At 62.6% G+C, this 57,671-nt stretch carries 50 protein-coding genes; 13 read left to right on the forward strand and 37 right to left on the reverse strand.

The genetic code is table 11. The features are described from left to right. Positions 1-81 precede the first annotated feature (81 nt). Positions 82-612, forward strand: a complete 531-nt coding sequence (locus tag J0W34_RS16815) for an HAD domain-containing protein (protein ID WP_227816301.1) — start codon at positions 82-84, stop codon at positions 610-612. 64 nt (positions 613-676) lie between these two features. On the opposite strand, the gene ahpF is transcribed toward J0W34_RS16815, so the two are convergent. After that, positions 677-2,248 (reverse strand): alkyl hydroperoxide reductase subunit F, encoded by a 1,572-nt coding sequence (gene ahpF, locus J0W34_RS16820; protein WP_230969550.1) that lies wholly within the window; start codon positions 2,246-2,248, stop codon positions 677-679. 220 nt (positions 2,249-2,468) lie between these two features. Continuing rightward, positions 2,469-3,035, reverse strand: a complete 567-nt coding sequence (ahpC, locus tag J0W34_RS16825; protein WP_227816299.1) for an alkyl hydroperoxide reductase subunit C — start codon at positions 3,033-3,035, stop codon at positions 2,469-2,471. 221 nt (positions 3,036-3,256) lie between these two features. On the opposite strand from ahpC, the gene J0W34_RS16830 reads away from it, so the two are divergent. Both J0W34_RS16830 and J0W34_RS16835 read left to right on the forward strand, forming a co-directional pair. Then, positions 3,257-4,420 (forward strand): UbiH/UbiF family hydroxylase, encoded by a 1,164-nt coding sequence (locus J0W34_RS16830; protein WP_230969551.1) that lies wholly within the window; start codon positions 3,257-3,259, stop codon positions 4,418-4,420. A 20-nt stretch (positions 4,421-4,440) separates the two neighbouring features. After that, positions 4,441-5,166 carry a DsbC family protein gene (locus tag J0W34_RS16835; RefSeq protein WP_227816297.1) on the forward strand — a complete coding sequence of 242 codons (726 nt, stop codon included), beginning with the start codon at positions 4,441-4,443 and terminating at the stop codon, positions 5,164-5,166. Positions 5,167-5,215: 49 nt separating this feature from the next. Here the strand turns inward: J0W34_RS16835 and J0W34_RS16840 are convergent, their stop codons facing one another. The 11 genes from J0W34_RS16840 to J0W34_RS16890 all read right to left on the reverse strand — a co-directional run bounded on the left by J0W34_RS16840 (position 5,216) and on the right by J0W34_RS16890 (position 16,521). Next, positions 5,216-5,893, reverse strand: coding sequence for an alpha/beta hydrolase (locus J0W34_RS16840; RefSeq protein WP_230969552.1), 678 nt, complete (start codon positions 5,891-5,893; stop codon positions 5,216-5,218). Positions 5,894-6,068: 175 nt separating this feature from the next. Next, positions 6,069-7,523, reverse strand: a complete 1,455-nt coding sequence (locus J0W34_RS16845; protein WP_230969553.1) for an NAD-dependent succinate-semialdehyde dehydrogenase — start codon at positions 7,521-7,523, stop codon at positions 6,069-6,071. Positions 7,524-7,571: 48 nt separating this feature from the next. Beyond that, positions 7,572-8,999: an NAD-dependent succinate-semialdehyde dehydrogenase gene (locus tag J0W34_RS16850; RefSeq protein WP_230969554.1), complete on the reverse strand. Its 1,428-nt coding sequence runs from the start codon at positions 8,997-8,999 to the stop codon at positions 7,572-7,574. Between the two features lie 42 nt (positions 9,000-9,041). After that, positions 9,042-10,712: a bifunctional 3-(3-hydroxy-phenyl)propionate/3-hydroxycinnamic acid hydroxylase gene (locus tag J0W34_RS16855; protein WP_230969555.1), complete on the reverse strand. Its 1,671-nt coding sequence runs from the start codon at positions 10,710-10,712 to the stop codon at positions 9,042-9,044. A 25-nt stretch (positions 10,713-10,737) separates the two neighbouring features. Next, positions 10,738-11,034, reverse strand: a complete 297-nt coding sequence (locus J0W34_RS16860) for an NIPSNAP family protein (RefSeq protein ID WP_227816292.1) — start codon at positions 11,032-11,034, stop codon at positions 10,738-10,740. Beyond that, positions 11,031-11,906: an alpha/beta fold hydrolase gene (locus J0W34_RS16865; RefSeq protein WP_230969556.1), complete on the reverse strand. Its 876-nt coding sequence runs from the start codon at positions 11,904-11,906 to the stop codon at positions 11,031-11,033. The genes J0W34_RS16860 and J0W34_RS16865 overlap by 4 nt, the downstream gene beginning before the upstream one ends. Positions 11,907-11,908: 2 nt before the next feature. Then, entirely contained in the window at positions 11,909-12,517 is a 609-nt protein-coding gene (locus J0W34_RS16870; RefSeq protein WP_227816290.1) for an amino acid synthesis family protein, read from the reverse strand. 25 nt (positions 12,518-12,542) lie between these two features. Continuing rightward, a complete protein-coding gene (locus J0W34_RS16875; protein ID WP_227816289.1) occupies positions 12,543-13,025 on the reverse strand; it encodes a VOC family protein in 483 nt (160 codons plus the stop codon). 13 nt (positions 13,026-13,038) lie between these two features. Beyond that, on the reverse strand, positions 13,039-14,076 hold the full coding sequence (locus tag J0W34_RS16880; protein ID WP_227816288.1) for a WD40/YVTN/BNR-like repeat-containing protein: 1,038 nt from the start codon (positions 14,074-14,076) through the stop codon (positions 13,039-13,041). Positions 14,077-14,101: 25 nt separating this feature from the next. Beyond that, positions 14,102-14,896 (reverse strand): SDR family NAD(P)-dependent oxidoreductase, encoded by a 795-nt coding sequence (locus J0W34_RS16885; protein ID WP_227816287.1) that lies wholly within the window; start codon positions 14,894-14,896, stop codon positions 14,102-14,104. Positions 14,897-14,973: 77 nt separating this feature from the next. Then, positions 14,974-16,521: an acetolactate synthase large subunit gene (locus J0W34_RS16890; protein ID WP_230969557.1), complete on the reverse strand. Its 1,548-nt coding sequence runs from the start codon at positions 16,519-16,521 to the stop codon at positions 14,974-14,976. Between the two features lie 319 nt (positions 16,522-16,840). Between J0W34_RS16890 and J0W34_RS16895 the strand changes: the two genes are divergently transcribed. Beyond that, the gene (locus J0W34_RS16895) at positions 16,841-17,584 is read left to right on the forward strand and encodes an IclR family transcriptional regulator (protein ID WP_230969558.1); all 744 of its coding nucleotides are present in this window, start codon (positions 16,841-16,843) and stop codon (positions 17,582-17,584) included. 8 nt (positions 17,585-17,592) lie between these two features. On the opposite strand, the gene J0W34_RS16900 is transcribed toward J0W34_RS16895, so the two are convergent. The 5 genes from J0W34_RS16900 to J0W34_RS16920 form a co-directional block, all read right to left on the reverse strand. Continuing rightward, a complete protein-coding gene (locus tag J0W34_RS16900; protein ID WP_230969559.1) occupies positions 17,593-19,050 on the reverse strand; it encodes an MFS transporter in 1,458 nt (485 codons plus the stop codon). Between the two features lie 37 nt (positions 19,051-19,087). Beyond that, a complete protein-coding gene (locus J0W34_RS16905; RefSeq protein ID WP_230969560.1) occupies positions 19,088-20,068 on the reverse strand; it encodes a WD40/YVTN/BNR-like repeat-containing protein in 981 nt (326 codons plus the stop codon). 14 nt (positions 20,069-20,082) lie between these two features. Further along, positions 20,083-22,476 (reverse strand): efflux RND transporter permease subunit, encoded by a 2,394-nt coding sequence (locus tag J0W34_RS16910; RefSeq protein ID WP_227816282.1) that lies wholly within the window; start codon positions 22,474-22,476, stop codon positions 20,083-20,085. A 65-nt stretch (positions 22,477-22,541) separates the two neighbouring features. After that, positions 22,542-24,305: a DUF1302 domain-containing protein gene (locus J0W34_RS16915; RefSeq protein WP_230969561.1), complete on the reverse strand. Its 1,764-nt coding sequence runs from the start codon at positions 24,303-24,305 to the stop codon at positions 22,542-22,544. A 78-nt stretch (positions 24,306-24,383) separates the two neighbouring features. After that, positions 24,384-25,757 carry a DUF1329 domain-containing protein gene (locus tag J0W34_RS16920; RefSeq protein ID WP_227816280.1) on the reverse strand — a complete coding sequence of 458 codons (1,374 nt, stop codon included), beginning with the start codon at positions 25,755-25,757 and terminating at the stop codon, positions 24,384-24,386. 382 nt (positions 25,758-26,139) lie between these two features. Here J0W34_RS16920 and J0W34_RS16925 point away from each other — a divergent pair, with 382 nt between their 5' ends. Further along, positions 26,140-27,153: a helix-turn-helix domain-containing protein gene (locus J0W34_RS16925; protein ID WP_230969562.1), complete on the forward strand. Its 1,014-nt coding sequence runs from the start codon at positions 26,140-26,142 to the stop codon at positions 27,151-27,153. A gap of 23 nt (positions 27,154-27,176) precedes the next feature. On the opposite strand, the gene J0W34_RS22330 is transcribed toward J0W34_RS16925, so the two are convergent. From J0W34_RS22330 to J0W34_RS17015, 18 genes are all read right to left on the reverse strand, one after another. Next, positions 27,177-27,836 (reverse strand): DUF6928 family protein, encoded by a 660-nt coding sequence (locus J0W34_RS22330; protein ID WP_407941176.1) that lies wholly within the window; start codon positions 27,834-27,836, stop codon positions 27,177-27,179. 124 nt (positions 27,837-27,960) lie between these two features. After that, complete coding sequence (locus tag J0W34_RS16940; RefSeq protein ID WP_230969565.1) at positions 27,961-28,470, reverse strand: hypothetical protein; 510 nt, start codon at positions 28,468-28,470, stop codon at positions 27,961-27,963. A gap of 155 nt (positions 28,471-28,625) precedes the next feature. After that, the gene (locus tag J0W34_RS16945; protein ID WP_230969566.1) at positions 28,626-29,186 is read right to left on the reverse strand and encodes a DUF4240 domain-containing protein; all 561 of its coding nucleotides are present in this window, start codon (positions 29,184-29,186) and stop codon (positions 28,626-28,628) included. 927 nt (positions 29,187-30,113) lie between these two features. Next, a complete protein-coding gene (locus tag J0W34_RS16950) occupies positions 30,114-30,488 on the reverse strand; it encodes a hypothetical protein (RefSeq protein ID WP_230969567.1) in 375 nt (124 codons plus the stop codon). A 534-nt stretch (positions 30,489-31,022) separates the two neighbouring features. Continuing rightward, the gene (locus tag J0W34_RS16955) at positions 31,023-31,751 is read right to left on the reverse strand and encodes a hypothetical protein (RefSeq protein ID WP_230969568.1); all 729 of its coding nucleotides are present in this window, start codon (positions 31,749-31,751) and stop codon (positions 31,023-31,025) included. A 121-nt stretch (positions 31,752-31,872) separates the two neighbouring features. Next, a complete protein-coding gene (locus J0W34_RS16960; protein WP_230969569.1) occupies positions 31,873-32,295 on the reverse strand; it encodes a hypothetical protein in 423 nt (140 codons plus the stop codon). Between the two features lie 57 nt (positions 32,296-32,352). Next, a complete protein-coding gene (locus tag J0W34_RS16965; RefSeq protein WP_230969570.1) occupies positions 32,353-32,712 on the reverse strand; it encodes a hypothetical protein in 360 nt (119 codons plus the stop codon). A gap of 109 nt (positions 32,713-32,821) precedes the next feature. Then, the gene (locus tag J0W34_RS16970) at positions 32,822-33,283 is read right to left on the reverse strand and encodes a hypothetical protein (RefSeq protein ID WP_230969571.1); all 462 of its coding nucleotides are present in this window, start codon (positions 33,281-33,283) and stop codon (positions 32,822-32,824) included. Between the two features lie 543 nt (positions 33,284-33,826). Beyond that, the gene (locus tag J0W34_RS22335; protein WP_407941103.1) at positions 33,827-34,195 is read right to left on the reverse strand and encodes a DUF6678 family protein; all 369 of its coding nucleotides are present in this window, start codon (positions 34,193-34,195) and stop codon (positions 33,827-33,829) included. A gap of 521 nt (positions 34,196-34,716) precedes the next feature. Beyond that, complete coding sequence (locus J0W34_RS16975; RefSeq protein ID WP_230969572.1) at positions 34,717-35,121, reverse strand: DUF6572 domain-containing protein; 405 nt, start codon at positions 35,119-35,121, stop codon at positions 34,717-34,719. A 1,211-nt stretch (positions 35,122-36,332) separates the two neighbouring features. Further along, positions 36,333-37,799, reverse strand: coding sequence for an aldehyde dehydrogenase family protein (locus J0W34_RS16980; protein ID WP_230969573.1), 1,467 nt, complete (start codon positions 37,797-37,799; stop codon positions 36,333-36,335). A gap of 88 nt (positions 37,800-37,887) precedes the next feature. Next, entirely contained in the window at positions 37,888-39,231 is a 1,344-nt protein-coding gene (locus tag J0W34_RS16985; RefSeq protein WP_230969574.1) for an aspartate aminotransferase family protein, read from the reverse strand. A gap of 340 nt (positions 39,232-39,571) precedes the next feature. Beyond that, entirely contained in the window at positions 39,572-41,044 is a 1,473-nt protein-coding gene (locus J0W34_RS16990) for an APC family permease (protein ID WP_230969575.1), read from the reverse strand. Between the two features lie 348 nt (positions 41,045-41,392). Then, a complete protein-coding gene (locus J0W34_RS16995) occupies positions 41,393-41,764 on the reverse strand; it encodes a Rid family detoxifying hydrolase (protein ID WP_230969576.1) in 372 nt (123 codons plus the stop codon). A gap of 39 nt (positions 41,765-41,803) precedes the next feature. Continuing rightward, positions 41,804-43,057 (reverse strand): D-amino acid dehydrogenase, encoded by a 1,254-nt coding sequence (locus J0W34_RS17000; protein WP_230969577.1) that lies wholly within the window; start codon positions 43,055-43,057, stop codon positions 41,804-41,806. 80 nt (positions 43,058-43,137) lie between these two features. Next, positions 43,138-44,280 carry an ABC transporter substrate-binding protein gene (locus tag J0W34_RS17005; protein WP_230969578.1) on the reverse strand — a complete coding sequence of 381 codons (1,143 nt, stop codon included), beginning with the start codon at positions 44,278-44,280 and terminating at the stop codon, positions 43,138-43,140. A gap of 55 nt (positions 44,281-44,335) precedes the next feature. Further along, complete coding sequence (locus J0W34_RS17010; RefSeq protein ID WP_230969579.1) at positions 44,336-46,321, reverse strand: methyl-accepting chemotaxis protein; 1,986 nt, start codon at positions 46,319-46,321, stop codon at positions 44,336-44,338. Positions 46,322-46,563: 242 nt separating this feature from the next. After that, positions 46,564-47,589, reverse strand: coding sequence for an AraC family transcriptional regulator (locus J0W34_RS17015; protein WP_230969580.1), 1,026 nt, complete (start codon positions 47,587-47,589; stop codon positions 46,564-46,566). 175 nt (positions 47,590-47,764) lie between these two features. Between J0W34_RS17015 and J0W34_RS17020 the strand changes: the two genes are divergently transcribed. From J0W34_RS17020 to J0W34_RS17040, 5 genes are read left to right on the forward strand one after another with little or no spacing between them, the layout of a single operon-like run. Then, positions 47,765-49,096: a glutamine synthetase family protein gene (locus tag J0W34_RS17020; RefSeq protein ID WP_230969581.1), complete on the forward strand. Its 1,332-nt coding sequence runs from the start codon at positions 47,765-47,767 to the stop codon at positions 49,094-49,096. Between the two features lie 3 nt (positions 49,097-49,099). Further along, complete coding sequence (locus J0W34_RS17025; protein WP_230969582.1) at positions 49,100-49,834, forward strand: glutamine amidotransferase-related protein; 735 nt, start codon at positions 49,100-49,102, stop codon at positions 49,832-49,834. Beyond that, a complete protein-coding gene (locus J0W34_RS17030) occupies positions 49,827-51,089 on the forward strand; it encodes a cytochrome P450 (RefSeq protein WP_230969583.1) in 1,263 nt (420 codons plus the stop codon). Before J0W34_RS17025 ends, J0W34_RS17030 begins: the two co-directional genes overlap by 8 nt. A 17-nt stretch (positions 51,090-51,106) precedes the next feature. Then, positions 51,107-52,312, forward strand: a complete 1,206-nt coding sequence (locus tag J0W34_RS17035) for an NAD(P)/FAD-dependent oxidoreductase (protein WP_230969584.1) — start codon at positions 51,107-51,109, stop codon at positions 52,310-52,312. 23 nt (positions 52,313-52,335) lie between these two features. Beyond that, positions 52,336-52,653 (forward strand): 2Fe-2S iron-sulfur cluster-binding protein, encoded by a 318-nt coding sequence (locus tag J0W34_RS17040; protein ID WP_230969585.1) that lies wholly within the window; start codon positions 52,336-52,338, stop codon positions 52,651-52,653. Between the two features lie 94 nt (positions 52,654-52,747). Here the strand turns inward: J0W34_RS17040 and J0W34_RS17045 are convergent, their stop codons facing one another. After that, positions 52,748-53,584 carry an AraC family transcriptional regulator gene (locus tag J0W34_RS17045; RefSeq protein WP_230969586.1) on the reverse strand — a complete coding sequence of 279 codons (837 nt, stop codon included), beginning with the start codon at positions 53,582-53,584 and terminating at the stop codon, positions 52,748-52,750. A gap of 107 nt (positions 53,585-53,691) precedes the next feature. Between J0W34_RS17045 and J0W34_RS17050 the strand changes: the two genes are divergently transcribed. The 3 genes from J0W34_RS17050 (at position 53,692) to J0W34_RS17060 (ending at position 56,795) form a co-directional block, all read left to right on the forward strand. Continuing rightward, entirely contained in the window at positions 53,692-54,120 is a 429-nt protein-coding gene (locus J0W34_RS17050; RefSeq protein ID WP_407941104.1) for an organic hydroperoxide resistance protein, read from the forward strand. 42 nt (positions 54,121-54,162) lie between these two features. After that, positions 54,163-55,176: an alpha/beta hydrolase gene (locus J0W34_RS17055; RefSeq protein ID WP_230969587.1), complete on the forward strand. Its 1,014-nt coding sequence runs from the start codon at positions 54,163-54,165 to the stop codon at positions 55,174-55,176. 188 nt (positions 55,177-55,364) lie between these two features. Next, the gene (locus J0W34_RS17060) at positions 55,365-56,795 is read left to right on the forward strand and encodes an IS1182 family transposase (protein ID WP_230969588.1); all 1,431 of its coding nucleotides are present in this window, start codon (positions 55,365-55,367) and stop codon (positions 56,793-56,795) included. Positions 56,796-57,671: the final 876 nt, after the last annotated feature.

The raw sequence follows: 57,671 nt of genomic DNA on the forward strand, positions 1-57,671 counted from the left end.
TTACCGTGACAAATCCATGCAGCCATGGCACTTTGTTGACGCAGCGCAACATTTCCGCGCAACCGCAGGCAGGAGCTTGAAATGCCGCCCGAAAGCATCATCGCTTTTCTCGATTTCGATGGCGTGACCCACCCCTGGCGTGAAGTGGAAGACTTCCGCTGTCTGCCGCTCTTCGAAGACGTGGTGCGTGAGTTCGACCAGTTGCGCGTGGTCATCACTTCCGACTGGCGAACCCTCTACTCCCTGCCCAAGCTCAGGCGGCGGTTCTCGGACGATATCCAGCATCGCATCGTCGGCACCACGCCGCTGATCCTGCCCAAGTCCGGGGGCAACATGTACGGACTGCGTGAGCGCGAAGCACGCCAGTGGATGACACAGAACGCCGCCAACGACATGCAATGGCTCGCCATCGACGACGCCCCGGGCAACTGGCCCAGTCGATCCCGCCTGCTGCTGACCGACTTCAAGCGCGGATTCACGGTCGAAGACGCCGAGCGCATGCGTCGCATGGTCGAAGCCATGCGCGATGGTCACTGGCGCACCGATACCGCGTCAGAAGCAGCGTATGGCACGTTCTGGCATCAACCGGTGTTCTCCGACGGGATCGAATAGCGTTTTGCTCAGAACGAAAAACGGGCGCCATAAGGCGCCCGTTTGCTTTGTGGTGCCAGTCCGGTCAGGCCGTCGCGGCCTCGGCCGGTGCCGACGAGCGAATGAGGTGATCAAAGGCCGTCAGTGCCGCCTTGGAGCCCTCGCCCATGGCGATGACGATCTGCTTGTAGGGCACCGTGGTCGCATCGCCGGCCGCAAACACACCCGGCACGTTCGTTTCGCAGCGCGGATTGATCTCGATCTCGCCAAACTTCGACAGATCGACCGTACCCTTGAGCCAGTCGGTATTCGGCAGCAGGCCGATCTGCACGAAGATGCCTTCGAGCTCCACATGGTGGGACTGGCCCGTGGTGCGGTCGGTGTAGGTCAGGCCGTTGACCTTGCCATCGGCACCGGTCACTTCCGTCGATTGCGCCATGGTGTGGATGGTCACGTTCGGCAGACTCTTGAGCTTGGCCTGCAGCACCGCGTCGGCACGCAGGGCATCGGCAAACTCGAGCAGTGTGACATGGCCGACGATACCGGCCAGGTCAATCGCAGCCTCGACGCCGGAGTTACCCCCGCCGATCACCGCCACGCGCTTGCCCTTGAACAAGGGGCCATCGCAGTGTGGGCAGTAGGCCACGCCCTTGCCCCGGTATTCACGCTCACCCGGCACATTCATCTCGCGCCAGCGTGCGCCAGTGGCGATGATCACTGACTTTGCCTTGAGCGAACCACCGCCGGCCACCTTGATTTCGGCCATGTCGCCCGGCACCAGGGCCTCGGCGCGGAAGCCGTCCATGATGTCCACATCGTATTGCTTGACGTGTTCTTCGAGCGCCGCCGCCAGCTTCAGCCCTTCGGTCTCCTTCACGGAGATGAAGTTTTCGATGGCCATGGTGTCCATCACCTGACCACCGAAACGCTCGGACAGCACACCGGTGCGCACACCCTTGCGTGCGGCGTAGATCGCCGCGGCTGCGCCGGCCGGGCCGCCCCCCACGATGAGCACGTCGTACGGGTCCTTGTCGGCGAGCCTGGCGGCGGCCTTGGCCTGGGCGCCGGAATCCACCTTGTTGAGGATTTCCTTGAGCGTCATGCGCCCCTGACCGAATTCCTGACCGTTCAGATACACGGTCGGCACGGCCATGATCTTTTGCGCTTCCACTTCTTCCTGGAAGAGCGCACCGTCGACCATGGTGTGACGCACGTTCGGATTGAGCACCGCCATCAGGTTGAGCGCCTGCACCACGTCCGGGCAGTTCTGGCACGACAGGGAGATGTACGTGATGAACTCGAAGCTGCCCTGAAGCCCCTTGATCTGCTCGATGGTCTCGGCGTCGGTCTTGGACGGATGGCCGCCCGCCTGCAGCAGTGCCAGCACGAGAGACGTGAACTCGTGGCCCATGGGGATGCCCGCAAAGCGGATACCCATATCGGCGCCCTTGCGATTGACGCGGAAGGACGGCTTGCGTTCGGTGTCGTCTTCAGACTCGATCAGGGTGATCTTGTCGGACAGTTCCACGATCTCGCTCAGCAACTCGCGCAGTTCGGCAGACGCAGGCCGGTCGTCGAAACTGGCGGTCAGCTCGATCGGCTGGGTCACGTGCTGGAGGTAAGCGGTCAGTTGTTGTTTGAGGTTGGCATCAAGCATCGGTGGCCTCCCTTTTCAAGGAAATTCAGGCGTAAAAAATCCCGGTCACCCGGGCACAGGGTGAAGCGGTGTTGGCAAAAAGTCGTCTCAGGCCTCTTGCCGACACCCCCTCATGGAGCGTCCCCCATCGGAAGCGGCGGAGAAAGCACCGGGTCGTCCCGGTCTTTCTCGCCGCCCCGAGGGGAGAGGCCGCCGCGCTGCGGCAGCCTTGGCAGCAAAATCAGATTTTGCCGACCAGGTCCAGCGACGGGGCCAGGGTGGCTTCACCCGGGGTCCACTTGGCCGGGCAGACTTCGCCCGGGTGGGAGGCCACGTACTGAGCCGCCTGGACCTTGCGGACCAGTTCCTTGGCGTCACGGCCGATACCCAGATCGTGAATCTCGGCAACCTTGATCTCGCCTTCCGGGTTGATCACGAAGGTGCCGCGCAGGGCCAGGCCTTCTTCTTCGATCATGACTTCGAAGTTGCGGGAGATCGTGCCGGTCGGGTCACCCAGCATCGGGTACTTGATCTTCTTGATGGTTTCGGAGGCGTCGTGCCAGGCCTTGTGGGTGAAGTGGGTGTCGGTGGACACGGAGTACACTTCAACGCCCATTTCCTGCAGCTTGGCGTAGCTGTCAGCCAGGTCGCCCAGTTCGGTCGGGCACACGAAGGTGAAGTCAGCCGGGTAGAAGAACACCACGGACCACTTGCCCATCAGGTCCTGATCGGTCACTTCCTTGAATTCGCCGTTAACGTACGCTTGGGACTTGAACGGTTTGATCTTGGTGTTGATCAGTGTCGACATGAATGACTCCTTTGTCTGGTTGCTGGTGTCGATGAAATCGAGTGAGTGATTGCATGCTAGGGCACGCGATCAAATCAATCCAATTGAACGTACAAATTTTTGTAATAGGCAGTGCCTATAACGAACCGATGTCAGCTTTCGGCCGTCGTTCGGGTCTTTGTGACATCATTGCCCCGAATCCGTTGCATTCATATGATGCTGTTTGATTGTAGGCCCATTCCATGGATTTTGACCTGATCATCGTTGGCGCCGGCCTGGCAGGCGCCAGCCTCGCTGCGGCCTTGCGCAGCAGCCGCCTCAAGATTGCCGTGATCGAGTCACGCCCGCCGGCTCAGAGCCCTGGCTGGGATTCGCGCATCTACGCCATCAGCCCCACCAACGCAGACTTTCTGAGCGAGATCGGCGCCTGGCAACATCTCGACACCCATCGCCTCACACCGGTCTACGATATGCAGATCAGGGGCGACGCCGGCGGCGAGCTGTCCTTCTCGGCCTATGACTGCGGCTTGCGCGAGCTGGCCTGGATCGTCGAATCCGGTCTCATGCAGCGAGAGCTGTGGGAAACCATCAAGCGCCAGCACAACCTCACCCTGATCTGCCCGGCCAGCCCGTCAGCCATCGACGTGACTGACGATGCCGCCACCCTCACGCTCGACGATGGCCGCACCCTGACCGCCAGACTCGTGGTCGCCGCCGATGGCGCCCGCAGCTGGGTCCGCGAACAGGCGGGTATCGAAGCGAAGACAACCCCCTACCAAGAAAAAGGCGTGGTCGCCAACTTCCGTTGCGAGAAACCGCACCGTAACACTGCCTACCAGTGGTTCCGGCCGGACGGCATCCTCGCCTACCTGCCCTTGCCGGACCAGATGATTTCCATAGTCTGGTCCACGCCCGATGCGCACGCCGACGAACTGGTGTCGCTCGACGCCAGCGCCCTGTGCGATCGCGTCGCCGAGGCCGCCGGCCATCAGCTGGGCGCGCTCGAACTGGTGACCGAAGCCGCCGCCTTTCCTTTGCGGCTGATGCGCGTGAGCAACCCCACTGCGCCTCGCATCGCGCTGATCGGCGATGCTGCGCATGCCATCCACCCGCTCTCGGGCCATGGCATCAACCTCGGCTACCAGGACGCCAAGGTGCTCGCCGGGCTGCTGGCCGACCTGCCGGCCTGGCGAGATCCGGGCGAAGCCGCCATTCTCGGCGCGTACGCCCGTGCCCGCGCCGAAGAGACCACATTGCTGCAATCCACCACCCATGCCCTCAATCGCCTGTTCAAGCCGGATAACAGCCTGCTGTCAGGCATTCGCAATCTCGGGCTGAACCTCACCAACCGCCTGCCGGTCATACGCAACTCACTGGTGCGTTATGCCGTCAGTGGTCATTTCTGAAGAATCTGGAGAGAGACTCAATGAAAACGTTTTCCCTGCGCGCTGGCATCCTGGCGCTCGGCCTTGCCGCCACCCTTGCCCACGCGGGTGACGCCGAGGTCAAGGCCAGGATGGAAAAATTCATCGGCGCGCCGGTCGTCAGCTCGGTCAGTGCCACCCCCTACGCCGGCCTGTACGAAGTCGTCCTGCAGTCGGGCGAGCTCGTGTATGTCGATGAAGAGGTGAAGTACATCTTCACCGGCAGCATCATCGAAGCGGGCAGCCGCGAGAACCTCACCCAGGCGCGCAAGAACGAACTCAACGCCATCGATTTCGCCACCCTGCCCCTCGAACATGCCGTCAAGCATGTCCAGGGCAAGGGTGAGCGCGTGATCGCCACCTTCGAGGACCCCAACTGCGGTTTCTGCAAGCGCCTGGCGCAGGAAATCCAGAACATGGACAACGTGACGGTCTACACCTTCCTGTACCCCATCCTCAGTGCGGATTCGACCACCAAGTCCAAGCAGATCTGGTGCAGCAAGAAACCGGGGCAGGCGTGGATGGACTGGATTGCCGACGGCATCAAACCCACCGGCCCGACGGACTGCGACACCAAGGCCATCGACGCCAACATCGAACTGGGTCAGCAACTGCGCGTGGGCGGTACCCCGACCATCTTCCTGTCCGACGGCTCACGCATCGGCGGCTATGTATCGGCTGACAAGCTCGAAGAGGCCATCGCCAAGGCCGAAGCCAACAAGAAGTAAGCCTGGGCACGCCCAAGGAAAACAGCCCCTCTCGAGGGGCTGTTCTGTTTCAGGCCTTGAGCACCCGCACCAGCCAGCGCTCGATGTCACGCACCTCTTCGAGCACGATGCCGTGTTCGACAAAATAGGTCTGCCACTCGATCGGGTAGCCCGCCGATTTGAGCTGCTCGTACGATTTCTGGGCAAAAGCGTGAGGAATCACGGCGTCGTCCCGGCCATGGGCCATGAAGATCGGCGTCGCGGCGTTGGCGTCGCTGGCCTCGGCCGCAAGCGTGTCGGCAAGGGGCAGATACGTCGACAGGGCCAACACCCCGGCCAGCGTCTTGCCGTGTCTCAGCGCGGTGTGCAAGGCAATCGCACCGCCCTGCGAAAACCCGGCCAGCACGATATTGCCATCGGGCACACCGCGCTCGTTCTCGCGCGCAATGAGTGCTTCGATCCGGGCCGCCGATTCGATCACGCCCGCCGGATCTTCCCGCCGCTGGGCAAAGTCCTGGCTCAGGATGTCGTACCAGGCGCGCATGACATACCCCCCGTTGATCGTCACCGGGCGCGCAGGCGCATGCGGGAAAACGAAACGTGTGGGCGGCAAGGCCTCGGTGTCGAATTCGTCCACAATCGGTTCGAAGTCATGCCCGTCCGCGCCCAGACCATGCATCCAGATGACCGCATGGGTTGGATTCGGGCGGGTTTCGATTTCAACGCAGGGCAACAGTTCTTGGCTCATGAGATGCTTCCGGATCAGATCAGGTGTCGTTCGGCCAAGCATAGCGTGATCGGCAACAAAAAGGCCCGGCGATGCCGGGCCTGATTGCGTCGTGGCGATCCTCAGCCAGATTGCTTCCGGATACTTCAATCAGTCAGCCCACCGTGCCGACCGCTTGAACATCGACCTCGCGGCATCAGGCATCCAGCCCGCCCATATTGATGTACTTCACCACCAGATAATCCTCGATTCCGTAGCGTGAGCCCTCGCGCCCGATGCCGGACTGCTTGACGCCCCCGAAGGGGGCCACCTCGTTCGAGATCAATCCGGTGTTGACTCCCACCATGCCGTATTCCAGACGCTCGGCAACCCGCCAGACGCGCCCCAGGTCACGCGCGTAGAAGTAGCTTGCGAGCCCGAATTCGGTGTCATTGGCCATGGCCACCACTTCGTCCTCGGTCGAGAAACGGAACAGCGGCGCCAGGGGGCCGAAGGTTTCTTCCCGGGCCACGGCCATGGTCGGCGTCACGTCGGCCAGCACGGTGGGCTCGAAGAACGAGTGCCCGAGGGTGTGAGTCTTGCCGCCTGTCAGGACGCGCGCGCCCTTGGCGGTGGCATCAGCGATGTGCTCCTGAACCTTGGCGACCGCTCTGGCATCGATCAGCGGGCCGATGGAGACTCCGGCCTCCACACCGTTGCCGATCTTGAGGGCATTGACCGCCCGCACCAGTTTTTCGGCGAAGGCATCATAGACCTTGTCATGCACATACAGCCGGTTGGCGCAGACGCAGGTCTGGCCGGCATTGCGGTACTTCGACAGCATGGCGCCGGCGACCGCGGCATCCAGGTCGGCGTCTTCGAAGACGATGAACGGCGCATTGCCCCCCAGCTCCATCGACACTTTCTTGACGGTCGATGCGCTCTGGGCCATGAGCACCCGGCCGACCTCGGTGGACCCGGTAAAGCTCAGTTTTCGCACCCGCGGATCGGTGGCAAGGATGCTTCCGATCTCGCCGGCTGAGCCGGTGACCACCGAGAGCACCCCGGGCGGTACGCCAGCGCGCTCTGCCAACGCGGCCAGGGCGAGCGCAGTCAGCGGCGTCTGCGAGGCCGGCTTGACCACCATGGTGCAGCCAGCGGCCAGCGCGGGCCCGGCCTTGCGGGTGATCATGGCGGCCGGGAAGTTCCACGGCGTAATGGCCGCGCACACCCCGATCGGCTCTTTCGTGACCACGATGCGCTGACTGCTCACCGGCGACGGCACAACGTCTCCATAGGTACGTTTCGCCTCTTCGGCAAACCATTCGATGAAAGAGGCGGCATAGGCAATTTCACCCCGGGCCTCGGCCAGTGGCTTGCCCTGCTCCGCCGTCATGATGCGGGCCAGGTCGTCCTGATTCGCCATGATCAGTTCGAACCACTGCCGCAGAACGGCGGCACGTGCCTTGGCGGTTTCGGCGCGCCATGCGGGCCAGGCCTCACTGGCGGCGGCGACCGCGGCCGAGGCGGCTTCAGGCCCCAGCCGGGGCACCGAGGCGATGCGCTCACCGGTGGCGGGATTGATGACGTCAATCTGTTCGGGGGCGGACATCCATTGCCCGCCGATCAGGCATTGTTGTCGCAGCAGGCTGGAGTCGTGAAGCGCTAGCATGGGGAAGGCATCCTTGGGTCAGTGCAGGTCAGGAGAGTCGGGCGCCGATCAGATCTGGCTGATCATCTTGGTCACAAGGTAGCTGTCAAAGGTCTCGGTCCCGCCTTCGCTGCCCACGCCGCTGTCCTTCACCCCGCCGAACGGCAGTTCCGGGTGCGCCATGCCTGAATGATTGATGTTCACCATGCCGACCTCCAGCCCGTTGGACAGATGCGTCGCATTCTTGATCGAAGTGGTGAAGACATAAGAGGCCAACCCGTACGGCACACTGTTGGCGCGTCGCAGGACTTCGTCGAGATCGTCGAAACGGGTCAGCGGTGCCACCGGCCCGAAAGGCTCCTCGTTCATGATGCGCGCCTGGTCGGGCACGCCGGCGATGATCGTTGGCGCATAGAAGAAGCCCTTCTCTCCGATGCTGGCGCCGCCACTGAGCACTTCGCCACCGTGGCTGACCGCATCGTCCACCAGTTCCGTCACCGCTGCCCGGCGCCGCTCGTGAACAAGCGGGCCCATCTGCGTGCCTTCGTCGAGCCCGTGCCCGACCTTGACCCCGTCGATGGCCGCCTTGAAGCGGGCCACGAACTGCTCGTACACGCCGGACTGGACATAGAAACGCGAGGGCGACACACACACCTGACCGGCATTGCGCACCTTGTAGCGCGACAGCAGGATCGCTGCCTGATCGACGTCAGCGTCGTCGCAGACGATGACCGGCGAATGCCCGCCCAGCTCCATGCTCACCCGTTTCATGTGGGCGCCGGCCATTGCGGCCAGTTGCTTGCCCACCGGCACCGAGCCGGTGAACGACACCTTGCGCACGATGGGCGACTCGATCAGATGCCGCGAAACGTCCGCCGGTCGGCCCCACACGATGTTGAACACGCCGGCCGGCAGTCCGGCATCGTGGAACAGCCGCGCCAGCGCGACGATGGCGCTGGGCGACTCTTCCGGCCCCTTGAGGATGACCGTGCAACCGGCGCCGATCGCGGCCGCCACTTTCTTGACGGCCTGACTGAAGGGGAAATTCCACGGGCTGAACGCCGCACACACCCCGACCGGCTCGCGCACCACGAGCTGGCGAACCTGCGGATCACGCGACGGGACAACCCGCCCGTAGATGCGCCGGCACTCTTCCGCGCTCCACTCGATATGCTCGGCGCTGTTCATCACCTCGGCCACGGCTTCGGCCACCGGCTTGCCGTTGTCCAGGGTGATGTTCCGTCCGATGTCGTCGGCCCGTTGCCGGGTCAGCGCGGCCACCTTGCGCAACACCTCGGCCCGCACCATGGGCGAACTGCTTCGCCAGTGCTCGAACGCGCGCCCGGCGGCATCGAGTGCGTGATCCAGCTCATCACGGCTCGCCCATGGCAGATGACCAATGGACTCGCCGGTCGCAGGGTCGAAAACGGCTTGCCCGTCGCGGTCACGACCGCCGACGAACTGCCCGTCGATGTAATTGAAAAGTTCGGGATACATGAGTCTTCTCTGGTGGATGGTGGGTGGGCGCAGGCGGTGCCGTCAGGCCGCCGCTTCCTCGGCGTGCGGGTTGCCCCGGGCCTGCGTCGCGGCGCCCCCCTCCGGGAGTGTCTGCGCGCAGAAGCGGGTCAGCTGGCCGATGGCGTCGTCGGCCGAACCCACCGCCGCCACAAAGCGATCCGGACGAATCAGGACCCAGTCGACCGATCGCGAATGGAACCAGAAGTGCAGCGTGTTCTCGACATCGTTGATCACCTTGGCGCCCTCGCCGGCCCCGGTTCGCGAAGGGATTTCATGATTCCCGCTGCAGGCCCGCACGCCGACGTAGCGATCGCATCCCAGGCGCTCCAGCGCGTCGAGCAGCCCGGCCGGCGCATGGGCCAGCGGGTCGCAGCGCCATCCGATCAGGGCGAAGCGTCCGCCGATCACATCATCGAGACGCTGCGAATGTCCGGGCGCCGCCTCCACATTCGGCTGGATGAACATGCGCCCGACCGAGTCGTCCTGCGCGCGCTTGCCGGAGTTGAGCACCACCCCGGTCGAAAAACGGGGCATGGGCTTGAAGCGCATCTGCAGGATGTAGTCGCGGATACCGGGCAGATTGCGGATCGACAGGAAGAAGCGGTCGCGCAACCAGGCCACGAAGCGATTGCGCACCGACAAGGCCGAGCCGAACAGGTCGGCCAGATCGATCATGGCCTTGGCGTGGGCGTGACGCTCGTCGTGGTAGCTCTGCAGCAGCTCGGGCTTGAGCCGCCCCTGGATGATCCAGGCCAGCTTCCAGGCCAGATTGAAGGCATCGCGCAGACCGGCGTTGAGCCCCTGACCGATCCACGGCGGCGTGATGTGGGCGGTATCGCCCGCCAGGCACACGCGCCCGACGACAAAGGACTTCGCCACGCGAGAGTTGTGCGTGTAGACCCGTGCCCGGATCACGTTGAGGGTCTCCGGATTCGCCACATGGTTACGCAGCAGGTCGAGCACCTTTTCCGGCTTGAGAATCTGCTCTTCGTCCTCGCCGGCGAACATCATGAACTCCCAGCGACGCAGCCCGTAGGGCAGACGCAGGCAGACGTACGGTCGCTGCGGCTCGCAATGCAACGCGGTGTATGGGGCGTCCAGCGGATCGCCGTCACACTCGATGACCGCCCACTTGTGCGCATGGGTCTGTCCCTCGTACGGCACCTTCAGCAGTTCGCGCACCGTGCTGCGTGCGCCATCCGAACCGACCACATACCGGGCACGCACGCTCCGGGTCTGGCCGGCTTCGTCCTGCAGCACAGCCTCGACGCCATCGGCGTCCTGCTGCAGCGACTTCAGCTCCATGCCCAGCGCCATGGTGACGTTCGGATAGCGTGCGAGCCCCTCGCGCAAGGTACCCTCGCCCAGCGGCTGCGAGAACAGATTGCGGCGAAACCAGCCGAACTCCCGGGTACTGGGGAGAATTTCCGCGAAGCACTTCTTGCGTGCGGTGTACATGCGCATCGGCACGTTCTGGATCATGTTTCGCAGCATGGGCTCTGCCATGCCGAAGGCCTGAAACGTCCGCAGGGCTTCGTCGTCCAGCCCGACGGCGCGCGGGTAGTTGAGAATCGCCGGGCTCCGGTCCACCAGGAGTGTTTCCACCCCGTAGGAGCCGAGCAGGTTGGCAATCGAGACGCCAACCGGGCCCGCGCCGACAATCAATACGGGAACGGCAGTCTGTGGATTCATGCGCATACCTCTTCTGTCTGCGGGCTCAAACGGGACTGAGCAGCCGGCTCTCCTGGCGAACCAGCAAATGGCGGCTGGCCTTGCGGAATTCCGTAAAGCGCGGGTCGGCCAGCAGGCGCTCGCGGCGCTCGCGGCGGGCGTCGAAACTGTCGAATCGCCACAGGAAGACCAGCTGGTTCAGGTCGCCCCCCTCCGGTTGCAGCAACGCCACCAGGTCGCCGAGGATGCTCACTTGCACCTCGCGCGCCATCTCGTTGTAAAGCCGCAGGTATTCCCTGACGCCACCGGGCACCAGGGAGTAGGTTCTTTGCTCGCAGATCATGATGTCGTGACCTTCGTGTCTGTTTTCGCGGCACCGCTCAGCAGAAAATCGCGCACCGCCTGGTTGAAGAGAACCGGCTGGTCGTCATGCACGTAGTGCCCGGCACCGGCAATGTCGGTGGTGACGACCTTCGGGTTGAGCCGGCACATGTCCTGGGCCATCTCCGCCTGCAGGTAGTCGGTCTGTGCGCCCCTCAGCACCAGGGTGTCGCACCGGAGTGCCGCCACATGCGGGCGCAGATCGGGCACCCGTGCCCCATCCGGCTCAAGGCGGATGGCAGCAATGCCGGCATGGTCGTAGCGCCAGGTGTACCCGCCGTCCGGCAGGGCCTTGAGCATGCTTCTGAGCCGTTGCTGCCGCGCCTCTTCGGTCACGCTGGGGCGCAGCCCACGCATGAATTCGCTGGCGGCCGACCAATCGTCGAAGCGCACCGGCGTTTCGACCATCTCGCGCCGGATGCGGGCCACGCCGGGGCTGTGCTCGAATGCCCCCGGGCCGGCGTCCTCGATGATCAGGCGTTCGACCCGGTCCGGATGGAGCGACGCAAACACGATGGCATTGATACCGCCCATCGAGTGCCCGAGCAGATCGAATCGATCGATGCCGAGGGTATCGACGACCGCCAGTACATCGTTCACATAGGTGTCGGTGTAGTAGTTCCGTTCGGGGTCCCAATCGGAATCGCCGCGTCCACGCTGATCGAAGGCAATCACCCGGAACTCGGGCTGCAGCGCCTCGGCCACACCGACGAAGGTTTCCGCAAAGCCCCGGATGCCATGCAACATGACCACCGGGCGGGCCTCACGCGCCCCCCATTCGGTGACGTGCAAACCAAGGCCCGCCACCGTCACTGTGAAATCGCGGCGCTCCATGATCAGTTCAGCCCGTCCTGACCCTTGATGTCGGAGGCCTTCAGGCCACCGAGTCGGGCATGCAGGCGCCCGCGCGTGGCAAACGCCCAGCACACCAGCACTTCGTCGCGATTGGGCGCATCGTTGAAGCACACGCTGACCGTGTCGTAGTGGGAGCGCACATACAGGGCGTCCTTGTGAGCCAGCGGAATATCGAGGATGGTGCCGGGGCCGCCGCGCTTGCCGGTCGAGGGCACCCACGACTTGCCACCACCGACCGCATCGCGAATCGGGTTGGCCGCCGGGTTGGTGAGCAGTGCATTGCCGTGCTCGTAGTCGCCGTCGATACCGACCAGGATCGCCTTGCCGTAGCTTTCGATGGCCTGACCGGCCGCAGCCGCCTGGATGCGTCGGCCGAACTCGCGCCCGAGCACCGGAGAGGCCTCGATCCAGGCGCTCAGGTCCTCCACGAAACGGCCGGCGTAGGGGTTGTGCACGCAGGCAGCCAGGACGATCTTGCGCACCGGTTCGCCGTCGGCGGGTGCACCGCTTTCGGTGGCATTGGTGTCCTCGATCTGCAGGAACCACTTGCGCACGTGGAAGGCGCCGAAATTGTGTTCTTTGACGTTCATGCTGGGGGTCACTCCTGTGGGATGTTCAAAGCGGCTGGAGGTCGAACGGATCGCTGGGGGCGTTGTGTTCGCCCAGCACCCGCCGTCCTTCTTCGTCGTCATGGATGGTCTCGAGAAAGAACTCGAACCGGTGGCCATCGGGGTCGGTGAAGTACAGGCCGTAGCCGACCTTGTGGTCGGTGATCTTCACGATCGGCACGTTCTTGCGCAGCAGCATCCCGTACAGCCGGCGCAGATCGTCCATCGTCCCGTCGATCTCGAGCCCGTAGTGCTGCAGATTGATCTCGCCGCGGGCCTGAGCGCCTTCCATCGTGGGATCGGCCTGAATCAGGGCGATGTCGTGATGCTTGGTGCCGAAGGAGAGAAACACCCAGCGTTCGCCGCGGGCAGTCTCGATCATGCCGAGCACGTCCTTGTACCAGCCGACCGCCTCGAACGGGTTCTTCACATACAACGCAATATGGGTTCTGCGAATGCGGGGTTTGACGTCTTCCGTTGGGGTGCTCACGGTCGCAGCCTCCTTAATCGATCGATTGGGGATGGGCTCTGACCGGCGCCTCGAAGGGCGTCCAGGTCACGGCCGTGATTTCACTGAAGTCACGCCAGTCCTTGAACCACGAGCGGCCGCCGTCGGTCGAGCGCAGCAGGTGTCCGTACTTGGTGCCCGCGAACAGCAGCGAGCGGTCGGACGCATGGGCGCCGAATGCCCAGACGGTCGAATTGGGTGCCGTATGGAGCACGGCCCGAGTCCAGCTCGCGCCGCGATCGTCCGAGCGGTAGATGGCCGTGCGCGTGCCCGGCGTGCCGTCACCGATGGCCAGCAGCAGTTCATCGCCGGCCGCATCGACCACCTGGACCGTGCGGGTGTAGTACATGCCGTCGAAGCGCTCCTTGGAGGCCTTGCCGCTCCAGGTGTCGCCGTTGTCGGTGCTTTCGAACACCGAATTGACCGTCAGCACGACCCGCTTGATCGGGTGCCTGTCATGCGGCGGCAGCACGGCAACCGCGTGGATATCGGAGTTGGAGATGGCACACTCGGGCGAGTCGACGCGCGTCCAGTGGTCGCCGCCGTCGTTGCTGCGCCATGCACCGCCCTCCTCGACACCGAACCAGACCTCGTCGCCATCGACGGGACTGACACAGATGCTCAGGATCCGCGGGCGATTCACGCCCTTGCAGAATTCGGGCAGCTCGACGCCCAGATCCGTCCAGCTCTCACCGCCGTCACGCGAGCGGTACATGCGCGCACGCGATGGCGCGCCGGTGCCGGCAAAGACGTTCTTCGGATTGCCCGGATCGAAGGCGATGGCCCACACGGTCTGCCCGTTCATCGGCGAGTCGACGCGCGAGAAGTGGGCGCCACCGTCGGTACTCAGACACATGCCGACATCGGCACCGGCGAGGACACGCTTGGGGTCGGACGGATCGACGGCCAGCGCACGGACGACACCATCGAATTCGATGGCTTCCTTGAGTCCGAGGCGATGCCATGTGGCGCCGTCATCGACGCTGCGCACAATGCCTTGGCCGGCAGTGGCGACCAGGATGGTTCCTTTCATGATTGACTCCGGAAATGGGCTGGTTTCAGAGGAAGACGCCGCGGGTAATGCCGCCGTCGATGGCAATCGACTCGCCGGTGATGGCCCCGGCCCGTTCGGACGCAAGGAACACCACGGTGTCGGCGATTTCGTTGGGCTGCAGCACGCGCCGGATGGGCGTCACCTTGGCGTAGTTGGCCTCCACCTCACCGGGTGTGAGGCCCTGGATCTTGGCTTCCTTGGCGTACAACTCGTGGATGTGCGGCGTCTCGACCACACCCGGATGAATCACGTTCACGGTGATGCCGTGGGGTCCGAGCTGATCCGAGAGGGTCTTGGTCAGGTGACAGATCGCCACGTTGCGCATGCCCGAGAGCTGCTTGCTGCCGCGCCCGGTCAGGCCGCCGATGTTGATGATCCGGCCAAAACCGTTGTTCTTCATGTAGGCCGAGGCGAACTTGGCGCAGCGCATGTAGCCGACCACCTTGATGTTGATGTCCTCGAGCAGCCCCTCGGGATTGGCGTGCTCGATTTCGGTGCGCACCAGGCCGCCCGGATGCGCCGCACCGTTGACCAGAATGTCGATGCGCCCGAAGTGCTCGGCCACCCGAGCCATCATCGACTCGACCTGTTCGGTGCTGCTCACGTCGGCCGGGACGGCGAGAATCTCAACGCCGGTCTGCGCCTCGATCTCGCGTGCCGCCGCTTCGAGCGGCCCCTGGCTGCGGGCCACGATGGCCACGCGCACGCCCTCGGCGGCCAGCGCCTCGGTGACGGCGCGCCCGATACCCAGACTGCCGCCAGTCACGACAGCCACTTTGCCTTTCAGATTCAGATCCACGATTGCTCCTTGCAGGGGAACGTGGCCAACCGCGTTGTCACGGTTGCCACACAGGTTTTTTTGGAAGAGTCCGGCGCTTACAGCGCCATTTCGATCAGTGCCGGCCCTTTGTGGGCAAAGGCGGCTTCGAGCTGCTCGGCGAGGGCTTCGGCGGTTTCGGCGCGCGAGCCGCGTACGCCATAGGATTCGGCCAGTCGGACCCAGTCGATCCGGGGGCCTGCCAGGCTCGTCATGGCCTCGGCGCGTTCGCCCAGCGGCGCCTCGCCACGGCGCAGCTCGTTGCGCAAGATGGCGTACTGGTGGTTGGCGGCGATCAGCACCACGACGTTCAGGTTCTCGTGGGCCAGCGACCACAGGGTCTGGATGGTGTATTGCGTGCTGCCGTCCGAGAGCAGCCCGACCACCTGGCGATCCGGACAGGCAATGGCCGCCCCCATCGCCACGGGCAGCCCCTGCCCGATTGCCCCACCGGTGTTGGTGAGCGCGGTGTGCCGCCGGGCGGCAGCGGACACGGCATAGAACGGGTATCCGCAGGTGCCCCCCTCGACCGACACGATGGCGTTCTCGGGCAGCGTGGCCGCCAGCGTCTGACCGATGGCCGCCGGTGTCAGTGCGCCTGTGGCCGGCGCGGGCAGATGCGCCGCAGGGACGACATAGGCAGGCGCGTCCAGCGCGGTCACCAGGGCTTCGAGACGCTCGACCGCGGCCTCGCCCGGCAGGCTCAGGGTGAGCAGGCGTTCGTCTTCGACCATCCGGCTGGGGTGGCCCTCGTAGCCGAAGTAGGTCACCGGCGGCAGCGCCCCGACCAGCACCACCAGATCGGCCGGGTCCAGCACTTCACGCGCCGGCTCGGGGAAATACGGCAGACGGTCGAAGGCCGGCAGGCCCGCGCCGCGCTCGGCACGCGCCGGGAAGGTCTCGGCAAACGCCGTTGCATCCAGCGCCGCGCACAGGCGCGCCACCGCGATCTGTCCGCGCGCGCTCAAGCCGCTCTGGGTACCGCCACCGCCGAGCAGAAACACGATACGGCGGCTGGCCTTGAGTCGGGTGAGCACCGTGTCGGCGTCGAAACCGGATGCCTTCACGCGCACCCCCACTTCGTCGAGCGCTTTGACCACCGCGTCACTCGGCGCCGACTGGAAGTCGGCCGGGAAGATCAGGGTGGCGCCCTGGCCGCCGTTCTGCCGGGTCTGTGCAACGGCCTCAGCCGCATCATCGGCGACCGCCTCGACACTGCCGATGCGATGCACCCAGCCGGACACCGGCTTGGCCAGCGACTCGATGTCGGAGGTCAGCGGCGCGTCGTAAGGCAGATGCCAACTCGTGTGATCACCGATCACATTGACGATGGGGGTGCGTGCCCGGCGCGCGTTGTGAAGGTTGGCAATCCCGTTGGCGAAGCCGGGGCCGAGGTGCAGCAGGGTCGCGGCAGCGTGGCCGGTCATGCGCCCGTAGCCATCGGCGGCGCCGGTGCAGACGTTTTCCTGCAGCCCGACCACGCATCGCATTTCACCCTGGCTCTCGAAGGCCCGCACCACATCCAGCTCGGTGGTGCCCGGATTGGCAAAGCAAACCGAGACCCCGTTGGCCTGCAAATTCGCAAGCAAGATTTCTGCGCCCGTCATGATGATCTCTCTGTTAAGTTTTTTGCGAGATTATCAAATAGCGAGAGAAATGCAAACGAAAGATTGATAAGGATCAATTAAATTTTCTTATTTCTCGTGATTGTGGATAATCGGAATTCTTCAAATCTGTTGCCATCAGGCCTGTGCAGCGCATGCACCCGGACAGCCCCGATGCCCCCAGTCGATGGAAAATGGGCCAGAATGCGGGGCAAACGGCGGCGGGCTCGTCGCGGGTGTCGCGCCGCGACCGGTGGCGCAACGCCCTGCATCCGCACCTGGCCGCCCTCTTGAATGACCGCCAACCTTTGAACACAACACGATGAACAGCCTCCGGCGCATGCTCGACATCCTCGAGCTCTTCACTCCTCAACACCCTGTGATCGATGTGGATTTCGTCTGCGAGACGCTCGGCTATGCACCAGCCAGCGCCTACCGGTATGTCCGCGAACTGAGCGGCGTCGGGCTGCTCGTGCGCATTCCGCGCGGTTACACGCTGGGGCCGCGAATCATCGAACTCGACCGTTTTATGACCGAGCACAACCCGATCCTGGTCGAGAGTCGCGAATGGATTGCTCACCTGGCGAGCGAGACCGGCCTGCATGTGCTGCTCAGCGAGCTGTATGGCTCGACGGTGATCAACGTGCACCAGACCCCGGGCCGCGAGCCCTCACAGCTGAACTTCGGGCGTGGCGACCCCATGGATCTGTTCCACAGCGCCACGGCACGGGTCATCCTGGCCTACCTGCTGCCGCGCCAGCTCAAGCGGATGTACGAGACCCATGCCGAAGATGCCGATCTGGAGCACATCGGCCCGACGTGGAAGGCGTTCTCCAAGGCCATGCTGCAGATCCGCAAACAGGGCTACTGCATCAGTCGCGGCGAACTCGATGCCGACAAGAGCGGTCTCGCGGCCCCGATCTTCGACGAGAAGAAACGCGTGCTGGGCAGCATCACCCTGGTGGGTGGGACGGAGCGCTTCGACGCGTTCAATCGGGACTACCTGATCGGTCTGGTGACCCGCGCAGCGGCCGAGATCACCGAGCGCATCTCGCAGCCGCAGTAGCCCGCCGTTCAGCGCAGCGGCCGCTGCACGATCACCACGATGCCGGCCGGCACGGTCGCTACGGCAAGCATGACGAACAGGGCACTGACACCCGCGCGCAGCGGGTCACCCCCCGGATCGGGCCCCAGACTCTCGCTCGCCCGGCTCAACACCCATGCCCATGCCGGACGCTGTGACGGCTCGATCGCCAGCACCTGGAGAAAAAGGCTCGCCATGGCGACGCTGCTCGACAGCCCGAACTGACGAACCACGTTCTTGATCTGATACGCATGCGAAAAGACGGACGCATGCAGTTCCGAAAACGTCCCGAACGCGACCGGCCCGATGAACAGCGGAATCGCCACGCCAGTGGCGAGCACGCCCGGCAGCAGATCCCACCCCGTCGGATGCGCCTCCGGGCGCACCAGCGCGAGGGTGCCGAGGGCATAGAGCGCAAGCCCCGCCACCATGTAGACACGATGCCAGGGCCAGCGATGGGCAACGCAGATATGGACGAGCGCGGTGAGCACACTCGCGCCGAGGCTGACGCTCACCAGGATCGCGGTGTCGAACAAGGCGAATCCGAGCCCGCGATGAAGGTACATGGGCAACAGGTAACCGATGGCACCGATCATGCCGTAGCCGGTGAAGTACAGCGCAATGCCCATCAGATAGCGGGCCTGCCACAGGGCCCGCGTGTTGATCAACGGCTGCTCAAGCTGCCATTGGCGCCAGGTGAACAGCGCAAGAATGGCGACCGAGCCCAGCCCGATCCACAGTGCGCGGGCGGGCACGTCCGATCCGGCATGGGGAATGTCGTGGATCACCAGCTGCAGCCCGAAAACTCCCAGTGCCAGCCAGGTCAGCCAGCCCCAGTGTTCCGTACTTCGGGATTCCGGCGGGGCGACTCGATGCGACAGGTGCCCGGCAGCGACCCAGGCCACGCACAGCGCTTGAAGAACCGGAAAGCAGAACAGGGCGCGCCACCCGCCGGCGGCAAGCAGGCCGGCCGCCAGCAAGGGCGCGGCGGCAGATCCGGCCAGCAGGCTGCCGACGAAGACCAGCAGGCCGGCCGTGCGCCGCCCCGGGGGCAGATCGTTGATCATCATGCGCCCGGCCGTGAAGAAGGTGGCCCCGGCCAGCCCCTGCAACAGCCGCCCGACGGAAAACGCGACGACGCCGTCGGCAACGGCACACAGCAGGCCGCCCAGCGCAAATACGCCAAGCGACAGCAGCACGAAGCGCCGATACCCCAGCCGTTCGACCACCCACTGGTGCTGGAACAGCATGAAGATGGCCGCCACCCCGTACAGAGTGAACGAAAACGCCAGCGCCTGTTCATCGACCGCGGCACCGGCCGCGATGCTGTCCGCCGAGAACATCACCATGCCGGTCTCGACGAACTCCACGCTGGTGACCGCGCCGATGGCGATCAGCGGGGCCGACGAGCCCTCACGCCGGCCAGCCACCGGCATGCCGGCGTTCATGCGCCCTGCCCTCGGGCGTACTCGCCCACGGTTTGCTTCAAGGCTGCGCTGGCACGACGCCCCCGCGTGCGAACAGGGCGGCGGCGCCGTCCCGGAGCGGCACCACTGCGGTCAGTGCCTGACGGTCTGCCTGCTGGGTGACCTTGAACGTGCGGCCTTCATCCCGGCTCGAGAGGATCACCCCGTCGAGCCCGACCGCCAGCGTTTCGCCGTTCAAGTGCTGTATCGACGTGAGCGAGGTGCGCACACCGCTGTCGATCTCGGTCCATTGCATGCCGCCGTCGCTGCTGCGATACACGTTGCCGCGCATGCCGGCGACAAGCACCGTGCCATCATCAAAGGCGGTCCCGGTCCAGAACGAACCGCGATAGCCGGTCATGTGGTAGGTCCAGGTCTGCCCGCCATCGTGGGAGCTGAGCACCGTCCCGCGCTCTCCGGCCACGTAGAAGATGCGTCCACTGCCGAATGCAGCGAACAGGTTGCGGTCGGCAAAACGCTCGCCCGGCGGGGCCGGCAGCTCCACCGGCAACCAGTGCGCACCGCCATCGTCGGTGCGCAACACCAGGGACCACAATCCGACGGCCACACCGTGCTGTGCATCCGTGAAGTGGACCGCAAACAGGGGGCGATCCTCGGCGACATCCAGACGCTGCTGTGTCCAGCTCTCGCCGCCATCGGTGGTCCGCAGGATGGCCCCCCAGTGGCCCACGGCCCAGCCGTTCTTCTCGTCGATGAAACTCACCGAGGTGAGCGTCGCCCCCACAGGCACGGACCGGGCCTGGCGATAGCGCTTGCCATCATCGTCAGAGAGCAGGATCACGCCCCGGTCGCCCACCGCGACGATACGCGCGCCGGCACGAGCGGCGTCGAGCATCATGGTCTGGGTGGGAAACGCCGCCCGCTCGGCCGGGTCGGGTCTGAACTCGGCCACGAGCGGCGGCTCGGTCGCGCCCCAGCTCAGGCCGCTGACCAGCACGGCAGCGACGGCGGCCAGCCCTCTTATATGAATCAATCGCATGATGCGCCCTCCATTCAATGGGCCAGGATGCCCGGCGCCTTGACCGGGCCCTTGCGCGGGAAGAGTTTTTCAAGCCACACAGCCAGCGCCGGGAGCGCCGTCATGGCCATCACCATGTTGACCATGAACATGAAGGCCAGCAGCTTGCCCATGTCGGCCTGGAACTTGAGCGCGGAGAACATCCAGGTCGCCACGCCGACGGCCAGCGTGAGCGCCGTGAAGATGGTGGCCGTACCGACCTCCAGAATGGAGTGTTCGAGCGCCTTGACGATGGGTTCGCCGCCGGCCAGGTGCAGTTGCAGGCGGTTATAGATATAGAAGGCGTAATCGACGCCGATGCCCACCGCCAGCACCATCACCGGCAAGGTGGCGACGGTCAGGCCGATCTGCAGCTCCTTCATGAACCAGTAGCCGATGAAGGTGCCCACCGTCAGCGGCAGGCAGCAGGCGATCACCGCCCGGAAGTCGCGGTACACCAGGGCCACCAGCAGGACGATGGCGGCATAGACGTTGAGCATCATGGGCAGTTCGGAATGCTCGACCTCCTCGTTGATCGCCGCCAGCACGCCCGCGTTGCCCGCCGCCAGCCGGATGGTCACGCCGGGCAGCGGGTTATCCACCCGGAACTGCTTGATACGCGCGATGACCGAGTTGATGGTGCTCGCCTTGTGGTCGGTCAGGAACAGATGGACCGCGGTCATGGAGCAGTCCTTGGTCATGTAGCCGCGCAGGCGGCCGATCTCCGCCGACAACGCCGCGTAGTTGGCCGAATCGATCGGGATGACCGCCATCTTGGGATTGCCTTCGTTGTAGCCCTCGTTGTACAGGCGCAGCTGGTCGGCATACGACTGCACCGATAGCACGCCCGGCACATGACGCATGTGAGCCACGAACCGATCCTGGTACATGCCGATGGCCACGTTCTCACAGGCGCCCGGCGCGGTGGCAAAGGCCACGCTCAGCCAGTCCAGCCCGGTGTCGTACCCCCCGGCGATGGACACCGCATCCTGGTTGAAGCGGGCTTCCGCGCGCAGCTCCGGCGCACCGGGTTGCAGCGTGCCCACCACACGGTCGCGGCTTTGCCATACGGCCAGCCCGAACACCACCAGGGTCACCGCGATGGCCACCGCGGCGTTGCGCGGCTCGGCCACGCGGGCGAGCGTGCGCAGCCAGCGGGCACGACGCTCGCGCTTGAGCATGGCCTTGTCGGCGTATTCCTTGGTGAAGTGGAACAGCGAGGCGGCCAGCGGCAGCATCACGAGGTTGGTGACGATCTTGTAGCCCACGCCGAGCGAGGCGGTGATCGCCAGTTCGCGCACCATCGGGATCGGAATCATCACCAGCGTGATGAAGGAGACGAAGGCGGTCACCAGCGCCAGCGTGCCGGGAATGAGCAGCCCGGTGAAACTCGCCCGTGCCGCCTCCTCGGTCGTCTTGCCGTGGGACAGCTCGCGCACGATGAAGTTGATCTGCTGCACGCCGTGGGAGACCCCGATGGCGAACACCAGAAACGGCACCAGCACGGCCAGCGGGTCGAGCCCGTAGCCGAGCAGCTTGAGCGTGCCGAACTGCCACACCAGCGAGGTGAAGGAGCATACGATCGGCAAGATGGTGAAGCGCACCGAGTGGCAGTACCAGTACACCGCCAGCGCGGTGAGCACTAGGGCGATGGCACAGAACTCGAGCACCGCCGAGGCCCCGTCGGCAATGTCGCCCACCTGTTTGGCGAAGCCGATGATCTGGATCTGGAAGTCGTCGTCCTCGAACCTGGCCCGCAGGGCTTCCAGCTCGCTGTTGTAGGCGACGTAATCGATCTTGTTGCCCGAGGCATCGCGTTCGAGCAGTTCGGCCGTGATCATCGCACTCGTCTGGTCGCGCGAGACCAGGGTGCCGACGAAACCGCCCTGCCCGGTCGCCTGCCGGATACCGGCAATCACATCGGGCGAGAGATCCTGCGGTGTCACTGTGCCCGGAATGAGCGGATCGGCGCGGAAGCCCTCTTCGGTGATTTCGTTCACGAAGGTGTTCGGTGTCCACAATGACTGCACCCCCAGCCGATCCACGTTCGGCAGGAAGGTGACCGCCTTGGTCACCTCGTAGAGCCGGGTCAGCCCTTCGGCATTCCAGATCGTGCCGTTGCGGGCCTTGACCACGAAGGTCAGGCGGTTGGCGCCGAGCAGGTCGCTGCGGTAGTCGTTGAAGGTCTGGATGTATTCGTGGCCCACCGGCATCTGCTTTTCGAAACCGGCTTCCATGCGCAGCTGCAGTGCATACCATCCCATGACGGCGGTAAACACGACCAGCAGGCCGAGAATCGTCCAGCGCCAGCGGAACAGGATGCGCTCCAGCCCCAGCAGGAAACGCGTCAACCACTGGTCGACATCGGCCACGCTAAATGGATTGAACATGATGCCCTTTGTCTCTCGGTACTGGCCGGCACCGGACCCCTGCGGACCCGGCGCCGATCCACCGGTCAGAAGTTGCGGGAGATGAAGCCGCCGATGAAGTCGCGGTCACGGAACGGCGCACTCACCGAGTAATCGCCGCCCCAGAACTTGGCGTAGTTGATACCCGCCTGCCAGGTCATCGGGTTGCGGTTGAACAGGACATAGAAGCTCGCGGACTTGGCGCCTTCCATCCAGTTGGCCACGAAGTTAGGCGTGTTGCCCTTGACCCCGTGCGAGAAGAACACGCCCGGGATGACCTGCCAGCCGGGGATGACCGTGCTGTCGTAGGTCAGGCTGAAGTCGAACATGTAGCCCCAGGAGAAGGCATCGCCCACGCCCTTCACGTTGCCCGAGGCATCACTGTAGGTCCATGCCCCGGCTGCCGGCAGCTGCCGATAGCTCACGCCATTGGAAGTGCGGTTGAAGGCCTTGCCGGAATTGACGCCCGGATAGTTGATGGCCACCGCTTCACCCAGGAAGGTCCCGGTCTGCGCACCGACCGCGTCGAGAAACCAGCCATGGTCGCCCGGCGTCAGGCTGAGGATACCGGTCAGGTGCCACTGGTAGCGCTCGTTGTCGATGGCGCTGTTGCACTCGACGCCGAATTCCGGCGCGCCATTGGCGTCCAGACAGATACTGCCCGACACCGCATCCTTCGGCCGATAGGACAGCTCGGTACCGACCGCCCAGTTCCCCAGGGTGGTATTGGCGCTCAAGCCGTAAAGCTCGCGATCTTCCGAGAAGGTCATGCGGGTGGTCGTGGCCCCCGGGTTCCAGTACTGCACGTTCGGCGTCTTGTCGTGATAGCGCTGGTAGTAGATGCCGAAGTCGGTATCCCAACCTTCCGGGCGGAACTTGAGCGACACCCCGAACTGCCCGGAATCCTTCGGCGTATCGTCCTTCAGGACGCGTTGTGCGCCGAAGTTGCCATAGGCCGGGTAGCTTCCGCCGTTTCTGAGATTGGCTTTCACCTGATCGAGCGGCGTGCCGCTCAGGCGTGAGATGTTGGCCGCGTCGGTGCCGATGCAGAGCAGCTTGTCGCGACCGCGATCGAAGGTATCGCCCTGGGAAAAATACGTGCCCGCCGGCGGATACTCATACCGGCGCCACTTGAACTGGTAATAGGCTTCCAGGTTCATGCCGTTGCCCAGGCCGGTGGCGAAACTGACCATCGGTGAGGGCAGAAAGGCCTCCTTCAGTTGCACGCCGGGCGACGAGAGGCGCTGCAGATCCATGGCCACGTTGGAGTTGATGCCGCCAAACATGAACAGGCTCTCGCCCCAGCTCACCACCTGATTACCGACCCTGACGCGGGCACGCTGCCCCCCCAGGCTGAACTGCTTGCTCACCCACAGATCGTAGAGGCGGACATAGTCACCCACATAGCGCTTGGCTTCGCTGTCCAGATCGGTGCGGGCCGTCTCGTCGGCGGCAAAATCGTGCAGCCAGCCGATACGACCGAGAAAGCGCCAGTCGTTGGGCAGGTTGAGCAACAGCTCGTGGGAACCCTTGAGGTTCAAGGTAAAGAAATCGCCCTTGTCGTAGTTCAGGTTGCCGTCGTCGGCATTCGACCACACGGCGGTGTTGGCACTGGCACCACAGGAGCTAGAGGTGTCGCCGGTGAGCCTGCAGCTTGGATCTTCCGTCCGGATACCAAAACCGAGGGTGACCGTGGAATCGAGCGAGCCGGTCACCTCGCCCATGTCGAAATTGAAAGCGTGAGCCAGGCCGGGGACCGCAATGGCCAGCGAAAGCGCCAGAGCCATGCGGGACATTTTCGGGTGCATCATGTTCTTCTCCCTGTAGGATTCGTGCCGCTGCGCTGCCGGGCAGACGGCACCATCGGATGACGTGGTCGAAAACCAGCCTCAGCGCGCGCTGACGGCCCGCAGGTTGTCCGGGGTGTAGAAGTCGGCCGAGAGTTTCGGGTTGTCGCCCGACTCGACGGCCCATTTCATTGGCTTGGCGCCGAGCGAGCCCTGGTCATAGACCACGCGGCCGGAGGCCAGGTCGTACTGCACGAAGGCCGATCCATCGCAGGAACCGGTTTCAGCCACCGGAATCGTGTAGCTCTCGCGCACCTTCCACAGATTGCCCTGGGCGTCGTAGTCCTCCGCCGCGACGATGACCCAGGAGTCTTCATCGAAGTAGTACGTGCGCTTGGGTGCCACATGGCGAACACCCGGCTTGACGGTGGCTTCCACCTCCCAGACGCGATGCAGCTCGTAGCGGCGCGCCGCGCTGACCGGCCCGTTCGGGGTCATCACCTGGTGGCGTTCCACGCTTGAGTCATACATTCCGAAAGAGCTGTACGGGACGTAGATTTCCTTCTTGCCCTTGAGCGTCCAGTCGAAGCGGTCCGGAGTGCCGTTGAACATGCGCGGCTCGTCCAGCGTGTACTGGTTCTCGAAACCGATCTGCGGCGCATCGTAGGCGTAGCTGGGCATGCGGCGGACACGACGCTGCCCCGGGAAGTAATAGAAGGTGTCATTGCCCTTGTTGCTGTACGTGATGATCGACAGCGCCTGGCCGGCCAGAGCGGTCGGCGACAGGTAGGCAAAGTAGGTATAGAACTCGATCGGCTGAAGCTCGGAGAACCGGCGCGAGCCCTTCTCGCCCGAGGGGTAGTAGATCGTCTGGGTCGATTCGGCCTCGATCCAGTCGTCAGCCCCCTTGCGCGGGCTGAGCATGGTCCACAGACTGGGGAAGACGATGCCAACCCCGAGATAACGCATCTTGGAGTTCCACAGGACTTCAAGACCGGACTTGGGTTGCGGGAACGGAATGCCCGGCACGATGGCATCACCCAGGCTCCAGCCGTCGGCCGCGATCTTGCCCTCGGTCACGTTCTGCTTGGTGTTCTCCAGCACGAAGTCCGGCGCGGAACAGTAGCGGTGGGTCGGATAGACCTCCATCTTGTAGTCCGGCTTCTGCTTGAACAGGGCCCGCTGCCCGGGGGTCAGGCGGTCTGCATAGGTATCGGCGTTCGACGCGTCGATCGTGAATTTCGGCTTCTCGTCCTTGAACTTGAAGAAGTCCCCGCGCGGCTTGCCGTAGCTCCAGCCATCGGCCAGCACCTGCTCGCTCGCCCACGCTGGGATCGAACCATCCTTGTTTGCAGCGGCCTCGCCACCGAGCGGCGTCAGCCCCGGGCCCAGAAGGCTCGCCTCAGCGGCATGAAGGTTGCCCGTCATCGCCACCGCTGCCAGCACCATGAGCGATCTCATTTCGTTTCTCTTCATTACAGCCTCTCCAGTTGCTTGGGTTCGTCTCAGTGTCGGACTTGCGCAAACCCGGACTCTTCTGGTCCGTGCCTGACCGTCGGTGACGGCAAGACCGGCAAGCTCTAGTACGGCTACGACTTTAGGGAAGCGGATCGGGGCGCGTTATCCGAATTTGGCACGCCAAACGGACCGCATGAAGCGAGCTCTCCGCGAGGCGCTGAACGCCTGCACCACCATGTAGCGCAAGGCACCCGAGATGCACCGCCAGTGTGCGCCGCATCAAAAAAAGTCCTTGCTATTCAATGCGAAGGGCGCTCAAAGTACATGGAACGAATCTCGCTTAAGCGAGACAGCCATGGCCTCTGTTTGCGGGCCACGGACCGAAGCAGGAGACAGAGAGATGCACCACCAGCACCTTGCCGTGGCGGGTCACGGCGTCGCGCCCATCCCCCCCGCCATCCAGATTCAGGAACACTTCGCCACCGACACGAATGCCCAGGCATTCGATGGCTGGCACATGGATTACACCCAGTTATCGCCGGGTCAATATCGCTGCGCATCTCGTGAGGTCCGCTTGTCGGGCCTTCAGATTTTCTCGGAATGCGGCAATGCGACAACGCACCAGTGCGGGACCAGCTGGCCCAATTCCTATGTCTTCGGTATGGGGCAGTCCATGCGTGACGAGGGCATCTTCAACGGGCGCAAGTACCGCGGCAACATCACCGTGTTCCGTGGCGAGAGCAGCCTCGACGCAGTCACCCCGCCGATGACCCTGCTGGTCATGGCCATCGACCGGGACAAGCTGAACCAGTATCTGTGGGAAGCCGAAGGCATCGAATCGAGCGACTGGTTGCGCAAGAACTGGCTGCTGGTCGAAAACCTCGACCTCTCCGCCCGCGCGGCGCAGAAGGTCCGCACCCTCTTCGAGGCGTGCTCGAACAACCCCACCGTGCTCGGATTCGCCCAGAGCCGGGCTGCCATCGAACAGGCCGCGCTCGAAGCCGTCACCCCGGTCGTACTCGAACACATCGATCCACCGCCGCCGTCCTTTGCGGAGCAGAGCCGGATACAACTCATGCGCCGGGCCCGCGAATTCGTGCTCGAACATGTGGACGAGCCGCTGCAGATCATGGACGTGTGCCGTGCGCTGAGAGTGTCACGACGCGCCCTGCAATACGCCTTCCAGGACACGCTGCAGATGAACCCGGTCGCCTACCTCAAGCTGCTGCGTCTCAATGGTGCGCGACGCGACCTGCTGGCAGCCGCCGGCACCGACTCCACCCAGGTGCAGGACGTCATCGCCCGCTGGGGCTTCTGGCACTTCAGCCGCTTCAGCGCCGAATACAAGCAGATGTTCCAGGAACTACCCTCAGAGACACTCCACGGCCGCAAGCCGGCCCGGAGCGTCCAGTAATCGCGGCCGTTCTCCCGGCATCGTCACCAGAGCTTCCACCACGGTGACCGGGAGCGCTTGTAGCGCACCAGCGGAATCGACTCGGGCGCTAGCAGGGAAGGATCGACGAATCCCTCAAGCTGGTAGCCAAAACGGTCTTTCAGCGCGGCCTCGCCCAGGTCGAGCGGGTGAAACGGAAGCGGGTAAGCCTCTGGGGCTTCGTCGTCATCAACGGCCGGGTACGCCCCGAACCAGTACGGCTCTTCGAAAGGCAAACGCGGCCCGATGTCTTCCATGACGCCGCTGTCCGGAGACAGGCTCAGGGAACGCACCAGTTTCCCGTCCGCCCACACGGCATACGCAAACCAATCAACAACGCTGTGCATGGCGTGAAGCGTCACAACACCATGGCCGCCAGCCGCGATGAAGTGCGCCGGGAGCCTGGACGGATAGTCGATACCGAACTCCTTCGCCGCAACGACGGAAACACCGGGAAAACAGCCAATATGGAGTTCTCCATCGGGCGGGCAGGTGAAGGAAAGATCGCCCTCCCCCAGCGGTTCGAGCTTCTCGCCGGGAAACAGCGCGGCCGCCAGCGTCGAGGTCTCTCGCGATCCAGCTGAGGCTTTGCGGCAAGCGCCTCGCGTGGATTCGAGTCCGCAAGTACGAGCATCCAGGTCTTCGCGCCCATTGATCAGGTCCAGTTAATGAAGAGACCCATGGCCGCTTGAAATGAGTTGTCAGACGTCACTGCCTGAATAGCAGGTTAGAAAAGAGCCGCCTGCGCAGCTGTTCGCGCAGACCCAATCGACGACCGGTTTGGGCGTTTCAGCGCTCATGGAACCACTCCATGAATGCGCTCGCCACCTCGGGTGACAGCTCCAGCACTGCTTCGGCAACTGCGGGTTGTCCCTTCGCCGCGGCAACCGCTGACAGCGCGCAACGTAGAACCCCTTCATCCCACTGGCGCGCGGCAGCCGAACCCACGAGCGCAGGCAGACGAGACAAAGACTCAAAGTAGGCAGGAGCAATGTCGTCAGGAACCGAAACACCCTTCTTGGCACGGCACACTTCAACCCAGGCCGGAAATTGAAAATAGGAGCAATCGGCTTTCAATGGGGAAGAGGCGAGCGCCTCGATCACGTGTGGCACTGCTGCGAAAGAAGCCGAGTAGACATCGCCTTGATGCGCCAAGGCGCTCCAGAGGGAAAACCAAGGCTCATTGTCGTTCTCGGAGGAAGGTAAATCGGAGAGTTGTCTCAACAACGCGGGGATATCCGAAGCCGCGCCATAAGCGTGTTGCAATTCCGACCAACGAGTATCTTCAAGGCCCAGCAAAGTGCAGCTCCTCTACGACGCCCAACGCCGTGTCAGGGGGCGGCCAGCACGCAGCGCTGTTGGGGGTAGGAAGCCACACCCAATAAGCTGCGGACTGCTGGTCGTTCCACGGAGCATCGCGAACGACTTGAACACCATGTGATGGAGCATCACCATCACCAAAACTTCCACCAAGGCTTCGGCTTTTCAATATGCGCGCCGCTTTGCGCTGCCCACATTTTCTCGTACTTCGCCCAAAGCAGCGGATAACGCTCCTTTAACACCTCAACACTCTCCTCCCACGGCTCGCCTATTGGCTCGTCGGGCACCGGGACACCGGTCGATTCGTGAGGTGAAATGGCAACTACCACGCCCTCGCGAACAGCATACTCAAACCCTTCATAGAACCAAGCATCTTCGTCGTATGTTTCAGATGCCAGTGAATCGGGATCTGCTACGGCCTTTTCAAAGGCGGTTTGCCCTCGCGAGACCAGGGAGGCTCGGAAATCAGAAAACGTATCATCGCCGCAGCCCCCCCTTATGACATATGCGGCACCCCATAAGCCCCACGTGTATGCGCGATTCATCGATTCGTCGAAATGCGTTGAGAACGCTGCCGCTGTTCCTGGTGACATTGACTCGACGGCCTTCTGAACAAGCTCGCATTTGCGATCCATATCGCCTTGTGACCTTTGGTGAGCGTCGCCAATCAACTTCCAGAATTCATCAATGCCCATGCTGTCTTCTTACACATAAAGGTTAAATTCAGGGGTGGGGTAAAAAGCGCAGCTTTGGGCACCCCATGGAGGCTGGCAGGGTCGTACCGAAGGAGCCGCCAAACCGGAGAAGCCGCAGCTGGAACCGACTATATTTCTAGGTGCGTCTACGCAAGGTCTCAATGCCGCGCTGCACGTTAAGCGGTGGAATTTCATAGCCCCAGCAGTTCCTGCCGACCAGCTAACACTGATCAGCAACTCATCTTTAGTTAGTCCGGGAAGCCAGCGCCACAAAATATTGACCATTCAATAGCAAGTGGAGTAAAGCCAATATAAGTAGGTACATTTTAAATAATTTTAAGAGCGCGCCTCGGACGACCAAAATAGTACTAGTCTAGCTCCATTGGAACCCATGGATGCAGGGAAACCAGCTCTATTCCTACTGCTCCAGATAACTTCAGCCTTAGCAATACCGCGGCACAACGCGAAAGCGTCACCCTTTTTGGCTACCCCCTTGCAAAGCGCATCTTAGACGCGGTTTTGGTCATACTGATTAAATCGAATGACATCTTTGTGCAGTCCATAAATCATCTGTGCCTGCGCTGTGGGATTGAACCAGTAATGCATCCACCCATTGTGTAGACGAAGCTCCCAGTCGCTAAGCGGGCCGTAGCGTGCGAGGTATGCGCGCACTTTTTAGTTCGACATTCGTCGGTTTCTCTTTGGGTAAAGTCGTCGTACCACACCGACCGGACGTTTTCCCCGTCCCGATACATAGCTAGCTCAAACAGTGGCGCTTCAACGCGATAGCAATACTCGTGTTCGGCATCTTCACGAGCGGGGCGACCGAATTGCTGCAAGATGGCTAAGGCCTCGTCAAGCGCTATACCGACTGGAATATGAGGAGTTCGAAGGCTGATTGTCATAGGCTAGAACTTGTTGTTGGGCCTACGGCCAATAGATTTCATTGTAGTAGTCAGCGAGTAGATAGTGCTCTGGTGCGAGACCATTTGTTTCGGAGAGTCCCAGATCTGACGAGCCGTCGGCCTTGATGCGGAACACGACGTAGCATTCAGAGTCGTTTGATTCCATATATCGCCAAAGCCAGTACTGGTCCTTCTCCACCAGAGCTGTTCGCAGAAAGGACAAGCGCTCACCCTTTGCATCGTCGACGTCACTCGACTCGAGACGAATATAAGCCATGATCTCGTCAATGGTTTCTGGACACGATGAAGGTGAATCATTTTTCAACCGAGGCAGCGATACGTTTGTCTGCCCCCATTCCGCGGCATCGTCGGGAAGGGAAGCTCGTGTAGGGATCATTTAGTACGCCCAAGGATTTATATCAGCTGCTTTCAAATCAACCAGCTATTGACGATCGGCTGGAGTGAAGGGAATTGTTAGCCATTTACTTCAATGCGATCAATGACCTTAACGCTAGAGCTATTTGGGCAATAAATTTTCAGCGTTTCAGAGTGAGAATTCACCGTTCCCCACTCACGCACGACGCCCCACGCTGGGATGTTATCTGATTCTTCACTTGATGGACTTACTGCAAATGACTAATGTCCGCTGTAAAAGGCGTGAATAAAAACTCCTTGCTCTTCATCGGGTGAGGAAATTTCAAGCATTGCGACGTAACCGCTATCTTGAAGTTTTGGATGGCTCGTAATGTTGAACTCATCGCCTTCGCCAGTGATACCCTTGCAGCAGATCATTCGATCACTCGCTCCCCAAAAAATAGCAGGAGTGCCAGTTGGCTCTTGGGGTTTGGTGCTGGCATCTTTCGACTTACCGCGGAATATTATTTCTCCTAATGGCTAACCACAATTGCAACGGAGAAGTAGAAAATATAAATCACTGAGCAGCAACCCCAACAAAGACACAATTGATTCTTATAGACGAAGTTCCAAGAAGGGGCACTTTCCTGTTGCAATTTGTCTTGCCGGGAAGGCGAAGCAGAACATCAACCATGTTGTCGCAGACTTCCAATTCTGTTTCGACGAGCGTGTTTGTTCGCATTGACTGCTTGTTACCATCGATCCAGATTTCTGCACCGGGTGGCGATGTTTGGAGGTCAAGTGTAACTCTTCGCCGTTCGCAAGGCACGACAACAGGACCTGTGCACCAATCATTTCCGGTAGGCGCACCGAATTGCGGCGTTGCCAAGACAAGCGTGACAGCCCCATCCTTATTTGACGTTACCGTCGGGCCGGCCCAAACAGCTTTTAATTCAGGTTTGCAATTCTTCTGGTGGATTCTTACTCCGTCCACGGTGACGTTATTATCACTAATTGAAATGGAAAAGTCGAAGATGTAGTCATTGGGAGCATCAAGCGAAATGTAGTGAACCCCGTTGTCGAGTTCGACCGAGTCCCCTACAAAACCAATGACATGTTGGCCCAAGTAGATTGAGCCCTTGCGCTCGATTTCTGTCATCTTCGCGTTGGCCAAGACTGGACTTTCTGCAACAATTTTTACCGTGGCAGCAGTTGCGTAAATCTCTACGTTGGCCAGGATGGCAAACAGACACACCGTTTTTACAACATCCAAGACCTTGATTGAGGCGAGCATCACGAGTTCCAAGAAATATTTCAACTAACCGGCAGAAAGGAATCGGCTGGACACGACGCCCAACGTTTGAATTCACCGGACCTGGTGCGGCTTGCCGCACCAGGTCCGGTGGAATGATTGGTAGGGCGTTGCATTACGTTCCATTGAGATAGCCCTGAATAACTGGGTCGTCGGTGACCATATGGTCTGCGATATGGAACACCTCTTTCACCATTGGATGTACGAGCGCCTCGCTTCTGTCGAGAGTGCGGCCAATGACTTTAGCGTCGCGCCACGGTGAGAACTCTGCATCAATTAGACTGACTTGGTATTCGCTTTCCGTGGAGCGAATTTCGAAGGCGAAAGCAACTCTGTTCCCGGGTGTAGCTCCCTCTCCCCAGTCGCCAACGCTGACAGTTGCAATCACGGTGTGTTCGGGGTGGTTAGCGGAGAACCGTGCGTAGTAGATAGCGTACGCATCGCCGTCGCGATAAACGAATCGAGTAAGTGCTGTGCTGTGACCACCACAGCATGTGCAGGTAGATTCAGTTGGTGGCTCGAACTCGAAGCTCAGCATGAAGACGCCCAACGTGAAAGTGAGCAGAGGCCGAAGGCGGTCCGCTCGAATGATTTGTTAGCGCGCATCTTCCCTCCCTATTGAGTGACGCGACAGCAACCACGCACTGCAAACAACAGCAATTGAATACGACAGGATTTCAATCCAAGCCATGTTGGAGATTGGTGGCCCATAACTACTATCGTGGGCGCCAATTTCGGGCGCCCTGAGAAGAATGACTGGGAGGGCAACAATGAGCCCGCCAATCCAGGCCTTTGAGCCTAAAATCCTGGCCAGCGGGAAAGCTGAAACAGCGGCGGCTGCAAGCGCACCGACGATTGCAGCGCTCACCATCTCGCTGTACGGGCGAGGAACGACGAGCGGGAAGAGTAAGGCAGACCAAATATCCTGAGCGTATGCATTGGCGATGAAGGCCAAGACTGCAACGACCGCAAGAGCTAGGAGGCGAAGACCCATATGCATTTGCGCACTAACGTTGGAATTCACCGGCCGCCGAAGGCGGTCTGGTGGAGTGACGGGTTTTGCCTCACGCGCCTAGACTCTCAAAATTGTAGGCCAGCGCATACAGAGCCTTCAACTCTTCGGCATGACTTGGCTCACCTTCCAACAGATCAATGTGATGACGAACCAGATGGAACTCTCTTTCACCGCGGATAGAACCACGCTCCTTTATCTTGGCAAGCCGCTTGTTGTCTTTGGCCAGGAAATCCGGGAAGTGAGTTGAAGTTGCCGAGGCTAGTGCCTGAAAAGCAATCTTTCGCGCCTCGGGAGGCATTGACTGCAACAGCATCGGCGTCTCACGAAGGCCTTGCTCCATGCCGGCAGCGAATGCGGAGCGAGGTGCGCTTGTGGGCGCTACGTACTGATGCCGGATCCCTGCCCAGTTCTCAACAAGGCGCTGTGCTTTCGGATCGTCTAGTCGAGCGATTGCGTCGTGAAACTGGTCGAACACGGCAACCAACTTGGTGAGTTTATCGGTCCGCGCCACGGGTCATTCCTGAGGCATAACGACAACCATAAGGGGCGCGGCGCGTCCCGGCCCGAAGGGCGGCTTGACGTAATTGTTAGCCATTCGATTCTCTCGAAGGCGGCCGCCGGACAAAACAAAAGCTCATGCGTACAAAGCCAATCGAAAATAGCACCGCGAACGCCGAGTAAACAACAGCAGACACCAACAATGCCGCTGGCCCGAATGTCATTTCGAAACTGCCGCCATAATACCGCTCAAGCCCCCACCACCCTGGAAGGAGGAGAACACCAAGGAGCACGCAGTAACTACCGGGTAACTTGGTTTTCACGGCGACCATTGACGCAGAAACAACCACGCAAAAAAAAGCAACTCGCGCGAGACCAAAACTAATTGCGCTGATGGTAGCGAGCGCATCCACCTCTTCCGGAGTGGGCGCCCTGAAGAGATAGGTTTCAACGGTTGAATCGGTACTAGGCATACTGGCTAACGCTTGCATAAAACGGCGCCCGGCCAGGGCGTCCGGTGGAGGCCCAGCGGGCCGGAACGAATTTGATGCACGGGTTATACGAAGTCTACTCCGAAAGACGAATAACCCCATATTTTTAAGTGGTTACCTTCTCTCGAAAAGGGGATATTCAGGCTGATTAGAGTTCCTTCCAGAGCCTCCAAATTATTTGTTCGTAACTCCAACCATTCGATTTCTCTAAATGGGATAGGGCCAAAACTAGTCTCTTCGAAATATCCATCCACGGGTAGCAGATAACTACCGCTCCAGCTTCCAGGAGATGAGTCGAAGAACCACTTCAACCGTACTTGAACCGACAGGGGCTTCAGCTGAGGCAAGACCTCGGACCATTTGGTCTGATTCATGTGGCTGGCTAAATTCCGCCGGCGCACTTCAGACCTAGTTTTTTCCGATGACGTTTTCATACGTATAACGTTGAAGTTGTGGGGCAGGAAAAAATGCGCAGCTTTTTTGACGGTCCCACACGAACGTATTGTTGGGCGAAGGCGCAAATTCAGTGCTCATTGAAAACCAGCCCCAGCGTTTGTTCCAGATACCGAGAACACTCAAGCGCCTCGTTCCTTGACGGCATTACGATGCCATACAGCGTTACGAGCGCAAGCGGACCCGCAGCCCCAGGTGCGGAAACACTCCAGACCGTACTCTGGAGGTCCGAAAAGTACTCTGGTTTTTCCGAACGCACCCCCACTGGCCAGGGGAACACCTCACCCTCTCTCGGGAGCTCCAAGACATCCAGTTCGCCGTCGGCATAGCCCAACGGAATAGTGGGAGACGAAAAAATCGGGAGGTCGATCCGGACGCGAACCATCGAATTACGCCCAACGTTCAGCTTGAGGGACACGGAGACAGGCGGCAAAGCCAACTGTTTTTGCGTCCCTCTCGAAGCGATCGTTAGACCTATTGATGTGATGGCAGTGGAATTGAATCATGGTTTTTCAGCTAGCTCACCTAGCTGTTGTCGTGTGCCCCACACCAAGGAGGCACCAAAAGACTGAAACTCTGTCTTAGCTGTTTGTAATAGTTTAACCGCATCTGGTGTTGGCGACTCTGAATAAAGAACGACAACACGCAACTCTTTTTCATTTAGCTGAGAGTGCTGTTTCACGAGGCTTTTTGTGCTGATGGCCGCTGAGTAGAACGCTAGTTTTTTTCGTAATAATTCAACGGAAGTCGTGCTCCATGGGCGTTGTTGATGCAATAAAAGCAAGGCCCGATGGTTGCCGGGTTTTGTCGCAATTGCATCAATAACGTCTGTTTCTCCAACCTCCGAAATGGCGGGAAACGCGACTAGCAGAGCAAGTGCCACCACAAGTGTCCGGACGACGTTCATTTCAGGTGTCCTGTGTATAAGTTCAAGGTCTAACGGTGGAGTTGTGGGACCGGCGAAAATGCGCAGCATTTTGGACGGTCCCACACGAACGTATTGTTGCGCGTTACGCAAGGCACAATGCGTACTCACATTCCTTATGTAGCGCGGCAATATATTCAAGATGCCGCGACCGCAGTGAATGGCTGACCCGCTCTGGCAGATCACCACGTTCGACGATGATAGATAGCGAAACCAAGAGCACATCTATGGCTTCTGATTTCGTAACGGAGGAGTCGCCTGCCAAAGGCCAGTGGAGCCCGATAAGTTGCTCCTTCGGGTGATAGGTAACTCTGACAGAGGGCTCTGTGGTTGCGTAGAGCACGAGTGACTTGGCTGCATTACGGAGCGATGGCGGCAAGAGTCGAACTATCGTCTCTGCATCCGTACGGCTAAGGCCGTGTCTAGATCCGTTCTGCACCGAGACCTTCATACATTTACGCCCAACTATAAATAGACATCCTAAACGACGGAAAACGCCCCGTCGTTAATCTTAGGGCATGTTCACAGTTAGGCGAAAAACCTTTCTCTTTCAACGAACTCGTTCCATTTAGTGCCTCCTAAATCGTGAAGGCTATCCCGTCGGAGCAAAGGGGCTCAGGTGCGCGTTGGGCACGATCCCAAAACGTCACGGAAGGGCCTTGTCTCGAACGATGTCCATAGTGCCTCGGCGCAACCTGCGGCGCAATGCTATCTGGCTATTTCGCCTTGCATTCGAATGCCCTATTCCGACCGAAGGTTGCGGCTGAGGCGCAGGGGAGCTTAGGTCATCAAACAGTTCACAGCCGAGTCAGGGAGCCTTGCGGTGTCCCAACCGGATGCAGCCGACGGAACGTACAGGGGTTTCGTCACGACAAGTACGTCATCGCTGGGGGGTGTGCCGCTGGACATGAAATCCATTCGTGGCGTTCGGTAACTGGTGGATACGGTCGCCCGATGCAAGTCACGCCGGGTGGGATGGCACGCATGCTTTGGCGTCTGTCGCGAATAGAAGGGGTCTTTCAGCGGTTGCGGGTGGTCGCCCGCGTGGCCGATGGCGATGTTTTCGACCGGCGTCCTGTTCAGGGGTGATGGGTCGAGGGGCGAACCGGGGGAATGTTTGGCGGCCAACAGCGACAGGGTGGCCTCACCTGTCGCTGTTGTGACGGTCTGTCTGACGGTGTCCCGTTGGGGGACTACATGACGAGGGAGACCACCTTCTCTTCCAGGTAGGCATCCAGGGCCACGCGGGACAGATCGCGGCCCATGCCGCTGTCCTTGCCGCCGCCCCACGGCAAGCGCGCGTCCAGCGGACTCCACCCGTTGATGGCCACGGCACCGACGCGCAGGCGCGCGGCCACGCTGTGTGCCTGGCCGACGGAATTGGTCCACAGCGTGGCCGACAGGCCGTACTGGGTATCGTTGGCCAGGGCCACCGCTTCATCGACGGTATCGAAGGGCATGACCACACCGACCGGGCCGAAGATTTCCTCTCGCGCGATCACGGCGTCGGGGGACACATGTCCGAACACGGTTGGCCGGACGAAGTAGCCTTCTGCCGGCACCGCTTCGTCACCGGCGAACATCCGTGCGCCCGCTTCCCGTGCGGCGTGGATCATCCCCTTGACGCGATCGGCGTGACGCGCGTTGATCAACGCACCCATCTGCGTGTGCCCATCGAGTGGATCGCCCACGTTCAATGAACGCGCGGCGCCGGCCAGCGCGTGCAGCACCTCTTCATAGCGCGAGCGGTGCACGAGGACGCGCGTGCCCGCGGCGCAGGTTTGCCCCTGGTTGGCGAACAGCCCCATGGCGACTCCGCCAATCGCCCGCTCAAGCAAGGCATCCTCGAAGATGATCTGGGGTGCCTTGCCACCGAGCTCGAGCGTCAGGTGCTTGAACTGCGGGCCGGCCACCGCGGCGATGGCACGCCCCACCGGTGTACTGCCGGTAAAGCTGATCTTGTTGACGCCCGGGTGACTGACCAGGGCCTGCCCCACCTCGGCCTGACCGTTGACCACATTGATGACACCCGCCGGAAATCCGGCTTCAGTGGCCAGACCGGCGAGCCGTGTGAGCCCGATGGGGGCATCTTCCGAGGGCTTGATGACCACGGTACAACCGGCCGCCAGTGCGGGGGCCAGCTTCCAGACGCCGATCAGCATCGGATTGTTCCAGGGCACGATCAGCGCGGCCACGCCAATGGCCTCGCGCACGGTGTAGTTGAATGTCGGTTGCCCCATGAAGCCCGCCGTCGGAATCTGGCGGCCTTCGAGTTTGTCGGCCCAGCCGGCGAAATAGCGCAGGGTATCGATGGCCATGGGGATGTCCATCATGCGCGGCTCCATGACCACGCGGCCGCCTTCGCGCGCCAGCAGCGTGACGAACTCGTCGGCATTCGCTTCGAGCAGATCCGCCAGCCGGTGCATCAGACGACCACGTTCGGCACCGGGCATGGTCGACCATTCACCGCCATCGAACTGACGCCGTGCTGCGGCAACCGCGGCATCCACATCGGCCGCCGTGCCGGCTGCAATGTGTGCCATGACCCGGCCATTGGCGGGTTCGTACTTGTCGAACCAGGCGCCGCCGGACGCTTCACGCCACTGACCGTCGATCAGATTCAGGGTGCGCAGTGCGTTGGGCACTTCTTGATGTGACATGTTGATCTCTCCTACTTGGGGGCGCGTCGGCCCGTATCGGCCGAGGCGCGATGGCGCCCGACGGCCAGTGCGGCCGGGCGCACGGGCCTCATGCCGTGAACGGGGTCTGGGTAAAGCCGGCGTCGAGGGCCTGGACGATGCGGTCGATGTCTTCGCGCTGAATCACCAGCGGCGGCGACAGGATGATCTTGGTCCCGACCGGGCGAACAATCGCGCCATGCTTGCGCGCCACTTCGGCCACGGCATAGGCGTAGCCCGACATCGGATCGATCGGCTCGCGGGTGGTCTTGTCGCGTACCAGGTCGATGGCCATCATGAGGCCCTTGCCACGCACCTCGCCAATCGTCTCGAAGCGTTTGACGAAGGGCTGGAGCGATTCCATGAGGTAGTCGCCCTGACGCGCCGCATTGCCCGGCAGGTCTTCATCCACCACGATGTCGATGGCAGCCAGCGCGGCCGCGCAGCCCACCGGGTGCCCGGAATAGGTGTAGCCGTGCATGATGGCGCCCGAAAAATCGGGGCTGCCTTCAAGCGCGTCTGCCACCCGGCGGTTGAAGGTGGTGGCGCCCAGCGGCACGTAACCGGACGACAGGCCCTTGGCGAAACACATGATGTCGGGTTTGACGCCCCAGCCACGGGCACCGAACAGGCTGCCGGTGCGCCCGAAGCCGGTCACCACCTCGTCGGCAATGAGCAAGACGCCATGGCGATCGCAGATTTCGCGCACGCGTGGCCAGTAGCTGGCTGGCGGTACGATCACACCGCCCGCACCCTGCACCGGCTCGGCGATGAACGCCGCCACGGTATCGGGCCCCTGGTATTCGATTTCCCGCTCCAGCAGCATGGCGCACAACTGCGCCAGTTCCTCCGGATCGTGGGTGAAGGGATTGCGATAGACCCACGGGTTCTGCACCTGGAAGCAGCCGCTGATCAGGGGTTCGTAGTTGCGGCGGAAGACCGCCGCTCCGTTGACCGAGGCGCTCAGGAAGTGACTGCCGTGGTAGGCCTCCTTCAGCGAGATGAACTTCGTGCGCTCCGGTTGCCCGCAGGCTTTCCAGTACTGACGCGCCATCTTGAGGGCGGTTTCCGTGGCATCCGACCCGCCCGAGCTGAACAATACCCGCGCCATGTCTTCGGTGTCGAGCAAGCCGATCATGCGTGCAGACAGCTCTTCGGCCCGCGGATTCGAGACACCATCGAAGGTCTGGTAATACTCGAGCGTGTTCATCTGCTCGACGATGGCTGTCTTGATTTCCGGCCGGTCGTGCCCGGCGTTGACGTTCCAGAGGCCGGCGACACCATCGACGAACTCGTTGCCATCGGCATCGAACACGCGACAGCCCCGACCGCGCACGATCCGCAGCGGAGAGCGCCCCTTCATCGCGGCAGGGTGCATCATCGGATGCCAGAAACGTGATTCGCTGTAGCTCATTGCAATCTCCGTGGTTCAGCGTTGAGGAACCGCCCGCCTTACCGAAGGCTCGGGGCAGGTTCACGTTGCGGTACCAGCATCGGACACGGAGCGCAGGCATCGTTAGCCGAAATTGGCACCTCGACAACACCCCATCGGAATAAAAAAAGACGTGCGTCAGAGACGCACGTCGGAGCGACGCACCGAAGAGGCAGTGCGCGGAGGGAAGAGGAATACGGCGAGGTCGGGGGTGCCGAAAAGCACCCACACGCCCTCATGACACAAGGGTGATTCGAAGCAAAAAGCAGCGGCGCCGTCGGAGGCTATTTCATCTGGATACCAGCAACAGGGTGAGAGTCGTTCAACTGTGGTCCGCGCCGATCCGCGCATATCGCGCCGGGTCCTTGCGCTTGAGGCGTCTGACCAGCACGACCCCGAGCCAGGCCGCCAGCGGAAGCAAGCCGATCAAGGCCGCCGCCACCAGATTGCTCGCGCCGGTCAGGGCGTTGAAGTGGAAGATCGCCAGCACCAGCACCGCCGTCAGACCGATGGCCGAGAGCACCGGCATGATCCGCACCCGGACGATTCCGGGGCCACCTTCGGTCCGTCGAAAGAAAACGAACACGGCGGCCGAGGTCATGACCATGAGGACCAGGACACTGAGCGTGGCCAGATTGCTCAGCCAGGCAAACAGGGTCCGCACCGGGTCCGCACCGATGGCCGCGAAAAACCCGACGACGATCAAGCTCAGCACGGACTGGACGATCGAGGCGTAATGGGGGCTGCGGTGCTGCGGATGCGTCTGCCCCAGGATGCCGGGCAAGACCCGCGACCGGCCCAACGCATACAGATAGCGTGCAATGGAATTGTGAAAGGCGATCAGGCCAGCATAGACACTGATCATGAACATGCCGCGCAGCACGGTTGTCAGCGTCGGGCCGACATAGCGATCGGAGAGCATGTAGACAAACTTGGTGGGTTCATCCAGCGCCAGGATCATGCCGGCCGCCTTGTAGGGGCCGGCGCCGATGAGCAAACACCAGACGGAAAAGGCGTAGAACCCGCCGATGATGAGCAGCGCGGCGTAGGTGGCGATGGGAATGCTGCGATGGGGGTCTTTGGCCTCTTCGCCATAGATGGCCGTGGCTTCGAAACCGATGAACGCCGCAAAACAGAACAGCAACCCGATGGACGGATTGCCGCTGAGCACGTTGTTGGGCACGAACGAGTGGGCATTCACCCCACCATCGCCCCCGACGCGAAGAATGGAAAAATCCAGCAGCAGCATGGCCGCATACTCGGCAATGACGAACCCGGCGAGCACCTTGGCGGAGAAATCGATCTGCCGGTAGCCGAACACGGCGATCGATGCCATCGCCACCAGCGAGCACTGCCACCAGGGCACCGCGACGCCGAACTGAGCCATGACCGCCTCGGAGGCCACCGCACCGAACATGCCGTAGAGGGCAAACTGCAGGGTGTTGTAGCCCAGAACCGCGATCATGGCCGCCGCCCCCCCGGCCTGCACGCCCAGCCCCCGCGCAATCAGGGCATAGAAGCCACCGGCATTGGTGATCTTGGTCGCCATGGCGGTATAACCAGCGGCGAAACACAGCAGCAGGACAAGCGCGGCAACGACAAGCGCCGGCGTCCCGGGGCCATTCCCGAGCATGATCCCGAGCGGAAAGCCGCCCGCAACGACGCTCAGCGGGCTGGCTGCAGATACAACGAAAAACACGATGAACATGATCCCGAGTGCGCCGTGACGCAACTCGGTCGAAGGCCCGGCACTGTCGGGCGCCTTCGGTATAGCCAGCTTGTCGGTGATCTCCATGCGGGGTGTTTCCATTTTTGTGCCGGCGAAGGAATCGGGTGGATCCCGCGTCGGCAGAGAACGGGTTTGTCTTTTATCTAAAGCTATACCCAGCAAGCCCCTTTTGTTAGCCAAAATCGGCACGGTCGGCCAACGATGACAGCGGGCAGAAACCCCGAGGCCCGGCAGACACTTACGGCACGGGCGCATGGGCACCGGCGGAAAAAAAAGGGCGGGGTGTCCGTGTGACGATCGCCCGCTTGGCCATCGCCACCTCCCCGGTCACCCCGCCGTCAGGAAACCGAAGTGGTGTTTACCGCCGGGCACGCCACATGGGGATGGCGGCGCGGGCTTTGAGTCCGGCGCACCTCATGCGCGCGCGACGGCCTCGATCTCGACCCGCGCGCCGGTCGGGAGGGCCACCACCTGCACCGTGGAACGGGCTGGACGGTGCTCACCGAAGCGACGGGCAAACACCTCGTTCATCGCGGCGAATTCGCCCAGGTCGGTCATGAACACGGTGACCTTCACCACCTGCGCCAGCGACACGCCCTGATCGGCCAGCACGGCTTCGAGGTTGTCGAACACCTGCCCGGTCTGGGTGGCAATGTCACCCTCGCGCTTGTCCCCGGCGGCGGTCAGGGGAATCTGGCCGGAGGTGAAGATCCACCCATCCATCACCGTGCCCTGGCTGTACGGCCCGATCGCCTTCGGCGCCTTGTCGGTCGAAATCAATTTCATCTGCGTGTTCTCCATGGGTTGAAAGGAAATTGCTGCCACTCACCGGTATCGCTCGAGCCCCAGGCCTTCCATGCTGATCTCGGGCGTGCGACCGCTGACCAGATCCGCCATCACACGGCCGGTGCCGGCCGCCATCGTCCAGCCGAGCGTGCCGTGGCCCGTCGACAGCAACAGATTGGGGATGGCGCTCTGCCCGATGATGGGTGTGCCATCGGGGGTCATGGGGCGCAAGCCGGTCCAGAATTCGCTGCGGGCGACATCGCCCCCGTGGGGAAACAGGTCGCCGAGGACGAACTCCAGCGTCCGGCGGCGCGCCGGATCGAGCGTCAGATCGAAACCGGAGAGCTGGGCCGTGCCGCCCACACGAATCCGGTCCCCCAGACGCGTCACGGCCACCTTGTGTGTTTCGTCCATGATGGTCGATTCGGGCGACATGGCCGGATCGGCAATCGGGACCGTGATCGAGTACCCCTTGACCGGATAGACCGGCAGATCGATCCCCAGCGGCCGGAGCAGTTGCGGCGAATGGCTGCCCAGGGCCACCACGTACCGGTCGGCGCGCAGCACGCCAGCGCTGGTGCGCACCCCGACAACGCGTTCGCCGGCAACGTCGATCCCGTCAACGCTGACGCCGAACCGGAATTCCACCCCCAGACCTTCAGCCATCGCCGCCAGCGCCTGGGTGAATTTGAAGCAGTCCCCGGTTTCGTCACCGGGCAAGCGCAATGCCCCGACAAACTTCTCGCGGACCGCTGCCAGCGCGGGTTCGTACTGGACATATCCCTCTCGATCAAGCACCTGGAAGGCCACGCCGAATTCCTTGAGGACCTCCGCATCGGCGCCCACCCCGTCCAGCTGTTTCTGGGTCCTGAACAACTGCAGGGTGCCCTGGCTGCGCTCGTCGTATTCAATTCCCGTGTCGCGGCGCAATGTCTGCAGGCAGTCGCGGCTGTATTCCGCCAGCCGCACCATGCGGCTCTTGTTCACCCGGTAGCGTGCGCTCGTGCAGTTGCGCAGCATCATCAGGGCCCAGCGCCACATGGCGGGGTCCAAGGCGGGTTTGATGACCAGCGGACTGTGATGCATCAGCATCCACTTGATGGCCTTGAGCGGAATGCCCGGCGCCGCCCAGGGGGCTGAATAGCCCGGCGAAATCTCGCCCGCATTGGCGAAACTCGTTTCCAGAGCCGGCCCTTCCCGCCGGTCGACCACCGTCACCTGATGGCCGTCGCGAGCCATGTAATACGCCATCGTGACGCCGATTACGCCACTGCCAAGTATCAGGACATGCATTTTGCTGCGGTCTCCATTCATGATTCCCGCGTTGTCCGCCTGCCGGGCAACGCGCCTTAGAAAACGTCTTTGCACCTGGCTTACTGCATGAAACGTCCGGTCGGGCTGACGAGGGACACGAAAACGCGCGATGCCCTCGCCTCGCCCGACGAGGTCAGCGAGACCACGTGCCCCCCAAGGTCGAGTTCATCCGTGCGCGCCAGCGCAGTACGAAGCGTCGTGCGCCCGATCGGTTGGGTCTGGCGCAGCAAGCGGGCAATCACCTGGACGGCTTCGAAAGCCTCGAACTGCTCGTGGCTGTAGGCGGTGACGAAGGTTTCCATGGCGGTCTGATAGTCACGCACGATCGCCAGCGTCGGCAGGTCCGGGTCAGGCACGCCGTGGGTCACCAGCACGCCACGCGCCCCCCGAATCTGCTGCAGCCACTCGAACAGGTGGACAGACGACATCACCGCCACCGGCGCGACGGGCCGTGCCTGCCGCACCGCGCTCACGAACGCCAGCGCGTCCGCGGTATCACCGAAGACCGCGAATCCGCTCCCCTCGGGGTAGGCCGACAGGTCCGGATCCTTCGCGCCGAGCGCGGACGGCGGGAGTTCGTCGATGCGAATCCCGCAGGCACCCAGCGCCTCGATGACACGTTCCTTCGACGCGATAAACGCATCGCCAACGAGCACCACGGCGCGATTGACGCCGATCGTGTGCAACTCCCGGCAGATACGGGCGGCTTCGGCCACATAGTCCTGCCTCAGGCAGTAGGCCAGGCCATTCTGGCCGCACAGCACCGGATTGCCCGAGCCGGGCCCCACGAACACCACCCCTGCCTTGGCGGCGGCTTTCGCAATGGCGAGGCAGGCGGCTTCGCCCAGACAGCCGGCCATGGCCACCATCTCGGGGTCCGCCACCAGGGTGCGGGTGTTCTGCGCGGCCAGTTCCGGATCACCACCATCGTCCAGCACCCGGACCTGCAACATCCGCCCCCCCACACCGCCGCGGGCGTTGATCTGTTTCGCCGCGGCCTCCAGTCCGTCGCGCAGCGCGGCGCCATTGACGATCACCCCGGCCCCGGACAGGGGCAGACTGGCGCCGATCACCACCGGGTCCGCTTCAGCGCGAACGGGGTGAGCCACAAACAAGGCGAGGAGCGCGAGCAGTGACATGCCATGCCCCCGCATCCGCCGGCGCCACGCACCGATCACGGCGATGTGCTCATGCCTGTCCATGTCCGTCCTCCCAAGTGAGTAGTGAATGTCGAAGCGCGCCGGCCGTGCGGCGACGCTACTCGGTGCGGAACTGCGCCACCGCCGACTGCAGGCGTGATGCCTTGTCACGCATGCCGACGGCCTCCTCCAGATTGCGCTCGATGTCGCTGGTGATTTCGTCGGAGGCGTGGCTGATGCGCTCGACATGACGCGCCACATCGTCGGCGGACGCCGACTGCTCGGCCGTGGCCGCGGCGATATCGCTAATGTGGGTCAGCAGCGTCCGCAGGCCGGCCGAGATGTCCGTGGCGTCCTGCGCGGAGACGCCCATCATTTCGGCCCCGTTGGCGATCTCGTCCACCAATGTCCCGACCTGAGCGACGGCGGTGCCGATTTCGTCCTTGATGGCGTCCACCAGCCGGGCAATGTCCTGTGTCGCCACTTCGGTGCGCTCCGCCAGCGCGCGCACTTCGTCGGCCACCACGGCAAAGCCTCGCCCGAACTCGCCGGCCCGCGCGGCCTCGATGGCGGCATTGAGCGCCAGCAGATTGGTTTGTCCGGCGATGTCGGTGATCACGACGAGAATGCCGGTGATGTCATTGGAGCGGCGCCCCAGGGCGTCGAGCGCCGTGGCCAGCTGTTCGGCCGTGCCACGCCCGGACTGCACCCGCACGGCGGTGGCCTGCATGTTGCCGGACAGCCCGTCGGCCTCGGCCGCCATGTTGCGGCCGGCGTGCTCGGTCTCGCGTGTGGTACGCGCGATGGCGTGAATCGCAACCGTCACCTCATCCATGGCAGCCACCACGGCGCTGGCCGAATCGGTCTGCACCCTCGCCTGCTCGGCCATCCGGCTGGCACGCTCGGCCAACCCCCCGGCGGACTCGGCCACCTCGCGGCAATCCTGTTTCACGCCGGCCACCAGGTCTTTCAGACGCTGGATGAGCCGGTTGAAGGCGGCCCCGATGCGCCCGATTTCGTCGTCGGTGCGCACTGGCAGCGTTGCCGTCAGGTCGCCGGCACCGGAAGACAGCGCATGCATGGAGGCCTCCAGCCCGGCAAGCGGCCCCAGATGCCGCTTCAGAGCCCCCGCAACCAGCAAGGACACAATCAACACCGCGCACACCGACGCGGCCACGAACCAGGCCAGGGTTTCGTCAGCGCGGGCCAGGGGCACGGCCATGGGAAAGCTCACCATCAGCGCCCATCGATCGGGGCTGCCCCCCAGCGCCAGGGGCTGAAGGAACTGCGCGACGCCCTGATCATCGACCCGGGCGTAGGCCTTGCCTGCGTGGATGTCCTGCATTGCCCCGGCAGGCAGATCCTGCACGGCGGTCCCGACGCGTTCGGCCGATGGATGGGCGGCATACACCCCGTTGGCCGAGATCAGGGCCACCGTGCCGCCGAAAGGCTTGACGGCCGACAGATCGCGGTTGAGCGCCGACAGCGTGAGATCGACACCGACGACGCCGATGGCCTTGTCGCTCGACATGATCGGCGTCGTCACCGTGATCATGGCCGTCTTCTTGCCAAGCAGCTCGATTTCGTAGGGTTCGATGACCACATCGCCCCCGCTGCGCTTCGGCGCCTCGTACCAGGCCGCGCCAGTGGGCGGCCCAAGCTCGGACAGACTGACCGTGCCGTCAGGACGGCTGAAGTACGGAATGTAGCGGCCGCTCTCGTCCTGGCCGGGCCGGCCGGCCCACAGTGCGTCCTGACCATCGAAAGCATCAGGATCGAAGCCGACGTAATCGGAGAACAGGCGCTCATCCGCCGCCAGGGTGGCCCGCAGCATCTCGTTGGTCAGCTCGCGGCTCTGTTTTCCGGTGGCCCGCGCCGCTTCCACGTAACGCGCCTGGGCATTGACCAGGGCAAACAGTTCACCGAAGCGTTGTTCGATCTTGCGACCCTCGGCGACCGCCGTCTGGCGCGCCAGGTCGAAGGCATCCTCGTGAAAGGCCTGGCGCATCTGCTGCCCGACAAGCCATCCGAGCAGGAACAGGACAACCAGCACCACGAGGACGGTCATCCGGGTCACGCGTCCGCGGATGCTTCGAGATTTCATATCACCCACCCAGTTCAGATGCGTCGCAAGGCATTGCGTCGCATGCGTCTTGCCCCGGCTTGAATGCCGGATCGGCACTGAGTGTATTCAGGCTTTGTGCGGCCCCATTAGCCAAAACTGGCAAGGTCGGGGCGGGTGGCGCCAACCCCCTCTGAGGGCGCTCGTGAGGGGCGTCCGTATGCCCCATTCAGGCCCCGCCCGATCACATTCGCGCTCGGCGACGCGTGGCGCCGGCGCGACGCTCACACGCTGCGTGCTTCGCGGCGGTACTGGCTGGGCGTCAGGCCACACTCGGTGATGAAGGCGCGGGTGAAGCTGGCAGTCTCGGCATAGCCGATCTTGTCTGCCACCTGCAGCATGCTCATGTCGGTTTCGAACAGCAGGCGTCGCGCCGTGGCGATCCGTTTCTGCCGCAACAGGTCGCGAAAGGTGGTGCCTTCCTGTTTCAGGCGCCGGCGCAGGGTCGTTTCGCTCAGCCCCAGGCGAGTGGCCACCAGGGCGATGTCCACCGACTGGCGCTCGATCATGCCGCTGAGCATCTGGTTGATGCTCTCCGACAGGGTACTGACCGGATAGCTGCGCTCGCCCACCAGCTGGATGTAGTGCTGCAACAGGGCGATGAGGTTCGGATCGAAATTCTCGGCCCCGCGTCGCAGGTCGGCACCGTGCAGCACCAGCGCATTCATGTCCTGGCCGAAGAACACCGGGCAGCCGAAGAACGCGTCATGGTTGTTGCGGCCGGGCGCGTGCGAATGATCGAAGTACACCGCCTTGGGTGCATACCGCCCGCCCAGGTAGGCCTTGATCAGCGTGTGCAGATACCCGAGCGAGAACTCCACGTCCTGACGGCGCGGGCGGATGTCGTCGTCGGTGATGGTGTAGATCACCAGGGCCGATGGGCCCGGCTGAAAGCGCAGGCTGGTCGCCTCCTGGATGTCGAACACCGTCTCCGAGTAGGCGCGAATGGCGGCTTCGAGGTCGGGCGAATGCATGAAGATGTACCCGGTCGCCCCGATCAGCTCCGGGCCCATCCGGCTCGAGAGCGTGAGCCCCAGGGTCGGATCGTTCCGCTGCTGCGCGAGCCGCTCGAAGATCCGCATGTAGGCCACCATCGGGATGTGCGCCGAGACGTCCTGAATCTCTCCGATGCTCAAGCCCTCCCCGGCCAGCAAGGCCGCCTGATCATCGATGCCCAGCCCCACGGCATTGAAAATGCTGCGCAGGATCTTGGCCTGCATTTCGGGGCGATGGGGCACTGTCTCGGCCATGAGGGCACACCCTTACCGTTGGAGAGGATGCCCGGAAATATCAAATATTAGGCGCAAAAGATCAAGAATATCCCGCGAAATTGGTCTCATTCTAAAAAAAACACATGAGCCTGTTCGAGCACGCCGGGCGCCGTCCGGCCGGAAACAGGCCATTGACCTCGACAGGAAAGAGACCATGACCACACAGAGAGAGGCGCGTTTCGCGACCGTTGCAATTGTTGATACCAATGGCCTGTTGCGCGGCCAGAAGGTGGCCGGCGAGGACCTTGCGGGCATTCTGGAGCACGGCATGGGCATGTCGCCGGTGCAGCTCGCACTCGACCCGACCGACGAAATCATGCACATGCCGGGCGTCACCGACGACGAGGGCGACTTCCACGACAGTCAGCTCAGGGTCGATCCGGACAGTCTGCGCCACATTCCCTTCGAAGTGGACAGCGACAGCGTACTGTATCTGGCCCAGTTCACCGGTGACGCGGCCGAGTTCTGTCCGCGCACCGTGCTCCGGCGCGTACTGGCGCGCGCCACCGAGATGGGCTTTGCGCCCAAGCTGGGTTTCGAGCTCGAATTCACCCTCTTCGACGAAAGCGCCGAAAGCCTGCGCACCAAGGGTTTTGACGGTCTGACGACGGCCACCGCGCTGCCCAGCCACGACCTGATCATCTATCAGGTTGCCCAGTCGGACTTCTACACGGCGGTGGCCGACATGTGTGGCCCGCTGGGCATCCGTCTGGGCAAGATGCACGAGGAAATCGGCGGCGGCTTCATGGAAGCGTGCATCAACGCCAATGGGGCATTGCCGGCGGCGGACCAGGCCGTGCTGCTGAAGAACTTCCTGCGTGTGCTGGCGATGAAACAGGGCCGGACGGTGTGCTTCATGCCGCGCTGGTCGGAACAGGCGGATAGTCAGTCCACCCATCTGCATGTGTCGCTGCTCGGCACCGACGGCAGCCCCTGTTTCTGGGATGCGGACCAGCCGCACCACATGTCGGAGACCTTCCGCCATTTCATTGGCGGGCTGCAGCGCTACCTGCCGGACATCACCCTGTTGTTCGCGCCCACCGTCAACAGCTGGCGCCGCTTTGCCGAAGGCACCTTCGCCCCGCCGGCCTACACCTGGGGCATCGAAAACCGGACCACCTGCCTGCGGGTGGTCGGCGGCAGCGCCAGATCCCTGCGAGTGGAAAACCGCCTGCCGTGCTCGGACAGCAACCCGTATCTCGCCGCCGCCGCCACCATCGCCGCCGGCCTGGCAGGCATTGCCGACAAGATCGAACCGGGTGAGGCCACCGTCGGCAATGGCTACGTGCCCGGACACAGCAAGGGGGCCCCGCTGTTGCGCAACATGCATGAGGCAATCGAAGCCTTCAGCGCCTCCGACTTTGCCAGGGCGTGGTTCGGCCCGCGTTTCGTCGAGACCTTCACGTCCACACGGCGCGCCCAGCGTGCGCAGTTCGAGGGCAAGGATCTCATCGCCGAACGCAGACGCTTCTTCGAGCTGGGGTAAGTCATGAAGATCGGCATCATCGAATGCGGAACGAACCGTCCCGAATGGGCGGCCTACGGCTCCTTCGGGAGCTGGTTCCCCCCACTGCTGGCGCAGGCCGGCGTCCCGCTGGACTACGCGTTCTTCCACGCGCCTGACGGCAAGCTGCCCGACGACCCGTCGGTCTGCGATGCCTGGCTGCTCACCGGCAGCCCGGCCAGCACCTATGACGACGCCCCGTGGCAACGCAGGCTCAGCGCTTTTCTCGACCAGGTCATCGGTCGGCAACCCGTGATCGGCATCTGCTACGGGCACCAGCATCTGCACCAGATGCTCGGAGGCACCGTGGAGAAGGTGCCGGACTGGGGTGTGGGCATTCATCACTACGCACTCAAGCAGCGGCCCGACTGGCTGCCCGACACGCTGGCGCAGGAAAGCTCGGACGGTTTCCATCTCATCGCGCTGCATCAGGACCAGGTCACCACCATGGCCGAGGGGAGCACCGTGCTGGCGGCGAGCGATTTCTGCCCGGCGGCGGTCACCACCATCGGCGATGACGTCCTCACCTTCCAGCCGCACCCGGAGATGGCGCCGGCCTTCGCGGCAGAAGTCTATGAATTCGAACGCCAACGGATCGGCGACGCGGACGCGGATCGCGCCCTCGCCGAGCTCGATGGCCCACGGAACGTGGCGCTCGCCGCACGCTGGATGGTCGCGTTCCTTCAAAGCCGGTTGAACAGGAGACAACACCATGGCTAAGCACGCAGCACGCCCGACGACGCAACTGGATCTGTCCGACGCCGGCCTGTGGCACCAGGCGGTGCCCGCCGAGGAATTCACCCGCCTGCGCAAGGAGGCCCCGGTGGCGTGGAACGAACGTCACGATGGGCACAAGGGTTTCTGGGCCGTCACCCGCTACGACGACATCGTCACCGTCTCGCGGGACACGGAAACCTTCTCCTCACGCAACGGTGTGATCTCGCTCGACGACTTCGACGATGCACAAAACGACGCCCGGCGCACCCTGCTGGAAATGGACCCGCCGCAACACACGAAGATGCGCTCGATCACCTGGGCGGGGTTCAGCCCGCGAGCCATCGCACAGCTCGAAACCTCGGTGCGCGCCCGCGCGGCCGGTCTGCTCGACGCGGTGGTGGGCGCCGGCCCCTTCGAGGCGGTGAGTCAGCTCACCAAGCAACTGCCCATCTACACGCTCTGCGGCTTGCTGGGCGTGCCTGAAGAGCGCCGGGAAGACATGATCCGCTGGAGCGATCTGCTGATCGGATCGGACGATCCGGATTTCGTCGATCCCTCATTCGCGCACTACCCGGAAGCGCAACGCCGGCTCCTGCCCTTCGGCCACCCGGCATCGCTCGACGCCTTCGAACTCGGGCGCGAAGTGGCGGCAGATCGACGCAAGAACCCCCGCGAGGACGTGATCACCGCCCTGGTGCAGGGCACGGTGGACGGCCGCCCGCTGACTGACGACGAATTCTGCAACTACTTTCTCATGCTGGTGGTGGCCGGCAACGAGACCACGCGGCACACCCTGTCCCACGGGCTCAAGGCACTGGCCGATCATCCGGACGAATGGGCGCGGTTCCGCACCGGCGGTCTGGACGCCAAAACCGCGGCCAGTGAAATCATCCGATGGGCCAGCCCGGTGCACTTCGTCCGCCGGATCGCCACGCGCGACACGGAACTCAATGGCGCCCAGATCGCCCAGGGCGACAAGGTGGCGATCTACTTCGCCTCGGGCAATCGCGACGAAACGCAGTTCGACGATCCGCATCGATTCATCATCGACCGGGAGAAGAATCCGCACATGGCCTTCGGCAAGGGCGGGCCTCACTTCTGCCTGGGCAATGCCGTCGCCCAGCTGCAGATCCGCGTCATGCTCGAAGAGCTGGCCAAGCGGGTGCGGTCCGTGGAGCTTGTCCGAGCGCCGGACCGCTTGCGGAGCAACCACATCAACGGCGTCAAATCGATGCAGATCGCGCTGCATCCGGCCTGAAACCACAGGAGCACGCCATGACACATGTGATTGTTGTCGGCGCCGGTCAGGCCGGTGCCGCACTGTCGGCACGCCTGCGCCAGCAGGGCTTCGAAGGGCAGATCACGCTGATCGGCGAAGAACCCGTCGCCCCCTATCAGCGCCCGCCCCTGTCAAAGAAATACCTCACCGGCGAGCTGCCCATCGACCGGCTGTACCTGCGACCGGCGTCGTTCTACGCGGACCAGAACATCACGCTCATGACCGGTTGCCGGGTCGAGCGCATCGATCGCGCGGCGCGTCGGGTCATCACCCCTCGTGGCCCCCTGGCCTACGACGCACTGGTCCTGGCCACCGGGGGGCGGGCGCGGCGTCTGCCGCAAGCACTCGGCGGCGGACTCGACGGTGTCTATACGGTGCGCACCCTGGCGGACGTGGACGCCATGGCGCCGGAGTTCGTCGCCGGCCGGCACCTCTTCATCGTGGGCGGCGGCTATATCGGGCTGGAAGCGGCGGCGGTCGCCCGCCAGCGCGGGCTGACGGTCACCGTGCTTGATGCGTCGTCGCGCATCCTCAATCGCGTCGCCAGTGCACAGACGGCAGACTACATTCGCGCCCAACACCTGGCCCATGGCGTCGAGATCATCGAAGGCGAAACACTGGATCACCTGACCGGCGTCTCCCGGGTCGATGGCGCCTTGCTCTCCAACGGCCGCCAGATTCCGGCGGATTTCGCCATTGTCGGCATCGGTCTGGCACCGGCCACCGAACTGGCGGAGGCCGCCGGTCTCGATGTGGCGGACGGCATCACCGTGGACGCACTGTGCCGCACGTCCGATCCGGCGATCTACGCCGTCGGCGACTGTGCCTCCTTCCCGCATGGCGCCGGGCACCTGCGCCTGGAATCCGTGCCCAACGCCATCGCCATGGCAGAGGCGGCAGCCGACGCGATCCTGGGACATGGCACCCCCTACCGGCCAAACCCCTGGTTCTGGTCCGATCAATACGACATGAGCCTGCAGATTGCCGGGCTCAGTACCGGATATGACCGCGTGGTCAGCCGCGATTCAGACCGGGGCAAATCATTCTGGTACTTCGCCGGAGCGCGTCTGCTCGCCGTGGACGCGGTCAACGATCCGCGCGCCTACATGCTGGGAAAACGCTGGCTCGAAGCCGGTCTGTCACCGAACCCTGCCCACGTGGCGGATGCTTCCCGTGAGCTGAAATCGCTCGGTACGAGCTGAACGAAAACCCCAAGGACAACACCATGGCAAAAATCACCTACATCGAAGCCGACGGGACCGAACACGTGGTCGACATTGCGACGGGCAAGACCGTCATGGAAGGCGCCCGTGACCACAACATCGCGGGCATCCTCGCCGAATGCGGGGGCGCTTGCGCCTGCGCCACCTGTCACGCCTATATCCATCACGAGTGGTTCGACAAGTTGTCACCGGCCAATCCGGTCGAGGAGGACATGCTCGAATTCGCGGTCGACACGGATCCGTCCCGCTCCCGCCTCACCTGCCAGATCACCGTCACCGATATGCTTGATGGCCTGATCGTGCAATTGCCGGAGAGCTGACCGGCCGAGGGCGACCAAGCGCATCGCCCGGCGCACCGGCGATCCGCCTGAGCGCGCACAACGCAGGCGCCTCCCCCGCTGCTGCCACGGCCGGCTAAGGCTTCACGCCCTGCCGCCATTGCCGTGGCGACACACCGCATTGCGCCTTGAATACACGCGACAGGGCCGCCTCACTGCCGTATCCGACCTCGATGGCGATCAACTTGAGTGCGCGCCCCGCCTTCAGCCCCTGTTGCGCCAGTTGCACACGCCAGCCCTGCAGATACGCGCCGGGCGTGCAGCCGACGGTGTTGCGAAAGGCATTGGCAAAGGCGCTGCGCGACATGCCCGCCACCGCTCCCAGGGCATCGAGCGACCATGACTCGGCCGGCTGCTCGTGCATGGCGATCAGTGCCCGGCGCAGACTCGGGTGCGACATGCCCGCCAGCATGCCGCCATCCACGCAACCCGACTCCATGAGGTGGCGCAACAGCTGGATCATCAAGGCCTCAAAGAGCCGGTCCACAAGCGCCCGCCGACCGCAGTTGTCTCCGAAGGCCTCGTCGAACAGCAGCGAGAGCACCGGCGCCGCCCCGTCGATCTGCGACAAGGGCACGCACACCACCCGAGGCAGGGCATTGACCAGCGGGTTGCCCTCGCCCCCCTCGAACCCCAGCCGGGCACAGGCCAGCCGCGCGCCCTGATCGGGGTCGGTCACGAAGCGCCGGGGCATCGGCGTCGGGTACATGAGCAGGCTCGGTTCGCCGATGTGCAGTGGCGGCAGCTGGGCATGGATGACGTCGATCACGCCGGACTGGATCAGATGGATCTGCCCCCCCTCACCGGGAGACGAGAAATCGGTGACACCACACAGGGCGCCGGAATGAAATAGCTGCGCCCGCACCGGGAAACGGGCCAGCAACGCTTCGAGTCGATCCGTGCAGGCGTCCATAAAAATACTCTGAGTTAAGTTTTCGATACGTTATGCATCTTCTAGTCCTTGGTCAAACGTAAATTAGGCCTTGCCACACGGCACCCCTATCTCTGAACAAGGAATCAATGATGAGTATCGAAAACGTCCTCTATCGCACTGAAGCGACCGCCACCGGCGGCCGGGAAGGCAATGCAAGCACCGCCGACGGCGTGCTGAACGTTCAACTGTCGACCCCGCGCGAACTCGGCGGCGCGGGCGGCCCGGGCACCAATCCGGAGCAACTGTTCGCCGCCGGCTACTCAGCGTGCTTTCTCGGCGCCCTCAAGTTCGTCGCCGCCGGGGAAAAGGTCGCCCTGCCGGCCACGGCTCAGGTGAGCGCGTCGGTGGGCATCGGGGCCATCCCCACCGGTTTCGGCATCGAGGTGGACCTGCGCATCAGCGTGCCGGGCCTGCCCACAGCGCAAGTGCGCGCGCTGGTCGACAAGGCGCACATCGTCTGCCCCTACTCCAACGCCACCCGCAACAACATCGATGTGCGCCTGAGCGTCGTCTGAGTCCCACCCATGCACGCCCCAACCCCAACGGGAGTCACCATCATGAAGATCAAGAACACCATCCTTGCCGCCAGCCTCGGCACCCTGCTCACCACCACCGCCGTTGCCAGCGGCAGCCCGGGCGTCGAACACACCACCCAGGCCTTTCTCGACGCCCTCGCCCAGGGGGGTGGTCAGCCCATCGAAACGCTCAGCCCGGCCGATGCCCGCGCCGTGCTGATCGGTGCCCAGAAAGGCGCAAAGCTGCCGCCCGCGGATGTCAGCGAGAAGACCATCACCGTCGATGGACAAGCACTCGAACTCACCATCGTTCGCCCCAAGGGCGCTACGGGAACGCTGCCAGCCTTCATGTTCTTCCACGGTGGCGGCTGGATCCTGGGCGACTTCCAGACCCACGAACGATTCGTTCGCGATCTGGTGGCTGACTCCGGCGCCGCAGCCATCTTCGTGAACTACACCCCGTCACCCGAAGCAGGCTACCCGGTCGCCATCAACCAGGCCTACGCCGCCACCCGATGGGTTGCCGAGCATGGTGACCAGATCAGTGTCGATGGCAGCCGGCTTGCGGTGGTCGGCAACAGCGTGGGTGGCAACATGGCAGCCGTGGTCGCCCAGATGGCCAAGGACAAGGGCACACCGGCACTGCGCGCGCAGGTGCTGTTCTGGCCGGTGACCAATGCCAACTTCGAGAACGCCAGCTACGACGAATTCGCCCGCGGGCACTTCCTCACCAGATCCATGATGAAATGGTTCTGGGACGCCTACACCACCGATCCGGTGCAGCGACAGGAACGCTATGCCGCCCCGCTGCTGGCCTCGCCCGAGCAACTCGAAGGCCTGCCCCCGGCGCTGATCATCACCGCCGAGAAAGACGTCTTGCGTGATGAAGGCGAAGCGTACGCTCGCAAGCTCGACGAGGCCGGCGTCACCGTCGTGGCCACGCGCTACAACGGCATGATCCACGACTTCGGCTTGCTCAACGTCTTGTCCGCCGTGCCGGCCACACGCGCTGCATTGCATCAGGCGAGTGAGGAGATCAAGGCACGGGTACGTTAGTACCGGCACAACGGCCATTGCCTCGCCCCCGGACGGAATTGTTCTGTATCAGTACCGGAGGGGGGCGAATTTCCTGCGACGCCCGACTGGTCGTTCTCCTACATATGGTCAATGGCCCTGATTGGCCGAGGCTGTGTAAAAACAGCCCTCATGGCATGATGTTCGCATCATCAGGATGATCAGATGCCATGAAGCGATTCATTGAAGGGCAAAGCCGCATACAAGGCAGCTTGCTGCCGGAGACGCTGGATGACTTTGTGTCCGAGACCAATCCGGTTCGCGTCATTGATATCTTTGTTGATGAACTCAATCTGCGACAGTTGGGTTTTGCTGGTGTCGAGCCGGCGGAGACAGGTCGGCCGGCGTATCACCCGTCGGTGCTGCTCAAGCTCTACATCTACGGCTATCTGAACCAGGTTCAGTCAAGTCGGCGCCTGGAGCGCGAGGCGCAACGGAACGTCGAGTTGATGTGGCTGGTGGGCCGTCTGGCGCCTGATTTCAAGACCATCGCCAACTTCCGCAAGAACAATCCGAAGGGTATTCGCGGCGTATGTCGTCGGTTCGTTGTGCTGTGTCGGGAACTGGAGCTGTTCTCTGAGTCGGTCGTCGCCATCGACGGCAGCAAATTCAAGGCCGTCAACAACCGAGATCGCAACTTCACCAGTGCCAAGCTGCAGCGGCGCATGAACGAAATCGAAGCAAGCATCGAACGCTACCTGGCCGAGATGGATACGGCGGACCGTCGCGAGCCCGAAGTGGCTCAGGTGAAGAAGGCGCGGCTCACCGACAAGATCAACATGCTGAAGGCGCGAATGAAAGAGCTCGAGGCCATCGGCGCGGAACTCGAGAACACGCCCGACAAGCAGATCTCCCTCACCGACCCCGACGCCCGCGCCATGAAGACGCGGGGCACCGGTATCGTGGGCTACAACGTTCAGACGGCCGTCGAGACGAAGCACCATCTGATCGTGGCGCACGAAGTGACCAACGACGGACTCGACCGGGATCAGTTGAGCAAAATGGGCAAACAGGCTCGCAAGGTCATGCGGGTGGAGTACCTCACTGCCATTGCGGATCGGGGGTATTTCAAGAGTCAGGAAATCCTCGCCTGCCACAAGGCCGGGATCGTGCCGCTTGTGCCCAAAAGCATGACTTCCAACGCTAAGGCAGACGGCCGGTTTGATCGAGCGGACTTCGTGTATGACCGCGACAACGGCGAGTATGTTTGCCCGGCCGGCGAGCGCCTGATCTGGCGCTACACCAGTGATCAGGCTGGACTGAGGGTGCATCGCTATTGGAGTTCGAAATGCCCGACCTGTCCTATCAAATCACGATGCACTCCCGGGGACTATCGACGCGTCAGTCGCTGGATCCATGAGGAAGAACTGGAGGTCATGCAGGCGCGGCTCGACGAAGCGCCTGAGAGTATGCGCATCCGTCGTCGCACCGTGGAGCATCCGTTCGGGACGCTAAAGGCATGGATGGGCGCAACGCATTTCCTGACCAAGGGACTTGAACGCGTGAAGACCGAGATGAATCTTCACGTTCTGGCCTACAACTTGAAACGGGTGATGAATCTGATGGGAAATGAGGCCTTGATAAGAGCGATCCGGGCCTGATCAGGCCTTTGTTCGGTCGCAAATTCGCAACTCACCTCTCGCCGACGGAATCGATTGACTCGGGGACGTCCTGAATTTCTCGATCCAGGTGCGCGTCCAGAGGCGTTTTTACACAGCCTCGGCCAGGAGCGGTCTGTTGCGCTCTCCTGCGATCGGTCCGCTTAGAACCTGAAGCGGCCCTTGACGCAAAGCACCCGGATCGATGCGATGGACATGACGCCATGCCAATCGTATGCTCGTCGTGTCTCGTGGGCACGAAATTCTCCTGTCACGACTGCAGGGTTTGTTAGCTTGGTTATCACTGCACATAAATACAGTTTTTATTGTAATTCCCAGTGCCATCAAGGGATTCAGCATGCGGGCTTCGGCAGGTTATACCGCAGGTCCCTGATTACGCCCGCAATTTTGCGGTCTACAACAAGTTATGCCTGACCCCAACAACCCACGCCTCGTGCTCGCGACACTAGTTGCGCCTTTGGCGGTGCCAGTGGCACTTGTTGTCGTGCCGGTTATTTCGTGCGCGTGTTGGCCGTTCTATTACGATCTTCCTTGGATATTGGGCTTTGCTGTTCCAGTTTCGTATTTGGCTACGTTGTTAGTTGGCCTTCCACTTACTCGCCTACTCAAAAAAAAGAATCGCCTAAACCTTCAATTTCTTGTTGCGGGCGGGACACTAATGGGCACCATGGTTTTCTACATTTTCAGTGTCTTTTGGGGGCTGCTACTCACGTCCTCTCCTGTTCTAGAGTTTTCTACGTATGCAGCGCTTTTTGGTGCTGTTCTTGGCCTGCTTGTTTCGCTGACCTTTGGCTTGGTCGCGGGCATAACATGGCGTTCAAGCGGGACGCCTGCCGGCAAGCCGGCAGCCGCCCCTTA

Source organism: Nitrogeniibacter aestuarii (genome assembly GCF_017309585.1).
Taxonomy (GTDB): Bacteria; Pseudomonadota; Gammaproteobacteria; order Burkholderiales; family Rhodocyclaceae; genus Nitrogeniibacter; species Nitrogeniibacter aestuarii.

Excerpts from the sequence above, each read along its gene's own strand:
- J0W34_RS16960 (WP_230969569.1), bottom strand. The coding sequence starts at position 32,295 with ATGCTGAGCTTCGAGTTCGAGCCACCAACTGAATCTACCTGCACATGC.
- J0W34_RS16980 (WP_230969573.1), bottom strand. The coding sequence starts at position 37,799 with ATGTCACATCAAGAAGTGCCCAACGCACTGCGCACCCTGAATCTGATC.
- J0W34_RS16950 (WP_230969567.1), bottom strand. The coding sequence starts at position 30,488 with ATGATCCCTACACGAGCTTCCCTTCCCGACGATGCCGCGGAATGGGGG.
- J0W34_RS17045 (WP_230969586.1), bottom strand. The coding sequence starts at position 53,584 with ATGGACGCCTGCACGGATCGACTCGAAGCGTTGCTGGCCCGTTTCCCG.
- J0W34_RS16865 (WP_230969556.1), bottom strand. The coding sequence starts at position 11,906 with ATGGAGCGCCGCGATTTCACAGTGACGGTGGCGGGCCTTGGTTTGCAC.
- J0W34_RS16860 (WP_227816292.1), bottom strand. The coding sequence starts at position 11,034 with ATGATCTGCGAGCAAAGAACCTACTCCCTGGTGCCCGGTGGCGTCAGG.
- J0W34_RS16915 (WP_230969561.1), bottom strand. The coding sequence starts at position 24,305 with ATGATGCACCCGAAAATGTCCCGCATGGCTCTGGCGCTTTCGCTGGCC.
- J0W34_RS16895 (WP_230969558.1), top strand. The coding sequence starts at position 16,841 with ATGAACAGCCTCCGGCGCATGCTCGACATCCTCGAGCTCTTCACTCCT.
- ahpC (WP_227816299.1), bottom strand. The coding sequence starts at position 3,035 with ATGTCGACACTGATCAACACCAAGATCAAACCGTTCAAGTCCCAAGCG.
- J0W34_RS16900 (WP_230969559.1), bottom strand. The coding sequence starts at position 19,050 with ATGAACGCCGGCATGCCGGTGGCTGGCCGGCGTGAGGGCTCGTCGGCC.
- J0W34_RS17060 (WP_230969588.1), top strand. The coding sequence starts at position 55,365 with ATGAAGCGATTCATTGAAGGGCAAAGCCGCATACAAGGCAGCTTGCTG.
- ahpF (WP_230969550.1), bottom strand. The coding sequence starts at position 2,248 with ATGCTTGATGCCAACCTCAAACAACAACTGACCGCTTACCTCCAGCAC.
- J0W34_RS16905 (WP_230969560.1), bottom strand. The coding sequence starts at position 20,068 with ATGCGATTGATTCATATAAGAGGGCTGGCCGCCGTCGCTGCCGTGCTG.
- J0W34_RS17035 (WP_230969584.1), top strand. The coding sequence starts at position 51,107 with ATGACACATGTGATTGTTGTCGGCGCCGGTCAGGCCGGTGCCGCACTG.
- J0W34_RS16835 (WP_227816297.1), top strand. The coding sequence starts at position 4,441 with ATGAAAACGTTTTCCCTGCGCGCTGGCATCCTGGCGCTCGGCCTTGCC.
- J0W34_RS16850 (WP_230969554.1), bottom strand. The coding sequence starts at position 8,999 with ATGTATCCCGAACTTTTCAATTACATCGACGGGCAGTTCGTCGGCGGT.
- J0W34_RS16880 (WP_227816288.1), bottom strand. The coding sequence starts at position 14,076 with ATGAAAGGAACCATCCTGGTCGCCACTGCCGGCCAAGGCATTGTGCGC.
- J0W34_RS16910 (WP_227816282.1), bottom strand. The coding sequence starts at position 22,476 with ATGTTCAATCCATTTAGCGTGGCCGATGTCGACCAGTGGTTGACGCGT.
- J0W34_RS16975 (WP_230969572.1), bottom strand. The coding sequence starts at position 35,121 with ATGAACGTCGTCCGGACACTTGTGGTGGCACTTGCTCTGCTAGTCGCG.
- J0W34_RS16855 (WP_230969555.1), bottom strand. The coding sequence starts at position 10,712 with ATGAATCCACAGACTGCCGTTCCCGTATTGATTGTCGGCGCGGGCCCG.
- J0W34_RS16870 (WP_227816290.1), bottom strand. The coding sequence starts at position 12,517 with ATGAACGTCAAAGAACACAATTTCGGCGCCTTCCACGTGCGCAAGTGG.
- J0W34_RS17020 (WP_230969581.1), top strand. The coding sequence starts at position 47,765 with ATGACCACACAGAGAGAGGCGCGTTTCGCGACCGTTGCAATTGTTGAT.
- J0W34_RS17040 (WP_230969585.1), top strand. The coding sequence starts at position 52,336 with ATGGCAAAAATCACCTACATCGAAGCCGACGGGACCGAACACGTGGTC.
- J0W34_RS16985 (WP_230969574.1), bottom strand. The coding sequence starts at position 39,231 with ATGAGCTACAGCGAATCACGTTTCTGGCATCCGATGATGCACCCTGCC.
- J0W34_RS22335 (WP_407941103.1), bottom strand. The coding sequence starts at position 34,195 with ATGAAAACGTCATCGGAAAAAACTAGGTCTGAAGTGCGCCGGCGGAAT.
- J0W34_RS16925 (WP_230969562.1), top strand. The coding sequence starts at position 26,140 with ATGCACCACCAGCACCTTGCCGTGGCGGGTCACGGCGTCGCGCCCATC.
- J0W34_RS17015 (WP_230969580.1), bottom strand. The coding sequence starts at position 47,589 with ATGGCCGAGACAGTGCCCCATCGCCCCGAAATGCAGGCCAAGATCCTG.
- J0W34_RS17050 (WP_407941104.1), top strand. The coding sequence starts at position 53,692 with ATGATGAGTATCGAAAACGTCCTCTATCGCACTGAAGCGACCGCCACC.
- J0W34_RS17025 (WP_230969582.1), top strand. The coding sequence starts at position 49,100 with ATGAAGATCGGCATCATCGAATGCGGAACGAACCGTCCCGAATGGGCG.
- J0W34_RS16945 (WP_230969566.1), bottom strand. The coding sequence starts at position 29,186 with ATGGGCATTGATGAATTCTGGAAGTTGATTGGCGACGCTCACCAAAGG.
- J0W34_RS16920 (WP_227816280.1), bottom strand. The coding sequence starts at position 25,757 with ATGAAGAGAAACGAAATGAGATCGCTCATGGTGCTGGCAGCGGTGGCG.
- J0W34_RS16830 (WP_230969551.1), top strand. The coding sequence starts at position 3,257 with ATGGATTTTGACCTGATCATCGTTGGCGCCGGCCTGGCAGGCGCCAGC.
- J0W34_RS16840 (WP_230969552.1), bottom strand. The coding sequence starts at position 5,893 with ATGAGCCAAGAACTGTTGCCCTGCGTTGAAATCGAAACCCGCCCGAAT.
- J0W34_RS17005 (WP_230969578.1), bottom strand. The coding sequence starts at position 44,280 with ATGGACAGGCATGAGCACATCGCCGTGATCGGTGCGTGGCGCCGGCGG.
- J0W34_RS17055 (WP_230969587.1), top strand. The coding sequence starts at position 54,163 with ATGAAGATCAAGAACACCATCCTTGCCGCCAGCCTCGGCACCCTGCTC.
- J0W34_RS17000 (WP_230969577.1), bottom strand. The coding sequence starts at position 43,057 with ATGCATGTCCTGATACTTGGCAGTGGCGTAATCGGCGTCACGATGGCG.
- J0W34_RS16995 (WP_230969576.1), bottom strand. The coding sequence starts at position 41,764 with ATGAAATTGATTTCGACCGACAAGGCGCCGAAGGCGATCGGGCCGTAC.
- J0W34_RS16990 (WP_230969575.1), bottom strand. The coding sequence starts at position 41,044 with ATGGAGATCACCGACAAGCTGGCTATACCGAAGGCGCCCGACAGTGCC.
- J0W34_RS16815 (WP_227816301.1), top strand. The coding sequence starts at position 82 with ATGCCGCCCGAAAGCATCATCGCTTTTCTCGATTTCGATGGCGTGACC.
- J0W34_RS17030 (WP_230969583.1), top strand. The coding sequence starts at position 49,827 with ATGGCTAAGCACGCAGCACGCCCGACGACGCAACTGGATCTGTCCGAC.
- J0W34_RS16890 (WP_230969557.1), bottom strand. The coding sequence starts at position 16,521 with ATGACGGGCGCAGAAATCTTGCTTGCGAATTTGCAGGCCAACGGGGTC.
- J0W34_RS17010 (WP_230969579.1), bottom strand. The coding sequence starts at position 46,321 with ATGAAATCTCGAAGCATCCGCGGACGCGTGACCCGGATGACCGTCCTC.
- J0W34_RS16845 (WP_230969553.1), bottom strand. The coding sequence starts at position 7,523 with ATGCTAGCGCTTCACGACTCCAGCCTGCTGCGACAACAATGCCTGATC.